49 protein-coding genes, 8 tRNA genes and 3 pseudogenes (1 of these 60 only partly in view) are annotated in these 54,951 nt (G+C 71.1%); 30 read left to right on the top strand and 30 right to left on the bottom strand.

What is annotated here, in order from left to right; genetic code table 11:
* Positions 1–124 carry the beginning of a DUF5994 family protein gene (locus MRBLMG1_RS22495; RefSeq protein WP_367825892.1) on the bottom strand. The gene continues 431 nt to the left of window position 1, outside the view, so the window shows 124 of its 555 coding nt (coding positions 1–124); it begins with the start codon at positions 122–124; the stop codon falls past the left edge of the window.
* 282 nt (positions 125–406) lie between these two features.
* Here MRBLMG1_RS22495 and MRBLMG1_RS22490 point away from each other — a divergent pair, with 282 nt between their 5' ends.
* The 3 genes and pseudogenes from MRBLMG1_RS22490 to MRBLMG1_RS22480 all read left to right on the top strand — a co-directional run bounded on the left by MRBLMG1_RS22490 (position 407) and on the right by MRBLMG1_RS22480 (position 1,456).
* Positions 407–901, top strand: coding sequence for a DUF5994 family protein (locus tag MRBLMG1_RS22490; RefSeq protein ID WP_367825891.1), 495 nt, complete (start codon positions 407–409; stop codon positions 899–901).
* A pseudogene (locus tag MRBLMG1_RS22485) lies at positions 898–1,255 on the top strand (PRC-barrel domain-containing protein). The gene MRBLMG1_RS22490 and the pseudogene MRBLMG1_RS22485 overlap by 4 nt, the downstream one beginning before the upstream one ends.
* 30 nt (positions 1,256–1,285) lie before the next feature.
* Positions 1,286–1,456, top strand: coding sequence for a hypothetical protein (locus MRBLMG1_RS22480; RefSeq protein WP_367825890.1), 171 nt, complete (start codon positions 1,286–1,288; stop codon positions 1,454–1,456).
* Between the two features lie 141 nt (positions 1,457–1,597).
* Here the strand turns inward: MRBLMG1_RS22480 and MRBLMG1_RS22475 are convergent.
* Together MRBLMG1_RS22475 and MRBLMG1_RS22470 are read right to left on the bottom strand one after the other, a co-directional pair.
* Positions 1,598–1,831 (bottom strand): annotated as a pseudogene (locus MRBLMG1_RS22475) (serine hydrolase); the annotation flags it as partial.
* Between the two features lie 11 nt (positions 1,832–1,842).
* Positions 1,843–2,274 (bottom strand): hypothetical protein, encoded by a 432-nt coding sequence (locus MRBLMG1_RS22470; RefSeq protein WP_367825889.1) that lies wholly within the window; start codon positions 2,272–2,274, stop codon positions 1,843–1,845.
* 52 nt (positions 2,275–2,326) lie between these two features.
* Here MRBLMG1_RS22470 and MRBLMG1_RS22465 point away from each other — a divergent pair, with 52 nt between their 5' ends.
* The 11 genes from MRBLMG1_RS22465 to MRBLMG1_RS22415 all read left to right on the top strand — a co-directional run bounded on the left by MRBLMG1_RS22465 (position 2,327) and on the right by MRBLMG1_RS22415 (position 10,772).
* Positions 2,327–2,818, top strand: a complete 492-nt coding sequence (locus MRBLMG1_RS22465; protein WP_367825888.1) for a hypothetical protein — start codon at positions 2,327–2,329, stop codon at positions 2,816–2,818.
* A 41-nt stretch (positions 2,819–2,859) separates the two neighbouring features.
* Positions 2,860–3,522 carry an HAD family hydrolase gene (locus MRBLMG1_RS22460; protein ID WP_367825887.1) on the top strand — a complete coding sequence of 221 codons (663 nt, stop codon included), beginning with the start codon at positions 2,860–2,862 and terminating at the stop codon, positions 3,520–3,522.
* Between the two features lie 89 nt (positions 3,523–3,611).
* Positions 3,612–4,814, top strand: a complete 1,203-nt coding sequence (locus MRBLMG1_RS22455) for a helix-turn-helix domain-containing protein (RefSeq protein ID WP_367825886.1) — start codon at positions 3,612–3,614, stop codon at positions 4,812–4,814.
* A 194-nt stretch (positions 4,815–5,008) separates the two neighbouring features.
* On the top strand, positions 5,009–5,455 hold the full coding sequence (locus MRBLMG1_RS22450) for a hypothetical protein (protein ID WP_367825885.1): 447 nt from the start codon (positions 5,009–5,011) through the stop codon (positions 5,453–5,455).
* Positions 5,452–5,646 carry a hypothetical protein gene (locus MRBLMG1_RS22445; protein WP_367825884.1) on the top strand — a complete coding sequence of 65 codons (195 nt, stop codon included), beginning with the start codon at positions 5,452–5,454 and terminating at the stop codon, positions 5,644–5,646. The genes MRBLMG1_RS22450 and MRBLMG1_RS22445 overlap by 4 nt, the downstream gene beginning before the upstream one ends.
* 81 nt (positions 5,647–5,727) lie before the next feature.
* On the top strand, positions 5,728–6,615 hold the full coding sequence (locus MRBLMG1_RS22440) for a glycosyltransferase family 8 protein (protein WP_367825883.1): 888 nt from the start codon (positions 5,728–5,730) through the stop codon (positions 6,613–6,615).
* On the top strand, positions 6,612–7,499 hold the full coding sequence (locus MRBLMG1_RS22435) for an aminoglycoside phosphotransferase family protein (RefSeq protein ID WP_367825882.1): 888 nt from the start codon (positions 6,612–6,614) through the stop codon (positions 7,497–7,499). Before MRBLMG1_RS22440 ends, MRBLMG1_RS22435 begins: the two co-directional genes overlap by 4 nt.
* Positions 7,496–8,227 (top strand): glycosyltransferase, encoded by a 732-nt coding sequence (locus MRBLMG1_RS22430; protein ID WP_367825881.1) that lies wholly within the window; start codon positions 7,496–7,498, stop codon positions 8,225–8,227. The genes MRBLMG1_RS22435 and MRBLMG1_RS22430 overlap by 4 nt, the downstream gene beginning before the upstream one ends.
* Positions 8,224–9,126 (top strand): PIG-L deacetylase family protein, encoded by a 903-nt coding sequence (locus tag MRBLMG1_RS22425; protein ID WP_367825880.1) that lies wholly within the window; start codon positions 8,224–8,226, stop codon positions 9,124–9,126. Before MRBLMG1_RS22430 ends, MRBLMG1_RS22425 begins: the two co-directional genes overlap by 4 nt.
* Positions 9,120–9,734, top strand: a complete 615-nt coding sequence (locus MRBLMG1_RS22420) for a hypothetical protein (RefSeq protein WP_367825879.1) — start codon at positions 9,120–9,122, stop codon at positions 9,732–9,734. The genes MRBLMG1_RS22425 and MRBLMG1_RS22420 overlap by 7 nt, the downstream gene beginning before the upstream one ends.
* A gap of 6 nt (positions 9,735–9,740) precedes the next feature.
* Complete coding sequence (locus MRBLMG1_RS22415) at positions 9,741–10,772, top strand: glycosyltransferase (RefSeq protein WP_367825878.1); 1,032 nt, start codon at positions 9,741–9,743, stop codon at positions 10,770–10,772.
* Here MRBLMG1_RS22415 and MRBLMG1_RS22410 read toward each other — a convergent pair.
* Positions 10,769–11,800, bottom strand: a complete 1,032-nt coding sequence (locus MRBLMG1_RS22410; RefSeq protein ID WP_367825918.1) for a phosphotransferase — start codon at positions 11,798–11,800, stop codon at positions 10,769–10,771. The two genes, MRBLMG1_RS22415 and MRBLMG1_RS22410, sit on opposite strands and share 4 nt — an antisense overlap.
* A 159-nt stretch (positions 11,801–11,959) precedes the next feature.
* On the opposite strand from MRBLMG1_RS22410, the gene MRBLMG1_RS22405 reads away from it, so the two are divergent.
* Positions 11,960–12,199, top strand: coding sequence for a hypothetical protein (locus tag MRBLMG1_RS22405; RefSeq protein ID WP_367825877.1), 240 nt, complete (start codon positions 11,960–11,962; stop codon positions 12,197–12,199).
* Positions 12,200–12,331: 132 nt separating this feature from the next.
* Here MRBLMG1_RS22405 and MRBLMG1_RS22400 read toward each other — a convergent pair whose 3' ends face one another.
* The 5 genes from MRBLMG1_RS22400 to MRBLMG1_RS22380 form a co-directional block, all read right to left on the bottom strand.
* Positions 12,332–13,999: a relaxase/mobilization nuclease domain-containing protein gene (locus MRBLMG1_RS22400; RefSeq protein WP_367825876.1), complete on the bottom strand. Its 1,668-nt coding sequence runs from the start codon at positions 13,997–13,999 to the stop codon at positions 12,332–12,334.
* Positions 14,000–14,446 carry a plasmid mobilization relaxosome protein MobC gene (gene mobC / locus MRBLMG1_RS22395; protein WP_367825875.1) on the bottom strand — a complete coding sequence of 149 codons (447 nt, stop codon included), beginning with the start codon at positions 14,444–14,446 and terminating at the stop codon, positions 14,000–14,002. It abuts the gene before it with no gap.
* Between the two features lie 272 nt (positions 14,447–14,718).
* Positions 14,719–15,528: a DUF2637 domain-containing protein gene (locus MRBLMG1_RS22390; protein ID WP_414721627.1), complete on the bottom strand. Its 810-nt coding sequence runs from the start codon at positions 15,526–15,528 to the stop codon at positions 14,719–14,721.
* A gap of 251 nt (positions 15,529–15,779) precedes the next feature.
* Positions 15,780–17,078, bottom strand: a complete 1,299-nt coding sequence (locus MRBLMG1_RS22385; protein WP_414721626.1) for a DUF3631 domain-containing protein — start codon at positions 17,076–17,078, stop codon at positions 15,780–15,782.
* A 231-nt stretch (positions 17,079–17,309) separates the two neighbouring features.
* Positions 17,310–17,504 (bottom strand): hypothetical protein, encoded by a 195-nt coding sequence (locus tag MRBLMG1_RS22380; protein WP_367825916.1) that lies wholly within the window; start codon positions 17,502–17,504, stop codon positions 17,310–17,312.
* 145 nt (positions 17,505–17,649) lie between these two features.
* Here MRBLMG1_RS22380 and MRBLMG1_RS22375 point away from each other — a divergent pair, with 145 nt between their 5' ends.
* From MRBLMG1_RS22375 to MRBLMG1_RS22365, 3 genes are all read left to right on the top strand, one after another.
* Entirely contained in the window at positions 17,650–18,309 is a 660-nt protein-coding gene (locus tag MRBLMG1_RS22375) for a helix-turn-helix domain-containing protein (protein ID WP_367825873.1), read from the top strand.
* Positions 18,306–19,829 (top strand): site-specific integrase, encoded by a 1,524-nt coding sequence (locus tag MRBLMG1_RS22370; protein WP_367825872.1) that lies wholly within the window; start codon positions 18,306–18,308, stop codon positions 19,827–19,829. Before MRBLMG1_RS22375 ends, MRBLMG1_RS22370 begins: the two co-directional genes overlap by 4 nt.
* A gap of 297 nt (positions 19,830–20,126) precedes the next feature.
* Complete coding sequence (locus tag MRBLMG1_RS22365; RefSeq protein ID WP_367825871.1) at positions 20,127–20,429, top strand: hypothetical protein; 303 nt, start codon at positions 20,127–20,129, stop codon at positions 20,427–20,429.
* 148 nt (positions 20,430–20,577) lie between these two features.
* Here MRBLMG1_RS22365 and MRBLMG1_RS22360 read toward each other — a convergent pair.
* The 5 genes from MRBLMG1_RS22360 to MRBLMG1_RS22340 all read right to left on the bottom strand — a co-directional run bounded on the left by MRBLMG1_RS22360 (position 20,578) and on the right by MRBLMG1_RS22340 (position 27,772).
* Positions 20,578–20,650 (bottom strand) — tRNA-Lys (locus MRBLMG1_RS22360).
* A 163-nt stretch (positions 20,651–20,813) separates the two neighbouring features.
* Positions 20,814–23,918: an FG-GAP-like repeat-containing protein gene (locus tag MRBLMG1_RS22355; RefSeq protein ID WP_367825870.1), complete on the bottom strand. Its 3,105-nt coding sequence runs from the start codon at positions 23,916–23,918 to the stop codon at positions 20,814–20,816.
* A gap of 194 nt (positions 23,919–24,112) precedes the next feature.
* Positions 24,113–26,461, bottom strand: a complete 2,349-nt coding sequence (locus MRBLMG1_RS22350) for a DEAD/DEAH box helicase (RefSeq protein WP_367825869.1) — start codon at positions 26,459–26,461, stop codon at positions 24,113–24,115.
* Positions 26,462–26,659: 198 nt separating this feature from the next.
* Complete coding sequence (locus MRBLMG1_RS22345) at positions 26,660–27,322, bottom strand: hypothetical protein (protein ID WP_367825868.1); 663 nt, start codon at positions 27,320–27,322, stop codon at positions 26,660–26,662.
* 99 nt (positions 27,323–27,421) lie between these two features.
* A complete protein-coding gene (locus MRBLMG1_RS22340) occupies positions 27,422–27,772 on the bottom strand; it encodes a metallopeptidase family protein (protein ID WP_033208941.1) in 351 nt (116 codons plus the stop codon).
* Between the two features lie 104 nt (positions 27,773–27,876).
* On the opposite strand from MRBLMG1_RS22340, the gene MRBLMG1_RS22335 reads away from it, so the two are divergent.
* From MRBLMG1_RS22335 to MRBLMG1_RS22325, 3 genes are all read left to right on the top strand, one after another.
* Positions 27,877–27,949: transfer RNA gene (locus MRBLMG1_RS22335), tRNA-Glu, on the top strand.
* A gap of 39 nt (positions 27,950–27,988) precedes the next feature.
* A tRNA-Asp gene (locus tag MRBLMG1_RS22330) sits at positions 27,989–28,062 on the top strand.
* A gap of 22 nt (positions 28,063–28,084) precedes the next feature.
* Positions 28,085–28,158: transfer RNA gene (locus MRBLMG1_RS22325), tRNA-Phe, on the top strand.
* A gap of 173 nt (positions 28,159–28,331) precedes the next feature.
* On the opposite strand, the gene MRBLMG1_RS22320 is transcribed toward MRBLMG1_RS22325, so the two are convergent.
* The gene (locus MRBLMG1_RS22320) at positions 28,332–29,174 is read right to left on the bottom strand and encodes a cytochrome c biogenesis CcdA family protein (RefSeq protein ID WP_367825867.1); all 843 of its coding nucleotides are present in this window, start codon (positions 29,172–29,174) and stop codon (positions 28,332–28,334) included.
* Complete coding sequence (locus MRBLMG1_RS22315) at positions 29,171–29,929, bottom strand: DsbA family protein (RefSeq protein WP_367825866.1); 759 nt, start codon at positions 29,927–29,929, stop codon at positions 29,171–29,173. The genes MRBLMG1_RS22320 and MRBLMG1_RS22315 overlap by 4 nt, the downstream gene beginning before the upstream one ends.
* Before the next feature lie 76 nt (positions 29,930–30,005).
* On the opposite strand from MRBLMG1_RS22315, the gene hrpA reads away from it, so the two are divergent.
* A complete protein-coding gene (hrpA, locus tag MRBLMG1_RS22310; RefSeq protein WP_367825865.1) occupies positions 30,006–33,983 on the top strand; it encodes an ATP-dependent RNA helicase HrpA in 3,978 nt (1,325 codons plus the stop codon).
* Positions 33,984–34,091: 108 nt separating this feature from the next.
* Positions 34,092–34,165, top strand: a tRNA-Asp gene (locus tag MRBLMG1_RS22305).
* A gap of 625 nt (positions 34,166–34,790) precedes the next feature.
* On the opposite strand, the gene bldC is transcribed toward MRBLMG1_RS22305, so the two are convergent.
* A complete protein-coding gene (gene bldC, locus MRBLMG1_RS22300; RefSeq protein ID WP_003949541.1) occupies positions 34,791–34,997 on the bottom strand; it encodes a developmental transcriptional regulator BldC in 207 nt (68 codons plus the stop codon).
* Positions 34,998–35,578: 581 nt separating this feature from the next.
* Positions 35,579–36,448, bottom strand: coding sequence for a hypothetical protein (locus tag MRBLMG1_RS22295; protein WP_367825864.1), 870 nt, complete (start codon positions 36,446–36,448; stop codon positions 35,579–35,581).
* A 155-nt stretch (positions 36,449–36,603) separates the two neighbouring features.
* Here MRBLMG1_RS22295 and MRBLMG1_RS22290 point away from each other — a divergent pair, with 155 nt between their 5' ends.
* Together MRBLMG1_RS22290 and MRBLMG1_RS22285 are read left to right on the top strand one after the other, a co-directional pair.
* Entirely contained in the window at positions 36,604–37,695 is a 1,092-nt protein-coding gene (locus MRBLMG1_RS22290) for a Leu/Phe/Val dehydrogenase (RefSeq protein ID WP_367825863.1), read from the top strand.
* 302 nt (positions 37,696–37,997) lie between these two features.
* On the top strand, positions 37,998–38,252 hold the full coding sequence (locus MRBLMG1_RS22285) for a DUF3073 domain-containing protein (RefSeq protein WP_019887615.1): 255 nt from the start codon (positions 37,998–38,000) through the stop codon (positions 38,250–38,252).
* A gap of 140 nt (positions 38,253–38,392) precedes the next feature.
* On the opposite strand, the gene purM is transcribed toward MRBLMG1_RS22285, so the two are convergent.
* From purM to MRBLMG1_RS22265, 4 genes are all read right to left on the bottom strand, one after another.
* Positions 38,393–39,460, bottom strand: coding sequence for a phosphoribosylformylglycinamidine cyclo-ligase (gene purM / locus MRBLMG1_RS22280; RefSeq protein ID WP_367825862.1), 1,068 nt, complete (start codon positions 39,458–39,460; stop codon positions 38,393–38,395).
* Between the two features lie 41 nt (positions 39,461–39,501).
* A complete protein-coding gene (purF, locus tag MRBLMG1_RS22275; RefSeq protein WP_367825861.1) occupies positions 39,502–41,028 on the bottom strand; it encodes an amidophosphoribosyltransferase in 1,527 nt (508 codons plus the stop codon).
* A gap of 216 nt (positions 41,029–41,244) precedes the next feature.
* Complete coding sequence (locus tag MRBLMG1_RS22270; RefSeq protein WP_367825860.1) at positions 41,245–42,057, bottom strand: META domain-containing protein; 813 nt, start codon at positions 42,055–42,057, stop codon at positions 41,245–41,247.
* A 48-nt stretch (positions 42,058–42,105) separates the two neighbouring features.
* Positions 42,106–42,894: a maleylpyruvate isomerase family mycothiol-dependent enzyme gene (locus MRBLMG1_RS22265; protein ID WP_367825859.1), complete on the bottom strand. Its 789-nt coding sequence runs from the start codon at positions 42,892–42,894 to the stop codon at positions 42,106–42,108.
* Between the two features lie 68 nt (positions 42,895–42,962).
* Between MRBLMG1_RS22265 and MRBLMG1_RS22260 the strand changes: the two genes are divergently transcribed.
* On the top strand, positions 42,963–43,373 hold the full coding sequence (locus tag MRBLMG1_RS22260; RefSeq protein ID WP_367825858.1) for a nuclear transport factor 2 family protein: 411 nt from the start codon (positions 42,963–42,965) through the stop codon (positions 43,371–43,373).
* A gap of 54 nt (positions 43,374–43,427) precedes the next feature.
* On the opposite strand, the gene purL is transcribed toward MRBLMG1_RS22260, so the two are convergent.
* The 3 genes from purL to purS are packed head-to-tail and all read right to left on the bottom strand — an operon-like array spanning position 43,428 to position 46,623.
* On the bottom strand, positions 43,428–45,701 hold the full coding sequence (gene purL, locus MRBLMG1_RS22255) for a phosphoribosylformylglycinamidine synthase subunit PurL (RefSeq protein WP_367825857.1): 2,274 nt from the start codon (positions 45,699–45,701) through the stop codon (positions 43,428–43,430).
* Positions 45,701–46,381 (bottom strand): phosphoribosylformylglycinamidine synthase subunit PurQ, encoded by a 681-nt coding sequence (gene purQ / locus MRBLMG1_RS22250; RefSeq protein ID WP_367825856.1) that lies wholly within the window; start codon positions 46,379–46,381, stop codon positions 45,701–45,703. Before purQ ends, purL begins: the two co-directional genes overlap by 1 nt.
* A complete protein-coding gene (purS, locus tag MRBLMG1_RS22245; RefSeq protein WP_030221400.1) occupies positions 46,378–46,623 on the bottom strand; it encodes a phosphoribosylformylglycinamidine synthase subunit PurS in 246 nt (81 codons plus the stop codon). Before purS ends, purQ begins: the two co-directional genes overlap by 4 nt.
* Before the next feature lie 365 nt (positions 46,624–46,988).
* On the opposite strand from purS, the gene MRBLMG1_RS22240 reads away from it, so the two are divergent.
* The 4 genes from MRBLMG1_RS22240 (at position 46,989) to MRBLMG1_RS22225 (ending at position 47,969) form a co-directional block, all read left to right on the top strand.
* A complete protein-coding gene (locus MRBLMG1_RS22240) occupies positions 46,989–47,330 on the top strand; it encodes a histone-like nucleoid-structuring protein Lsr2 (RefSeq protein ID WP_367825855.1) in 342 nt (113 codons plus the stop codon).
* 202 nt (positions 47,331–47,532) lie between these two features.
* Positions 47,533–47,604, top strand: a tRNA-Gly gene (locus tag MRBLMG1_RS22235).
* An 80-nt stretch (positions 47,605–47,684) separates the two neighbouring features.
* A tRNA-Gly gene (locus tag MRBLMG1_RS22230) sits at positions 47,685–47,757 on the top strand.
* A 136-nt stretch (positions 47,758–47,893) separates the two neighbouring features.
* A tRNA-Gly gene (locus MRBLMG1_RS22225) sits at positions 47,894–47,969 on the top strand.
* A 44-nt stretch (positions 47,970–48,013) separates the two neighbouring features.
* Here MRBLMG1_RS22225 and MRBLMG1_RS22220 read toward each other — a convergent pair.
* The 5 genes and pseudogenes from MRBLMG1_RS22220 to MRBLMG1_RS22200 form a co-directional block, all read right to left on the bottom strand.
* Positions 48,014–48,922, bottom strand: coding sequence for a phosphoribosylaminoimidazolesuccinocarboxamide synthase (locus MRBLMG1_RS22220; protein ID WP_367825854.1), 909 nt, complete (start codon positions 48,920–48,922; stop codon positions 48,014–48,016).
* A gap of 88 nt (positions 48,923–49,010) precedes the next feature.
* Positions 49,011–50,471: a N,N-dimethylformamidase beta subunit family domain-containing protein gene (locus MRBLMG1_RS22215; RefSeq protein WP_367825853.1), complete on the bottom strand. Its 1,461-nt coding sequence runs from the start codon at positions 50,469–50,471 to the stop codon at positions 49,011–49,013.
* Positions 50,472–50,665: 194 nt separating this feature from the next.
* Positions 50,666–52,660, bottom strand: coding sequence for a hypothetical protein (locus MRBLMG1_RS22210; RefSeq protein WP_367825852.1), 1,995 nt, complete (start codon positions 52,658–52,660; stop codon positions 50,666–50,668).
* A 268-nt stretch (positions 52,661–52,928) separates the two neighbouring features.
* Entirely contained in the window at positions 52,929–54,179 is a 1,251-nt protein-coding gene (purD, locus tag MRBLMG1_RS22205; protein ID WP_367825851.1) for a phosphoribosylamine--glycine ligase, read from the bottom strand.
* A 61-nt stretch (positions 54,180–54,240) separates the two neighbouring features.
* Positions 54,241–54,951, bottom strand: a pseudogene (locus MRBLMG1_RS22200) (DNA polymerase III subunit gamma and tau); the annotation flags it as partial.

Below are 54,951 nucleotides of genomic sequence, written 5' to 3'. Positions count from 1 at the left end.
ACGGAAGCTCGGCGGTGAGGTCACGCGAACGAGGCCACCAGGCACCGTCCAAGAGGCCGGCGAGGGTGGTCTTCGGCGTCAGCGACAGGCGCGCCGAAAGCAGGGGTGCCAGGGAGGTGGTCATGATCGCGGACCCGTCTCCGGGCCGTCCTGCAGGGCGGCCCAGTGTCTTGATCGCCGGAAACGACGTCCGCGTGGGAGCGGGTGCTCGACTTACTCCCGGTACCTTCAGCGTACTCCGCGCTGTGCTCGGACGAGTGGGTTCTGACCAGGCGATTTCCGACCGGGAATAGTGCCCGTCCCATGCTCGCGGGCGTGACCACAGGCCCGCGGAGTACCGTGAGACCACGGCGGTATCTCGCCGGCCATGAGGTGTCGGCGGCCCCGCGCAGCTAGGCGGACCATCATGGCCCAATCCGACAGCCCCTCTCCTCCGAAGCTCCTTCCGGACGAGATCCACCGAGCGGTGAAGCCCGGCACGGCCCTGCTCCGGCTACGGACGACGCACTCCCGCGAAGGCGTTCTCGACGGCGCGTGGTGGCCCCGTTCCCGGGACGTCGCGACCGAGCTGCCCGCCCTGATCCAGGCGGTCACCGCGCACCTGGGCCCCGTCACGCGGGTCGGCCTGGACACGGACGCCTGGGAGAAGGTCCCGACCCGTTTGGTCGTCGACGACCGGGTCGTGCGCCTCGACTCCTTTCCCGTCGGTGACGGCACCGTCCTCATCACCCGTGGCGACAACGACCACTTCGCCCTGATGGTGGTCCCGCCGCACGCCACGGAGGATGCGGCCCGCGCGGCGATGGCCCGTGCGATCGCCGCAGATAACGTCACCCAGGCCGCCGAAATCCTTCTCGCCACGCTCCCCGAACGGGGGACCGATCGCAAGGAGTCGGCATGATCCAGATGGCGGACATCCGTGAGTGGCGAACACGCGACGTCGTGGACACGCGGGGCCACAGGATCGGAGATCTGGAGGCGATCTACGTCGACACCAGTACCGATCAGCCGTTCATGGCCACGGTCCGGGTCGGCCTGCCCACCCGCCACCGTCTGGTGTTCGTCCCCCCTGGACGGTGCGACGGCGGGGCCGGGCTATGTGAAGGTCGCCCATGACAAGGCTCTGGTGAAGCGGTGCCCTTCGATCGGCACCGACGACGTACTTCCCGCCGAGGACGAGGAAGCGGTCTTCCGGCACTACGACCTCCCCTACGAGCCCGGAGCGAACGGTGAACGGCAGCTGGCCCGCCGCTGAGCCCCCCGACCGACCGAGGAGGTGGCCCTCGTGTCGCTCTTCCTCGCCCTGATCATCGTGGCGATCGTGCTGGGCATCATCGGCGCCGTCGCCGACGGACTGCTCTTCCTTCTGTTCATCGGCATCGTGCTGCTCGTTGCAGACCTCATCTACATCGCCATGCGCATGCGCCGCTCCGCCCATCGCCGCCCGGTCCGGTGACCCCGACGCACCGGGCGGACGGGCCTGACCTGCGACGAAGCCGCAGGTCGCTGACCTGGGGCTGAAGCACCCTCGAGCCGCCTTGGCGACGCCCTGAAGCCCATGACACCGGCGGTTCCGCCCCTGGGCCGTACGGCACGGTCAGGCGAATGCCTCCTGGCGGAAGGCGTTGCGGACGTCCGTCAGTGGTTGGCGGCCGCGGGTGCAGTAGAGCTTGTTGGTGAGTAGCACCGCCCCTCGGTCCTGGGTGGGGGAAATCCACATGCCGGTGCCGGTGAAGCCGTAGTGGACCCAGCTGTCCTGTTCATCGGTGGTGCCGGGGGCCAGGTGCCAGAACAGGCCGCGTTCGGGGTGGAGGCCGCCGGTCTGCACGGTTTACCAGCGATCTACCGGTCCATCATGAATACGACCGCAGCCAGGACAGCACCTCCGAGGGTCACTGCGCACAGTCGCAGCTTCCACGTGACGGGGTGGGTTACCACCCTCTGCGCCACGGCCCAATGCCGGTACAGCAAGTAACCCGCTACGTCGAGGAGGACAGCAGCCCCGCCCGCCAGCCAGATACACAGCACGAGGGCATGACCGAGATCCGCGAACCGTGAGAAGAACTCCTCGCTGAGAACTGTCTGAGTCCACCGTGCCACCGCTGGGCAGAACGCCCAAGCGGCCATGATCGCCGCCCAAGCCTGTGAGGTTATCGACGGCCCAGGGGGCATCAGAACAGAGGTGCCACCGAGCACGTTCTGCGTCCCGCCGATCACGGTGGGCCCGACGAAGACGTTGTGGTGAACCTCCGAAGGGTCAGAGTCCTGGCTCATGGTCCACCGCTTACATGTTGACGATCTGGGTGCCGCCCAACTGGGTCGGTCCATGGAACTGATTGCCGTGGATGTTCATTCCGATGTGTGGCTGCGCAACTCCCAAAGCGTCTCGCAGCTGCCGGAGAAGGTGCTCGTCGGATGCCGCGATTCGCCGGACCTGCTCGTTCACGGCGTGACGCAGTGCCGCCGTGCCCACCTCGCGAAGACCATCAAGGTCTTCGATCCGCACACCCTCATTGCTTCGCGAACGGCTCAAGATCGCGCTCAGTCGCGGACGAGCAGATGTATAGGCATCAGTGACGAGCAGCGCGGTAAGTGCCGTAGCGACGCTCTCAGCCAAGAAGCCAATATCCGACACGCATCCCCCTACCTCTTTGTGCATGTCCAGACTACGGAGAGCGACGCGCGTTGTCAGGAAGACCGCCTAAGTGCCGCTTCGTTCCGCCTACCCGTGGACGACAACGTGCGCTTGCTCCCTGAGAGCTGCGGGCAGCCCGTGCCAGCGGCGGGCTCCGCGCTCAGCCGCACCGCCGCGCGGTAGCGTCACCCAGGAGACCAACCGCGGAAGGGGGCAAACGCCGGATGTCGCACAACACGGTCACTGCCGACGGGCACGAACAGCGTGGCCTGATCCTCGACTTCGCCGGGGTGCTCACGGCCAGCCCGATCGATGTGCACCGCGCCTGGTGCGTGTCCGAGGGGCTGGCTCCGGGTGCGTGGCGCAGCACGCTCAACCATCACCCCGAGGGGCGGCGTCTGTACGCGGCTCTGGAGATCGGTGAGATCGGGCAGGCCGAGTGGAACGAGGGCACGGCGGCCCTGCTGGGTGCGCATGTGGATCCGGTGAACCTGATGGGGCGGGCCTGGGCCGGGGTGCCGGCGGCGCGCCGGATGGTCGGGCTCGCGCGGGCGGCGCGTGACGCTGGTCATCGGCTCGCGTTGCTGTCCAACAGCTTCGGGCTCGACCCGTTCAACCCGTACGAACACGTCGGCATCTGGGACCTGTTCGACGTGCACGTCGTCTCCGAGCTCGTCGGTATGGCCAAGCCCGATCCGGCGATCTACGAACTCGCCCTGGACCGGATCGGGTTGCCTGCCGAGCAGTGCGTCTTCGTCGACGATCACGCGGTGAACCTTCCGCCGGCCGCCGATCTGGGCATCGCCACCATCCACGTCACGGACGAGGACGCGGCCGTGGCCGAGCTGGAGGCCCTTCTTGGCGTGACAGCGGTACTCGCCGGCTGAGGCCAACTGCAGTCTGCGCAAAGGGCGTCGACGCTGCCCTTCCTGCCAGTACTGTCCGTGTGGGGCCCATCATGCGGAGGTTCTGGATCATGCAGTGGTCGGAGTACACCACCTCTGAGCGCCTGAAGGCGCTGCGCGGCGGCATGACGCAGGAGCAGCTGGCGGAGGCGTCCGGCGTGTCCGTCGGCGTGGTCCGCAAGCTCGAACGCGGCGGGACGGCGTCCCTTCCGTCCCTGCTGTCGATCGCCGACGCGCTCGGTACGGACATCGCCGTGCTCTTAGGTCAGCAGGCGCCCCGCCGGTCCATGGACCGTGACGAGCGGGCCGCGCTGCGCATGGTCTCCGCAGCCACCCACGACGCGGCCATCGGCATCCCCGCCGAGGTCGAGCCGGGCACCGTCGAGGAGCTGCGGGCCGTCGTCCGTCGGGCCGATGCTGCCTACTGGGGCGGCAGGTACACCGAGCTCGGCACCCTCCTGGGACAGCTCCTCCCCGAGGCGCGGGCCAGGTTCGACGCGGCCGGCACCGACGAGCGCGAGGCTGCGGCCGGCGCCCTGATCGACACCTTCCAGACGGCGGGCATGGCCGCCAACGTGCTCGGTTCCCGCGATCTCGCGTACGCGGCACTGACGTACGGCCGCCAGATCGCCGTCCAGTGCGGTGACGTTCTCCGTGACGCGCATCTCGCCGCCACGACCGCGTGGGTCAATCTCCGGGACGGCCGTACGAAGCAGGGGTTCCTCCTCGCCGCAGCCCAGGCGGACCGGATCGAGCCCAAGATGAGCGAGCACTACCCGGACCGCCTCAGCGTGTACGGGCAGCTCGTCACGAACGCCGCCGTCGCCGCGTCCCGGGGCGGAGCGAATGCCGACAGCGCTCGCGAATACCTCTCCCAGGCTCATGCCGTCGCCGCCCGCATAGGGGACGAGCACGCCCGCGGTTCCCACGCGCAGCCGTACGGGCCGATGTACGCCGCAACGCAGGCCATGAGCATCGCCGTGGCTCTCGGGGACACCGCCGGGGCGCTACGGCTCATGGACACCGTCCGCCTGGACGAGACGGTACCCCTGGCCACCCGCGCCCGCTACGGCCTCGACGTCGCCCTCACCCAGGTCGAATGCCGCCGCTGGGACGCTGCCGCCGATACCCTCCAGGCCGTCTGCACGATGGCTCCCGGGTGGGTGCGCCACCAGATGCTCCCCGGGGTCATCATCAGCCGGCTCGCGGGCGTGTCCGTCACCCGGCTGCGAGGGCTCGCCGACTCCGCAGGCGTTCCCCTCGGAGTGCGCTGACCGGGCACCAGCACTGCAACGACCCGTAGCAGCCCCAGGGGCGCCATCAGGCCGACTGCTACGGGTCGTTGCACACCGCCGAGGGCCTTCTCTCCCACTGCCACGCAACGTGGCACGGAGAGCGGTGGCGGACCGCCGTCGGCGTCATGGGCCGTGCCTGGGCTCGTGCCCGGCGGCGCAGCAGCCTTGGGGGCATGCCGATCAACCCGCCCGGCGGCCTCGGGCACGTGCCCGTCGCCGTCTACGCCTGCGCCACCACTCCCGCCGTCATCCGCGAGGGCGAGGAGCACGGTCGCTACTACGCCGACGCCCGGCACTGGGACGTCGCCGGAGCCTGGTTCGACTTCGACCCCGCCCTGCCGCTCGCGGAGCGCCCTGGCTGGCAGGCCGTCCTGTCCGCCCTCTCGGCCGGAATGATCCGGGGCGTCGTCGTCTGCGCCCTCGCGCACGTCGCCTCCGACGCGGGCCAGTTCGCCGGCCTCGGTGTCCGCATCCGCGAGCAGGGCGGCTTCCTCGTGGATGCCGCGAGTGCCGCCCCGATCCGCCGTACGCCGGGTCAGCGCCGGCGGCGCCGTGACATCGCCGACGCGGCCTCCGGCTGGGACCCGCAGAGCGAGACACGTGAGGCGGACACCCTGTGACCGCGGAACGGGCGTGGGTCGGCGATCTCGTCAGGGACGCGAGAGGACGGCGGGCGATCGTCACCGATGTCCGCGCCGGCGGCACCGTCTGGGTGCTGCGCCCGCCCACCGGCGGCGGTCCCTGCTGGGAGACCGCCGACCCCGACACCCTCGAAATCCTCGACCGCCGCAGCTTCGGGCCCGGTCGGTGAGCCCTCGTGCGCCCGTCGTCCCCCAGCAGCGGTAGACCCGCCCATCACGCCCATGCGCCACGACCGGAAGGCGAAGCGCTCATGTACGCGTTCGGCCTATGCATCGACCAGCAGTACCTCGTCCCCGGCCTCGCTGCCCTCAGCGGCCTGGCCGACGGCCTCGCCCCGGCCACCCGCCGCAACGCCGCCGTCCGGGTGCTCACCCTCGACCTCACCCCGGGGCAGGCCCTGCTCCTCTCCGACTTCGCCAAGCGGGTCGGCTTCGGCTCGTTCGACCTACGCCACAGCTCTCCACTGCGGACCTCCCGCATGGCTGACGCGTCGTACATCACCGTCACCACCTACCTGCGCTTCGAGTTCACGCCGGAGTTCGTCCGCAGGCCGTACCTGATCTACGTGGACGCCGACGTCCTCGTACGGGGAGACCTCACCGACCCGTTGGGCTCCCTCGGGCCGTACGAGACCGGCGCCGTACGCGACGAGTTCAACCCGGCCGTCGGCGAGTGCCCGGCGCTGCCCGGAGCCGCCGAACGCTGGCCTCATCTGCGCGGACGTCCCTATTTCAACGCGGGTGTGCTCTGGGCCCACACCGCCCACATGCCCCGCATCCGCCGAGGCGTCGAGCAGGCCCTGATCCACGCCCGGCGGCACATCCTGCACAACGACCAGGACGCCCTGAACCTGTGGCTCCTGCGATCCGGCCACGTGCGACCGGTGGCCGCCGGCCTCAACCGATTCGAGGTCGGTCGCTTCCTGGAACGCGGGAACTGGGTCCGTCGGGTCGTCACCCGGCCGCCGAAGTCCGACCCATCAGCCGCTCTCGTGCACTTCGTGGGCCCCAAGAAGCCGTGGCAGGCCGACTGCCCCGTCACGGAGGACGTCGTCGAGTACCGCCAACACCTGGCGCGGACGCTGCGGCACGTTCGCCGCCTGGGCGCCGTCGGGGCCGAACCGGTGGGTGCGCGGTGACGGCGCGCGTCCCCGCCGTCGTCGTACGTGCGGCCATCGCCTTGGCCGGAGCACCGGCGCACACCACGCAGCGTCTGTCCTCCCGCTCGCGTACGGCCGTGTACCGGGCGAGTCTGGCCGACGGACGCAACGTCGTGATCAAGCTGTACACGGCCACCGCCCGCCGCAACGCGATCACCGAGAGCGCGGCCATCCGTGCCGTGGCCGACCACGTCGCCGTCCCGACCGTGATCGGCTACGGCCACGTCCCCGGCCACGAGGCGACCGCCCTCGTCACCGCCGACCTAGGCACGCTCACCCTCGGCGGCGCCATGCGCTCCGGCCGAATCTCCGACGAGCGAGCCCTGCGGGACCTGGCAGGTCTGCTCGGCCGCCTGCACCGCGCGCCCGTCCAGTCGTGGGCGCCACGGAGGCCCTTCTTCGAACAGGTCACGTCACTCGGACGTCGCTGTCCGCCCAGCGTGCTGGACCTCATCCCGCCGGCCCTCGCGGCCATCACCGACGCCGTCGACACGACGACGCCCGTGTGGTGCCACGGCGACCTGCACGGCGACAACGTCGTGCTCGCCGGCCACCGAGCCGTCCGCCACCTCGTCGACTTCACCGACGCCACCGCAGGACCCCGCGAGTCCGACGTCGCCCAGACCCTGGTCATGACCGACGCGGTCCGGTCGCCCCTCCGCGCCCGCACGGTCACCGACGCCTACCCCCTCGCGCTCGACCAGCACCTGCTCGCCGCCTGGACGGTCTTCCACACCACCCGCTGCTGGGCGCACTCCAGCCCGGGCGACGACCGCGCCCTGTGGGCCGGTCGCCTGGACGAGCTCAGCCGACGGACCCCGCACCTCTTCCGTACCCGCCGCCCGGAAAGGACGCACCGATGACCACCCCTGCCCTCTCGGTGGTGATCCCGGCCTTCAACGAGGCCGCCTACCTGCCCCGCTACCTGCCCTCCGTCCTCGCCTCCCTCGCCCGCTGGGAAGAGGTCACCGGCCACACCGGGGAGGTGATCGTCGTCGACAACGCCAGCACCGACGCCACCGCCGACATGGCCTCCTCCTTCGGCGTCCGCGTCGTCACCGAGTCCGTCCGCAACATCGGGCGGGTACGGAACACCGGAGCGAGCGCAGCCCGCAGCGGACGCCTCTTCTTCACCGACGCGGACGTGGCCCTGCCCCTGGAGGCGGTCACCGCCGCCGCTGCCGCCATGGACGCGGGGGCCATCGGCGGCGCCATCCCGCCGCTCTACACCCCGGAACGCCTCGGCGCCCGTCTCCTGTGCGCGTACTGGGACCACTACCGCACCCGGCGCGGCGGAGCCCAGGGCGTCAACCAGTTCTGCACCGCCGACGCCTTCCACCACGTCGGCGGCTACCGGGACGACCTGTTCATGAGCGAGGACGTCGAGTTCTTCGCCCGCCTCACCGCCCACGGGCAGGCCACCGGCCGCCCGGTCACGATCCTCGACGAGCTGCGCGTACGCCCCTCCACCCGCCGCTACGACCAGTGGTCGAGCCTCCGGATGCTCTGGTGGCAGAACCCCGTGACCGCCCGCCTCCGCCTCCAGTCGCCCCGCAAATGGCGCCACTGGTACGACACCACCGTGCGATGACGAAGGAGCCACCTGTGCACGCGTTCCTGCCCGTGCCGGACGGACACGGCATCTACACCTTCCCCGATGATCTCCACCGCGCCCACCAGGCGCACAACGAGCGGCTCGCCATCCGCTACCAGGCCCACGACCACCAGGTCCTGGAGGTGCCGGCACCCCACACCCGTACCCCGTACTACATCGAGGCCCGCACGCCCGTCGGTCGTCCGGTCCTCGTGATCGAACCCCACCACGACGACTTCGTCCTCTCCGCCTCCGGCACCTTCCTCGCCCACCCCCGCCCGCTTTCCGTGGTCACCGTCTTCACCCGCTCCCGAAGCGTTCACCCCGCCCTGGAGCCCACCTACACCGACGTCGGCACCGTGTCCGAGCTACGCGACCGCGAGGGCGCCGCCGCGCTCGCGCCGTTCGCCGCCCGCCGGCATCTCCTCGGTCACAAGGACGCGGAGATGCCATATCGCCCGTACGGCCCCGAGCGGCTCGACCGAATCACCGAGGAACTGGGTCGGATCGTCGCGGCCCACCCCGACGCCGAACTCCTCGCGCCCGCCGCCGTCACCCGCCACCCCGACCACCTCCTCGTCCACCAGGCCGCCGTCCGCCTCGGCTGCACCTGGTTCTGGGAGGACCTCGCGTTCTGGTCCACGTACGCGCTCGCCGGCTGTGACCAGCACCTCTTCCGTACGCGCACGGGGGCGACGATGCGGCCCGAGCTGGTCGACATCACCGACGCCGTCCTGGACAAGGTCACCGTCCTGCGGATGCACGGCTCGCAGATGCACCCGGCCCGGAAGATGTACCGCCCGATCCGGCACGCCTTCACCACCGCGGCCGACCTGGTCGACGGGGCTGGTCTCTACGCCGAGCGCTTCTACCGGACGGAGGCGCCGACATGCTGATCATCGCTCTGGAGGGGCCCTCCTACGCGGGCAAGTCGACGGCGATACGCCACCTCCGCCACACCGCCCTCGGCACGCGCGCGTTCGTCTCCGACTGCTACGTGAAGCACATCGCCCACCGCGACGACATCCCTCCGGCCCGCACCGACTCGGCAGCCGCCCAGCTCGCGGCCTTCGAGAGGTTCATGGCGATCGAGGCCGCCCGGGTCGCCGAAGCCGCCGCGAGTGGCAGGCAGCTCGTCATCCTCGACCGCTCCGTGGACACCCTCCTCGCCCACGCGTACGCCCTGGACGCCCTCTTCGACTACGGCGTCCACCACCGTCTCCGCGAACGGCTCGCGGCCCTCCCGCACCTGCGCCCCGACCACACCCTCTACCTCGACGTACCGGCAGATGCGCTCCACCTCCGCCGGAAGACCGCCGGCCACACCGCCGCCGAGTCCGAGTACTTCCTCCACGAGCCCGGCTTCCTCCACCACGCCCGCGACTACTTCGTCCACGCGCCCCGCAGACCCGTGACGCGAGAACTCGCCGTGCTGGCCGCCGACGCTGGCCCCGACGACGTCGCCAAGGCTGTGGAAGCCCTCGTCACCTACTGGGCCAGGTGACCGCCGATGCCCACCGCGCTCTTCGCCTGGCGCCGCACCCCGCCTCCGTTCCTCATCGGCGGCGCCGAGGTCACCCAGCAGCTACTCGCCGAAGAACTCGCCGCCGCAGGCTGGCAGGTCACCTACCTCGGCTCACACGAGGCTCCCTGGGACGGAACCACCCAACTCCCCGAGATGCGCGCCCACCTCGCCAAGCACCACGTGCCCTACGACGAGGCGGACGGCACCCTGCGCTACCGGTGGAACGGGGTCGCGTGCTCGGCGTTGTCGCAGAACAACGTGGAGCACGTGTTCGGCGGCCTTCTGCGAAGCCTCCGTCCCGACGTCGTGTTCACCTCGCAGGAGGGCTCGGCGGAGCTTGCCGCGCAGGCACGGCCGGCCTCGCTCGTTGCCGGCCTCCTGCACTCCGTCTCCGCCACCGGCCTGGGCGTCCTCGCGGGCCGCCCCCACCACGCCCTGGCGGTGTCGGAATTCGTCCGGGCGCGCGCACCCCACACGCCCGGAACCCGGCTCACCGTGATGTACCCGCCGTTCGCGCCGCCCCGGGAGAGCGCGAGCCCGGCCCGTACCGAGTCCGTCCTCATGATCAACCCCATCCCCGCCAAGGGATCCGAGCTGCTGCACGACCTCGTCCGGCACATGCCGGAACAGCACTTCACCCTGGTCGAGGGGTGGTGGGACACCGCAGCCGATTTCGCCGCCTACCCGAACGTGACGTACGTGCCCCGCGTGTACGACATGGAGCCGCTGTACCGCAGCCACCACCTCCTGCTGGTCCCGTCTACCGTGGAAGACGCCTTCCCGCGCGTGATCATCGAGGCCGCGCTCCACGGCGCTCCGACCGTCGGCACCGACCGGGGCGGCATCCCCGAAGCCGTCGGCGACGCAGGAATCATCCTGCCCAGCGCCGCCGGCCCCGAGGCGTGGGCACGAGCGATACGGGACGCCGACCACAGGTCCTTGGGGGCGAGGGCCCAACACCGGGCCCTCCAGTACACGCGGCCGTGCCTCCCCGAACTCCGGGCACTGGGGATCTAGGCAGCCCCGGCGAACGCTCGCTCCACCACGTCGAGCCGCTCCGTCCACCAGTGGAGGAGCGCCTCGTCGGCGAGGAACAGGTCGTCGCAGGAGTGATCGCCCCGGTCGTAGTGGAACTCCAACTGCCAGAAGTCCGTCATGCGCTTCCACCACAGGCGGCGCGCGGCGTCGAGAAGGGCGTCCGGCTCCAAGGGCACCACCGCCCGGTAGCCGCTGACGAAGGCGGACACCCGCTCCAGGTCGAAGACTCCCTCCACACCGAACTGCACCTGCGCCGTACGGACGACCTCCTCCGCGTACGGGCGGACGCCCAGCCGGTCCCAGTCCAGGATGGCGGTCAGCTCGCCGTCGGCCCAAAGGAGGTTCCGGTACTGGAAGTCGCCGTGCGTCCAGCCGTGCGGACCCGCGGGGAGGTCGCCCTCGGGGCGCAGGTGGGCGTGCTTGTCCAGCAGGACCTTCCGCTGTTCGAGGGCAAGGCCGGCGGCCACGTCGAAGCTGTCGCCCGCACGCCGCGCCGTCACCGCTTCGGCGAGCCGGTCCGCCTTGTGGACAGCTCGGCCGGCGTCGGTCACTTCTGCGGTGACTGACGCCGGCACGGCAGGCAGTCCCTCGTTGGTGACCACGCGGCCGAGCGCCGCGTGGAGCCCCGCAAGATGAGCGCCGAGTTCGGACACCTGCGCCAGGGAGAGGTCGGTTCCGCGGATGTGCTCGCCGGGCGTCCACGGGAACAGGCAGTAGGCGCTGCCGCCGATCTGGGCGATCACGTCACCCTGGGTGGTGGCGAGCGGCGCGGGAGCAGGGACGCCGTACGAAGCCAGTAGGGGAAGAGCTGCGAGGTTACGGCGCAGTCGTTCGAGCGGCACGTCCGTGACCCGCTTGAGGGCGAATCGCCCCACCCGGGTGTCCAGCCGCCAGTTCACGTTCATGAGGCCCTCGGCCAGGTGGTGTCGATCTACCACTTCTCCCAGGTCGAACGCCCTGATCAGCTCGGCAAGATCATCGGCGGGGATGCGCGTCCTGTCCGCCATGCTCGCGTCGGTCACGCAGGCGACGATACGGGAGCTGGACGCCCAGGCGCAGAAGGATCACTGGGCTGCCTCCCCAGACGAACGCGGAGCGTGAGGGCCTTGTGGAGGATTCCCGCCGTGGCCCGATAACCAGGCTCTACCCCGGTCGTTTGCCGGGTCATGAAGAAGACCATCGCTACCGCTGCCCTGGCCCTGACGAGCCTCGCGCTCGCGACTCCGGCTCACGCCGACAACGACAGCAACTTCGGACCGGGCATCAACGCCGCCAACAACTGGAACTTCAGTGCCGCCGCCGTCTGCTTCCAGGAGCTCGCGGTCGTGCCCGTCGGCGGGGCCTGGACGGGCGACACCGTCAACCACTGTGTCAACGGCAACGTCATCGACCCGAGCAACGGCTGATCTCACAGCGTGTCCCGTTGCTGTTCCGCGCCGGAACAGGACTGCTGTTCCGGCGCGGAACCCCTCCCTGGGGAGGGCTTCCTCCCGGTTCACCGAGTGAACATGCCGAGGCGGCCCGGTGCAGGCTCCGCGTCACCGGCTCCTTGGCCGGGAGGTGGTCGGCGGGGCGGGCGGTGTCGTGGCGGCGCCGGGCTGGATCGGCGCTGCTGCCTTGTGAGGTGAGGACTTCCCCGCCTCTGGGGCTCGCAGGCGGTTCAGACGCCAGGTGAGGACTTCACTGAGGTTGGTGGCGGTGTCGAGCTCGCGGTGGCGGGCCGCTTCAGCGAGGAGCCGTGCTGCGGAGCGGCCGGGCTTCGCGGCGTCGTTGAGGGTGGCGGCCAGGGCGGGCCAGCCGGGTTCGGTGAGGATCTGTTCGGCCAGGTCGGGCAGCGTGCGGCGTACCAATGCGGCCTGCTGGTGCAGCTGCCACGGGGGAAGGGTCTTGCCCTGGTGCTGGAGCGCGGTCAAGGGATCAGTGGCTGCGGTCTGGTAGGCCGCGCGGAGGTGTACGGCGGCCTGCTGTGCGGCCTCGGCCTGTTGGTGGTGGGCGCGGGTGCGGTGCCAGTGCTGGCCGGCGATGACCGCGAGCAGCAGGGCGTCGAGGGTGATGGCGAGGAGCGCGCCATCCTTGGGGGCGGGTTCGCGCAGGATCGCCTTCACTGCCCGGCGGGTGGCCTGGGCCTGCTGGTGGTCGGCGCGGATACGGGAGCGGCTGGCTCGTTCGTACGCGGCTGCCGCCTGCCCGAGCTGGGGGCGGATACCTGTCGGCGCGACCATCGGCAGGGCGTCTAGCGCTTCTGCAAGGACCGTGATGTGGGCCTGTCCTTCTTCGTCCCTGCCGCTGGCGAGGTGGTCGGGCATCCTGTCGACCGCCTGCGCGAGGCGGCCCCAGGCAGTGGTCTCGGGCGGGAGCGCGAAGCTGACGGCGGCTGGTGCCAGGCGTTCGGCGATCTTGGGGTAGGAGAGGTCGGGGGCGAGGGTGGAGCCGGAGAACCACACCGGTTCGCCCTGGGCGTTGGTGTCGCCGGCGAGGGCGACCCTGTAGCCGCGCACGTCGCCGGACGGGAAGTACTGGACGTCGACGTGGGCGCCGGCCCCCTCGACGATCAGGAAGAACTCCTGGGTGGTCGTGGCCGCCGAGACTGCGGTGCGAACGATGGTGCGCAGGTGCTCACGGGAGGTCCGGACGTTCCCCGTACGGCGTGCCTTCTCCTGTTCGGCGCGGGTGGGGTGCTTGGCGGCGGTGCGGTCGCCGCGCGGGACCTGGCGGAGCCTGTACTCCTTTTCGATGGCGACGAGTTCCTTGTCGGCGCGCAGGAAGTCGTTCCAGTTGCGGGGCGGGCGGAGGTCGCCTCGGACCTTGGTGGCGACGATGTGGATGTGGTCGTCGGCGTGGCGGACGGCGACCCAGCGGCAGGCGTCGGGGTCGCCGGCCGGCGCGATGCCGGTGGCGTTCAGGACGCGGCGGGCGATGGCGGCCCACGCGTCGTCGGTCAGGTGGCGGTCTTCGGGGGCGGCGCGGATCGAGCAGTGCCAGACGTGGCCCTTCGGCGCCTTGTGGCCGGCCTGTTTGACCCGTAGGTCGAGGGCGGTGGCGAGCTGGGCGAGTGTGGCGTCGGGGTCTCGGCCGGGGTCGGGTGCGAAGCCGTCCCAGGAGGCGACGAGGTGGGGGTCGGTGTGCTCGTTGGCCCGGCCGGGGCCGAACAGGTAGTTCAGGACGCCCCTGGTCTTGTGTCCGGGCTTGCCGATCTTCGCGATCAATTAGGCCGCCCGCTGCTTCGTGGCCGCCACGTCGGCTGCGGTGTCGACGGCCTTGACCGTCTGCTGGACCAGGGCCACGAGCCGTCCGGCCTCGGCGAGGACGGCGGCGTCCACAGGGTGTGCGTCGCCGCCGGAGTTGAGGCGGTGGGCGATCTGGTTCGCGTTCGTGCCGATCCGGGCGACCTGCTCGCGCAGGGCCGCGTACTCGTCGATCAGGTCGTCGGCAGCGGTGCGCTGGTCGGCCAGGGCGAGGTCGCCGTTCAGGTGGGCCATGACGATGGCGCCGACGAGGTGCGCGCCAGCCAGACCGAGGCGACGGGCTTCGTCGAGAATCGCCTGCTTTTCGGCGACGCTGTAACGGACATCGACACGCTCCTTGCGCTGCACGTCCTGGCGGGCACGACGGCGAGCGACACGGTGCAGCGCGGCCTCGTCCGCCGCACGCACACCTCCTGCCCCCGGTGCGCCCTCGCGCCGGGGACCCGCCGCCTCCGCCACCCCTGGGGCGGAGGCGTCCGCGTTGGACCGGCCGCTGGACGGTCCAACGCCATACCTTGCTCCGCCCGGGGCTGCGTGGGTGGCCGGCTGCTGGGTGGTGTGCGGGGAGTCGGGGATGGTCTGTGCGTGCATGGGCTGGCTCTCTGATCCGGCGGGGAGGTTGGAAGCAGCACTCGCCCCGGGAGGGTTCCGAGGCGAGTGGCCTGTGGTCGGGGTCGCGGCTACGCGGCGGTCTTGGTGAGCTGCTGGTCAAGCTCGGTCTGGAGCTCGCCCTTGGCCTTTTCGAGGCGTTCGCGTCGGCCGGGCCTGAGGCCCTCGGCGCGGATGGCCTTCTCCATGTGGCGGCGGGAGACGCGGCCGTCGCGCCCCAGAGGAGCGGTGCGTCCGATGGCGATCACCTGTTCGTAGGTGGCGAGCGGGCGCTGGCCGCCCTCAGCGGCGGGCGACAGATCAGGATCAGCCACTTGCTCGTCGGCGCCCTCGGCCACGTCATCGGCGGGGACCGGGTCTTTTGTGGCTGCCGGTGTGCCGGACTCCGGAGGCGTGGCCGCCGGAACGTGGCGGCCCTCTACGTGAGGCTCTGCGTCAGCGGGGGCGGGGCGTCGCTGGACGAGGAGGTAGAGGTGGACGGCGCCGGCGAGGGCGAGCGGGGCGATGGCGGAGATGACGCCGACGGTGATGTCATCCAGCACGAGCCCGCCTCGGTGGGTCTGCTGGTTGAGGCGGACGGCGTGCAGGACGTTGGCCCAGATGCTGGTGGCGGTGGCGATGCTGACCAGGCCCCAGACGTATGCCCGGGACCCCCAGTGCGCGGTACGCACGATGAGGAGGGCTCCGATGCCGATGGCGATGAAGCCGTCGATCACCAGGGGGAAGGCGTAGGTGAGGCCCGGGTGGATGTGGCTGGCGGCGGCCATCTGGCGCAGGGCGTCGTACGAGAGCGCGAAGGCGGCCACGGCAAGGAGGGCGACGCCAGTGGGGATCAGGACGGGGAGGGCGACGACCCGGCGGATCAGGCCAGGGAGGGATATGGGAGGGGCGGAAGGCGGTGCAGTGGTGCTGGGAGAGGTCAAGGGAGGGTGCTCCGGAAGCTCGGGGAGGGGGGTTGGCCGCACAGCCGGTGGCGTGTGGCGGGTGACGGGTGGGAACCGTCCCGACTCGTCGCATGCCTGGTCAGCGCAGGTACGGGTCGGGGTGGCGATGTCGGGTCGACTCGTTGCGTGCCGGTGACCCGTCCCTGCCCTGACCTGCGAGGCGACGGGTGGGGACGGGTCGTGCCGGGTCAGGCGTCGGGTGCCGGTTCCGGCAGGAGCAGCGACTCGGCGACCAGTGAGGCAGCCGGTGCGGGCTCGGGGCAGTAGCGGGCCCAGGCGTCGGTGAACTGCAGGCGGGTGAAGCCCTTGGCCTGGCAGCCGTCGGGGAAGCGGCGGTTGGCCGAGCCGATGCCGTAGTCCTTCAGCAGGAGCTGCAGGCCGCGCGGGGTGAGGCCCTTGTCGGTGTAGTCAGGCCACGGGGACTCCGCGTCCTCGTTCAGGATCCCGAGCAGACGGCTGGTGCGGATGACCGGCGGGTTGCCCTCGGCGGCGAAGGCGCGGCGGATGTCGGCGAGGAGCCGGAGGTTCAGGGCGCTGTTGTCCTGGTCCTGCTCGGCCTCGTGCTTCGTCATCGCCAGACACGCGGTACGGGCGGCCTCGGGCCAGGCACCGCCGGCGAGGTCGGCGATGGCGACCAGCGGCTCCCAGGTGTCGGCGGCGCGGTCCTCGACCGGCATCGTCGGAGTGAGGTCCGTCGCGGTGGCATGCAACGGTGCCAGCCACTCCACGAGCCGGTCTCGTACGGCGTGCAGGGTGGTGGTGTCCCGTACGGTCCGGAACTCGGCGACGCTCTCACCTGGCCTGCGCCGTCGCATCCGGATCACAACCGAACGGTCCATGATCGTGTCGGGCAGGTCCCCGATCCCGGCGAGGGCGGCCATCGCGAAGGTCGGGAACTTCGACACCTCGTGGTTCGGGCCTGAGACCCGCAAGGTCGGGCGGTTCCGCTGGTGGCCGGCGTTGAGCAGGCCGCGCATCTCCTCGTTCTTCTCCGCGACCTTGGCCGACCCGAAGAGGGTGTCGGCCTCGTCGACCAGCAGGGTCGGCGGGTTCTCGGTGATCGACCGGAAGACCGCGGCGGCGGAGGCGTTGACCGTGATCAGCGGGTCGTGGACGGTCTCGGTGACCACGTCCAGGAGCCGCGACTTCCCGCACCGCTTCGCAGGGGCGACGACCGCGAGGCGCGGGGCATGCTGCCACGCCGTCTGCAGGTGCGTGGCCGCCACCCACAGCGTGACGGCGTCCAGCGCCTCCGGCGAGGGGAGGATCACGAACTTCTTTATCTGCCGACGCAGTTCGTCCAGGAGGGCCGATCCGACGGTCGGCTCGGGGGCCTCCTCCACTGCGGGCTCGTCTACCGGAGCGTCCTCGATGCCGTCGGCCACAGAGGGCCGGCCGGTGTACTCGCCGGGCTTTCCCGGCACGGCAGTCGGTGGCCATTCGGGCTCGCCGGAGGCGGAATAGGGCTGGGTTTCGGGATGTTGCACGGGGCAGCTCCTCGTCTGGCGGTGGCGGGCTCGCACGCCCGTGCCGCCGGGTTGGTTCTTCCAGGGCCGTTCGGGGTTGCTCGGGCCTCCGGCGTCGCACCGCCGGGGGCCCTTCTCCTTCTCGGGCAGCAGGCCGCCGCGAGGGACCACGAACCGTACGTCCACCCCTGGCGCCAGTCCAGCGATTCTGTGTCAGCTCAGCGCAGAACCGTCTGGTACCTTCTTCCGCCCTCAAGCGGCCAACCCCAACAGGTCGAGCAGGTCGGCCGTCACCACGCGGTACGCGTTTCCCAGCCGCAGGACCCTGCACGGGTACTCGCCCCGCTTCGCCAGCTCGTACCCCTTGCTCCGTCCGAGACCCAGCGCACGGTTACCCGTGTCCAGGTCAACGGCCACCGGCAGGGCCAACAGCTCCTCCCGACTCATGCCCTTCGGACCGGTTTCCACGATGTCGTCGCACACTCGGCGCCCCTCTCGTCACAGCCCTCGGCGAACACGGCTCTCGCGTCCGGCTCCAGGCCAGCAAGAACCATGATGGGGAAGTTAATGTGTCTGCATGACACAACGCGGTGTGGACGATGAATCGGACGACTTCCCCGAGTGGGTGGACCGGGTGAAGGCCAACGTGGCCGGAGAGGTCCGGCGGAGAAGGAAGGAGATGGGGTGGAGCGCACAGGACCTGGCGGACCGCTGCGAGGAGCTGGGGCACCCCATCCCGCGGAACGTGATCGCCAACATGGAGTCCGGCCGCCGCACCGTCCTCCCGCTCGTGGACGTCATCGTCCTGGCCGCCGCCCTGGAGACGTACCCGGCCCACCTGTTCTTCCCCGTCGGCTACGTCGAGGAGACCCAGGAACTCCCCTTCCAGAGGCTCGTGCCCACCTGGGACGCCCTCCGTCGCTTCACCGGCGAGACGGAAATCCCGGGACACGACGCCGGCCTCGTCCCTGACTTCGAACTCCACGCCAGCCTCGTCCGCACCGCACTCGCAGCCCTCGAAGAGGAGGAGAACGCCCGCTTCGCGGCCAAGCAGGCCACCAGCCGCGCCCAGCGGGAGGAGGCCGAACGCAAGCAGACCGCCTACGCCGACCAGGCCATCTCGGCCAAGTACAGGCTCCGCCACCTTCGCCGCGAGCTCCGCGAAGAGGGCGCCGTCCCACCCGACCTGCCCCACGCACTGAGTGACGTCGACCCGCCAGAAGAGAACCCCGTCCAGGAGGACCGCCTTTGAAGGGCTCCACCCACCGCCGCTGTTACTGCCGCGACCCCCACACCGGGAAGCCGCTCGGCAAAAACTGCCCCAAGCTCGCTGGCCGGAAGCACGGCTCGTACTCCATCCGTCAGGAGCTCCCGCCCCGCGAGGACGGCACCCGCCGCTCCTTCAGCCGCGCCGGCTACGAGACCCTCAAGGAAGCCCAGGCCGACCTCGACCACGTCCGCTCACTCCTCGCGCTGGCCGACGCGGACGACCCCGACAGCCTCCAGCGGCTGGTCGCACTCCTGGAGGAGATCGCTGCCGACAAGGCCCCACTACCCGAGATCGAGGAGACCCGACGCCGCCTGCGCGCCGGACTCGGGCTGCGGGGCAGCCTCACCGTCGGCGAGTGGCTGGACTCGTGGTTCGCCTCGAAGAAGCGCCGCAAGACCACCCTCAACGGCTACGCCTCGCACATCCGGGTCCACCTGAAGCCCCGCATCGGGCACATACGCCTGGCCCGGCTCAACGTCGGTCACCTGGTGGAGATGTTCGACGGTATAGCCGACGACAACGAGGTGATCGCCGCCGAGAACCAGGCCCGCCGCGAGCAGGTCGCCCGCTGCAAGCCGAGCAAGCCCGGTCGTCCCGTCGCCGCCGAACGGGCGCGGATCGCCGCCGAGCGGGCGAAGCTCGCGGAGATGAAGCCGTTCCGGAAGATCACCGGCCCGGCGACCCGGCAGGCCGTACGCCGCACCCTCCGCGCGGCCCTGAACTCCGCCATCGCCCAGCAGCTCATCACCTTCAACCCGGCCGCCCACGTCGAGTTGGAGTCCGGCAAGCGCCCCAAGCCCCTGCTCTGGACCGACGAACGCGTCCGCCGCTGGCGGGAGACGGGCGAGATCCCCGGTCCCGTCATGGTGTGGACCCCGCAGCAGTTCGGCGCCTTCCTCGACGCCGCCGAAGAGGACCGGCTCTACGCCGTCTTCCACCTCATGGGCACCCGCGGCCTCCGGCGCGGCGAGGCCGTCGGCCAGGACTGGCACGAGACCGACCTCGACGCCGGCCTCATCACCCCGGCCAAGGAGATCGTCGTCGACGGCTGGGACCCGTACGAGTCCGAACCGAAGACCGACGGCAGCGCGGGCACGATCGCGCTCGACAGCGTGAACATCGAGGTCCTGCGTGCCCAGAAGGCCCGTCAGGCGAAGGAACGGAAGAAGGCCGGCGCCGCCTGGCAGGACACGGGCAAGGTCTTCACCAAGGAGGACGGCTCCTGGCTCCACCCGGAGACGGTCTCGGAGACCTTCCGCCGCATCCTCGCCACCACCGACCTCCCGCCCATCACCCTGCGGGACCTCCGCCACGTCTCGGCCACGCTCACCCACGGCGCCGGCGGCGACATCCACACGATCAAGGAGACCCTCCGCCACTCCACGATCACGTTGACCTCAGACACGTACACGAGCCTCCTCCCGGAGGTCGACCGCGCGGTGGCCGAGGCGGCGGCAGCCCTCATTCCCCGACGGCGCCAAGAGCCGCCCGTGGCAGGGTGAAGTCGGACTTCTGCGGCGCCCCGTCACCTCACCACCAAGAACGGTAGGGTGATTGGCTGTTTCGCCTCCCCCCTGACGGTCCCGAGCGGCATGCTCAGGGCCATGGGAAGAAACAGCCAGCGCCGCCGGAGCGCACGCACCGCTCGGGCAGCGCACAACTTAAGGCCCGACCTCTCCGAGATCTCCCGGGCCCGGACCCAGAAGCGCCTGCGAGCGGACATCGCCACCTGGATGGAGAACCCCTCGAAGGGACCCGGAGGGTCCTTCCTCGAAGGTGAACATCCCTCTGACCCCACCATGGTCTGGGCGATCCTCATGGCCTGGCTCGTGGGAGCACGGGAACAGATCACCGAGGACCAGGCCCGGGACACCGTCCAGTGGGTGTCAGACAGCCTGGGAATCCGGCATGACGACCTGCTCCAGGTCGCAGGGCTCATCGGTCACCCGGACGGATCCGACCTGACCCTGAGCCAGGCGGTGGAGCACTACGGAGGCCCGATGCCCTTCGTCCTCTCCATGGTGCTGCTCTCCGGCGGTCTGGTCGCCACGGTCGGAGACGGGGACCCGAACTGGCTCAAGCAGTTCGACCTGACGTCCTGAACACATCCGGCCTCTTCCTCGGAGCACCGGCCCGTCCGCTCACGCACCGCTCACGCAAGCACCCCCGAACGACAGAGTGCCCCGACCAGTCGAAACCGGTCGGGGCGCTCCGCAGCAGGTCAGAGGGCTACCCCTCCCCCGCTCTCGGTAGGCCGTGTGGGACTCGAACCCACAACCAATGGATTAAAAGTCCACTGCTCTGCCAATTGAGCTAACGGCCCGTGGACAAGCACACCCGTGCAGCATAGCCCGAGAGATCCCCGGAACCGATCGGGTATCCGACACGGGCCGTGCCGTGCGTGGCGCGGGGGGCGTGGGGCGGGTCCCCGGCGGTGGGGGCCGGGGACTCGGGGGTGGGCGGGGACGGGTCGGGGTGGGTGGGGATCAGAAGAGGGACTTGTAGGTGTTCCAGCCGCCGGTGCCGATGAGGAGGCGGGGGCCGTAGGCGCCGGTGCAGGTGCCGTCGTAGGAGTAGAGGCGGCCCGAGGAGTCGCGGGCGGTGAGGTCGGCGCAGCCGTCGCCGGAGAGGTCGCCCGCGCCGACCACGGAGGTGTAGACACCCCAGCCGGTACCGGCCTTGACGCGGGGGCTGTAGCCGCCGGTTGCGGTGGCGTAGTAGCGCCAGAGCACACCGGAGGCGTCGATGCCGAGCAGGTCGCCGCGGCCGTCGCGGTTGAGGTCGCCGGCGCCGACGACCTTCTTGTACAGCTTCCAGTTGGTGCCGAACCGGACCCGGGGCTTCATCCGGTGGTCGGCCGTGCCGGCGTACAGGTACATGTCGCCGGTGGAGGCCTGGCGGGCGATCAGATCGGTGAAGCCGTCGCCGTTCACGTCACCCGGGGACGTCAGGATGTCGTACTGGCCCCAGCCGGAGCCGAGCAGCGTGTACGGGGACGAGGCCGCGACGACCTTCCCGCAGCCCGGCCGGTAGGCGCGCAGCTGGTCGCCGACGCGGGCGAGGACGTCCGCGCAGCCGTCGGCGTTCACGTCGCCGAACGGCACGAGGACGGAGGTGGTGGGGAACTTCGTGCCCGTGCCCGTCATCCGGGCGGACAGGCCGCCGTACCCGTCGCCGCGGTACATGGACACCAGGCCCGCCGTGTCCATCGCGAGCAGGTCGCCCTGGCCGTCGTTCCCGGCCATGTCACGCCAGGCCGGTTGCCCGCCGGAGACCGTGACCGTGCCGTTCAGGGACAGGTCGGCGCCCTGCCCGTCCGCCGTGTTCGCCTGCAGGTGCCAGGTGTACCGGCCGTTCGTGACGGGCTTCCCCGCCGCCGTCCTGCCGTCCCACGAGACGTCGACACGGCTCGGGGTCTCGCCGCCGCCGTAGGCGCGGACGGGGTTCCCGGACAGGTCACGCAGCGTCAGCTGCCAGTACGACGAGGGCTTGGACAGCGCCCAGGACGCCTTCCAGCCGTCCTGCGACCGCATGGTCGTCGGCGCCTTCGCCGAGGCGGCGGTGAGGTCGGAGGTGGGGACACCGGGCCAGACGACGTGGACGAGGTTCTCGGCGTCCTTGTACGCGACGGCGCCGCCGAAGCGGTCCACGGTCCAGAACTCGCGGCGGGCGCCGCGCACGGGAGTCGCGTCGACGAGCCTGCGCACCGCGGGCTTGCCGCTGGTGACCTTGGTCAGGTCGGTGAGCCGGAGGTACGCGTCGGCGTCCCGGTCGACGACGTAGCCGTCGCCCAGGAGGGCGTTGCCGGCCGCTCCCGTGGACAGCTGGAGCTTCGTGTTCGTCTTGAGGTCGACCACACCCTGCTGGGCCGACCCGCAACCCCAGTACAGCCAGCGGCCCGCGGACGCCTGGAGCTCCGTCGGGACGCACGCCGCGCCGGTCGTGACCTTGCCGAGGTCCTTGCCGGTGGCCAGGTCGGTGCGCGTCACCTCACCCGCCGCGGTCGAACCCGCGTACAGGGTGTCGCCCCAGAGGACCGCCGGCGCGGACGGCGTCTCGCGGACGACGCTCTGCGCGTCGAGGTCCACGACGAGCGTCCGGCTGCCGCCCTGGAAGACCGCGCGCCGGCCGAAGACGTCGGTGATCCGGCCGTTCGCCTCGCCGGTGTACACCCGGCTCACCTGACCGGCGGAGGTACGGGCGGTGACCTCCAGCGGCCGGGAGGCGTCACGGGCCAGATAGACCGTACGGCCGTCCCCGCTGTCGAACAGCGGCGTGCCGCTCTCCAGTTGCTTCGTCTCCGCGCCCGCCCACACCGGCTGCGGGTGACCGGTGTGCACCGGTCCGACCGGCAGCGACGTCCGCCCGTAGAAGCCGCTGCCCTGAGCGGTGCCCGTCTCCAGGGTGGAGAGCCGGCCCGCGCCGAGGGCGAGCGAACGCACCTCGGCCGGCAGCGGCTCCAGACGGCGCAGCTTCTCCAGGACCGGTGCGCCGCCGTCCTTCACCGGGACGGCCTTGAACAGGGCCCAGTCGGAGGACGACGTACCGCCGACGACGGCCACGCCCCCGCCCGCGATCTGGGTGAGCTCGGCCTCGGCCTTCTCCAGAAGGGTCTGGCTCCGCCCGTCGGGGTGCAGCGCCACGAGCCGCCGCTTCAGGGACGCGTCGGTGCCGGAGGCCTCGCCGAGGGCGAGGACCCAGTCGCCGACGAGGCCGATCCGGGCGGTGCTCAGGCCTTCGGGCAGGACGACCGTCTGCTCGGCGCCGGTCAGCGCCGCGCGCTGCCGCACGTGGACGGTGCGGTTCTTGTCGATCCAGGCGATCCGGTCGGCGCTCACCGCCACCGGCGCGACGAGCACGCTCCCTTCCGGGGTGGGGGCCGGGATCGCGGTCATCTGCCCGGTGCGCAGGTCGACGACGCCGAGGTCGGAGAAGTCGTAGGAGTACGGGTCGGTGGACCGGCCGAAGCGGATCACGGCCACGGTGTCGTCGCCGGCCGCGAGCCGCGCGTGGTGCAGTCCGGCGCCCTCGGGCCAGCCGGTGACGGGCGTGCGGGCCCCGTCCGGGGCGGCGGCGCTCACCAGGTAGTAGCCGACGGTCGTGGAGGAGTCCTCGGCGGAGGCGTACTGCTGGAAGAGCAGCGTGTCGCCGAGCAGCCCCCGGTAGCTCGCGTCGCGCGGCACGGCGAACGACCGCTCGGTGCCGTCCGTCAGGTCACGGAGGTAGTGGGTGCCGGGGCCGTGCTGGACGTAGGCCCAGCGGCCGCCGGTGCCGGACTCGGCGAACGGCAGGAACCCCTTGTCGTACCCCAGCGGAACGCTCTTCGCGGGGTCGGTGAAGTCCGTCCACTCCAGCTGTCCGCCGGCGGCCTCCGTCTCGTGCGCGTACCCCGTGGGGCCGACCGCGGTGACGGTCTCCTGCCGGGGAACGGCACGCCAGTTCGGCGCGACGTCGAGCTGGTCGATGCCCACGATCGGTGACGCCTGCGCCGCCCCGACGGGCGGCAGCACGGCGGCGCCCGACGCGAGCAGCGCGGTGGCGAGGACGGCGAGACGCGCGCGGGAGTGCCGCGCGCGTGCGAAACGAGACAAAGAGAGGTCCCTCCCCAGGGCAACCTGATGTGCGGACATCGGGGGGAGAAGCCTTCGCCGGGCCCCCTGGCCGGCACTTCCCACCCACGTCGACCGGCTGAGCGTATCCCGTCGCACGCGGGTACGACTCAGGGCCCGCCCCGGCACCGAAGTGCGGGGCGGGCCCTGAGGTTCGTTCAGCGGTTCACGGCAGGTCAGCCGTTGCGCTTCCAGCGGGGCTTGTCGTCGCGGCGGCCGAAGGAGCCGCCGGCCGGGCCGGTGCCACGGTGGTCGTCACGGCGGCCGAAGGGACGGTCGCCGCCACCGGCGCGGAAGCCGCCGGCGGGACGGTCGTCGCGACGGTCGCGGTTGAACGGACGGTCGCTGCCGCGGTGGCCGCCGGTCGGACGGTCGTTGTCACGGCGCTCGAAGGGGCGGCCGCCGCGGTCGTCGCGGTTGAAGCCACCAGAGGGACGGTCGTCGCGACGGAAGCCGCCACGGTCGCCGCCGGACGGACGGTCGTCGCGGTTGAAGCCACCGGACGGACGGTCGTCACGGCGGAAGCCGCCGGACGGACGGTCGTTGTCGCGGCGGAAGCCGCCACGGTCGCCACCGCGGTCGTCACGGTTGAAGCCACCGGACGGACGGTCGTCACGGCGGAAGCCGCCGGACGGACGGTCGTTGTCGCGGCGGAAGCCGCCACGGTCGCCACCGCGGTCGTCACGGTTGAAGCCGCCCGACGGACGGTCGTCGCGACGGAAGCCGCCGGACGGACGGTCGTTGTCCCGACGGAAACCACCGGAGGGACGGTCGTCGCGGCGGAAGCCGCCACGGTCGCCACCGCGGTCGTCACGGTTGAAGCCACCGGACGGACGGTCGTCGCGACGGAAGCCGCCACGGTCGCCACCACGGTCACGGCGCTCGTAGTTGCCCCGCTCGTCGCGGGCCGGGCGCTCCTCGCGGCGCTGCTCCTCGACGCGCGCGGCACGCTCGGCCTCGACGGCCGCGGCGGCGACCTCGGCCTCGGCGGCCTCGGTCACCTCGGCCACGGCGGCCTCGGGGTCCTCGCCGCGCTCACGGGCGGCGCGGGCCACCAGGCGGTCGGCCTCCTCGCGGAGCTCGACGGCACGGCGCTGGAGGCGCTCCAGCTGCTTGGTCAGGTCGACGACCTCGCGCTCGGCCTGCTTGGCCGAGTTGTTCGCGGAGTCGGCCTGGACCTCGGTCAGCGAACGGGCGCCGGTGATCTCGGCGACCTCCGGGTCGAACGCGCCGGCGCCGCCGACGAGGTGGCGCGTGGCGTCGACGCCCGCGTCCTCCATCAGGCGGAAGATCTGGCGGCGCTGGTGCGGCAGGGCCAGGGAGACCACGACGCCGGAGCGGCCGGCACGGGCGGTACGGCCCGAGCGGTGCAGGTAGTCCTTGTGGTCGCCGGCCGGGTCCACGTTCAGGACCAGGTCGATGCCGTCGACGTGGATGCCTCGGGCGGCGACGTCGGTCGCGACGAGCGCGTTGACGTAGCCCTTCTTGAAGTCCTCGAGGACGCGGGTACGGGCGCCCTGCGTCATGCCGCCGTGCAGCGCGTCGGCCTTCACACCGGCGTCGCACAGCTGCTCGGCGATGCGGTCGGCGCCCAGCTGGGTGCGGACGAAGATGATCGTGCGGCCCTTGCGGGCGGCGATCGCGGCGGTGACCGGGGCCTTGTCCTTCGGCTTCACGACGAGGACGTGGTGGGTCATGGTCGTGACGTTGCCCTGCGCGCTGTCGACCTCGTGCGTGACGGGGTCGGTCAGGTAGCGCTTGACCAGGGTGCCGATCTCGTTCTCCATGGTGGCGGAGAAGAGCATGCGCTGGCCGCCGCCGGGAATCTGGTCGAGCAGCTCGGTGACCTCGGGCAGGAAGCCCAGGTCGGCCATCTGGTCGGCCTCGTCGAGGACGGCGATCTTGACGTTCTCGAGCGAGCAGGCGCCGCGGTTGATGATGTCGCGCAGACGGCCCGGGGTGGCGACGAGGACGTCGACGCCGCGCTCCAGGGCGTAGATCTGGTTGCTCATGGAGGTACCGCCGCAGACGACCTTCATCTTGAGGCCGAGCACGTCGCCGTACGGCTGGAGGGCGTCCGCGACCTGCATCGCGAGCTCACGGGTCGGGGTGAGGATGATGCCGCGCGGCTTCTTCTTGTCGGTGTGACCACCGGCGAGGCCGGCGAGCAGCGGCAGACCGAAGGAGAGGGTCTTGCCGGAGCCGGTGCGGCCGCGGCCGAGGATGTCCTTGCCGGCCAGGGCGTCCGGGATGGTCGCGGCCTGGATCGGGAAGGGGGTGGTGACGCCGTTCTGGGCGAGCTTGCGCACGACGCCCTCGGGCAGACCGAGGTCGCCGAAGGTGATGGTGGGCTCGTCGGACTCCGCGGACTCCTCGGACTCCTCGTCGAAGGAGTCGGCGTCGGCGTCGATGACCTCGTCGACGGTGATGTCGGTGTCGAGCTCGGCGATCTCGGTGGCCTCTACGGCCTCGACGATCTCGTCGTTCTCGGGCATGACGGCGTGGTCAGAACTGAAAATGGACATGCGAAATGCGAAACCTTCCGGAGTCTCGGCACGCGCCCGTCAACTCCGTGAATTCGCAAATCGACCGCCTCAATGCGGTCAGCCACGGCTAGGGAGAGTACGCGCCACACGGCGCTCTTCTGTGTCGGCGCCGGGCAATGGGATCAAACGATCTACCACCATACGCACCCTCCCCCACCTATGGCAAATCGGACCGCGTCACACCGGTCCGACCTGCGGTGACGCCGCCGGTTCCGAGGGCGCCCCCGGCCCGTCCGCCGCCCGCATCGCGCCCAGCTGGGTGTCGGCTCCCGAGGAGGGCGGATCGGTGGGGTTGGAGGTCGGTTCCGGGGTCGGCTCGGGCGTCGGGACCGTCGGCTCGGGCGTGGGCTCCGGGCTCGGCGCGGTCGGTTCCGGCGTCGGAGTGGCCCCGCCGCCGCCCGGACCGCCGCTCCCGTTGCCCGTGCCGTTGCCGTTGTCCCCGTCCCCGCCGCCGTTCACCCCGCCCGGACCCTGGTGGCCGCCCGTCGGCTGCGGCTTCGGCGAGCCGTCGGGGCCGCCCGGGCCCTCGACCGGCAGTACCGCGCCCGCGGAGGGCTTCGCCGTGCCCGAGGGCGAGCCGCTCGGCACCGGGGACTCCTTACCCGCTCCGGCCGGCTCGGGGCCGCCCTTGCCCGGCCGGCCGTTCCAGGAGCCGCCGCCCCCGCCCGAGCCGTCGGCGCCGCCGCCGGACTCGGATGCCCCGCCCTGCTTCCCCCCGGACGCGCCGGGCGTCGGCTTCGCCCCCTCGTCACTGACACTCATACAGCCGCTCAGACCGGCGCAGGCCGCGACGGCCAGCGCGGTGGCGACCCATCTCACCGGGGTGGGCAAATGGCGCACGAGGGCACCTCCAGGACACAACAGGCAGGAACGGAACGGGTCACCCTGCCCAACTCCCTTTGCGTCGCAAGGGACACGCCTGGATGCCGCCCGGACGGCTCAGCCGTAGCCCAGCGCGTGCAACCGCTCGTCGTCGATGCCGAAGTGGTGGGCGATCTCGTGCACCACGGTGATCTCGGTCTCGGCGACCACGTCCTCGCGGGACTCGCACATCCGCAGCGTCGGCCCCCGGTAGATCGTGATCCGGTCCGGCAGCACGCCGGCGTACCACTCGCCCCGCTCGGTCAGCGGCGTCCCCTCGTAGAGCCCGAGCAGCTCCGGATCGTCCGGGGCGGGCTCGTCCTCCACGAACACGGCGACGTTGTCCATCAGCCGCGTCAGCTCCGGCGGGATCCGGTCCAGGGCCTCGGCGACAAGCTCCTCGAACTCCTCGCGCGTCATCTCCAGCACGGGCCCATTCTCCCCCGGGGGGAAACCGTTTTGGCGATAGCGGCCGGCATCCCATATGCTTCAGACGTCCCCGACGCGCTGAGAAGCGCGCAGGTGGGCCCTTAGCCCTCATCGTCTAGTGGCCCAGGACGCCGCCCTTTCAAGGCGGTAGCACGGGTTCGAATCCCGTTGGGGGTACGCATTACCGTGTGCGAGACTAGTGCTCGCACATAGCCAGGACCTGTGGAGCAGTTGGTTAGCTCGCCACCCTGTCAAGGTGGAGGTCGCGGGTTCAAGTCCCGTCAGGTTCGCTGAGGCTGGAAACAGTCTCGTGGCTGGGTAGCTCAGTTGGTACGAGCGATCGCCTGAAAAGCGATAGGTCGCCGGTTCGACCCCGGCCCCAGCCACAAGGAGAAGGCCCCGTTCGAAAGAACGGGGCCTTCTGCGTTTCCCGAAAACGGACAGCGGCCGTACGGGGAAGAGGCATCCGGGAAAGCGGCCCCTCCCGGGCCTACGGGGAAGCCGCCCGCGCCCCTCCCGGCCGTACGGGGAGGAGGCCCGCGCCCCTCCCCCGTGACCGTCACGCCTCCTCGTGCTCCGGTGTCCGGCCCGCGCGGCGGCCCCGCACCGCGAAGACGAGCGCCACGACGGCCGGCACCGCGACGAGCAGCGCCCAGTCCGGCACCGCGCGGCCGAGGGAGGCGACGCGCTCCTCCACCGCGAACGACTGGTCGACCGACAGCGGGCCCGGCAGCGCGGTCGTCCCGTCGAAGACCAGGAAGAGCGTGCCGAGGGCGATGAAGAACAGGCCCGAGAGCAGCGAGGTGGAGTGGACCTCCAGGCGGCCGAGCCGGATCGGGCGGCCGCGCAGCCAGCGCCGCCGGCCCAGGTCGTAGCGCTCCCAGAGCAGCGCGAGGACGAACAGCGGGACCGCCATGCCCAGGGCGTACACGGCGAGGAGCAGTCCGCCGTACGCCGGGCTGCCGCTCAGCGCGGCCACCGTCAGGACGCTGCCGAGGATCGGGCCCGCGCAGAAGCCCGCGAGGCCGTAGACCAGGCCGAGGGCGTAGACGGAGAGCGCCGACGTGGGGCGGATCCGGCCGCTCGCCTCGGAGACCCGGCGGGAGGCGAAGCCGAGGCCGAGGAGCTGGAGGACGCCCAGCCCGATGATCAGCCGGCCTCCGGCGGTGACGAGGAGGTCCCGGTGGCCGTAGAAGAACCGGCCCGCGAGGGAGCCGGCCGCGCCGAGCGGGACGAGGGTGGTGGCCAGGCCGGCGTAGAGGATGCCGGTCCTGGCCACCAGCTTCGCGCGCGTGTCGATCGAGTACGCGAAGAAGGCGGGCAGGAGCAGGGCGCTGCACGGGCTGAGGAGGGCGAGCAGGCCGCCGAGGAACGCGGCGAAGTACCCGATGCCGGAGGTCACCGTCCGGCCTTCGCCGTCTTCGCCGCCGCCTCGATGGCCTCTGTGAAGGCCTCCAGGGGCTGGGCGCCGGCGATCGGCCGGCCGTTGACCAGGAAGGACGGGGTGGAGGTGGCGCCGAGCGCGTACCCCTGCTTCTGGTCCTCCAGGACGGCCCTGCGGGCCGCCTCCCCCTCGCTGTCCTTCGCGAACCGGGCCGCGTCGGGGACGCCCGCCTCCTCGGCCAGGGCGGCGAGCCGCTCCTTGCCGAAGCCCTTCTCCTTGGCGCCCTCGGCGTAGGCGGCCTTGTGGAACTCCCAGAACCTGCCCTGCTGCCCGGCCGCCCAGGAGGCGCGGGCGACGGCCGACGACTCCTCGCCGAAGATCGGGAAGTTCCGCCACTCGATGCGCAGGGTGCCGTTCGCGACGTACTTCCGCACCAGGACGGGCTCGGTGTCCCGGGCGAACTTGCCGCAGTAGCCGCACTGGAAGTCGGCGTACTCGATGAGCACGACCGGCGCGTCGGCCCGGCCCAGGGCGAGCTTGTCGGAGGCGTCCCGGCGGGCGTACGCCTCCAGGTCGGGGTAGACGCCGGCGGACGGGTCGGCGGAGACCTCCGCGACGGACGAGGAGCCGGCCGCGCCGGGCGACGCCGGGCGGGTCGCGGTGTACGAGACGACGCCGAGGAGCACGGCGGCGGCCGCCACCCCGGACACGATCAGGACCTGCCGGGGCTTGGACGTGGGCTTTGACGTGGGCTTGGACGTGGGGTTGGACATGCGAGAACGATAGATACGGACCCGCTCGGAAATCGGTTCGCCGCTTCTCGGCCACAGGTGCGATCCTGGATCCCGTATGTCTACTTCCTTCGCCGCCCTCCAGTCCGTCCTGGCCGAGGTCTCGCTGCGGGACTCCCACCGGCTCGGCCGCCGTCTCGAAGGCGCCCGCCGCATCCGCAAGCCCGAGGCCCGCGCGGCCGTCCTGGACGAGATCGCCGCCGAGGCGGCCAAGGCCAAGGAGCGCGTCGACGGGCGCGCCTCCCGCGTGCCCGCGGTCACGTACCCCGAGCAGCTGCCCGTCTCGCAGAAGAGGGACGAGATCCTGGAGGCGATCCGCGACCACCAGGTCGTGATCGTCGCCGGTGAGACGGGTTCCGGAAAGACCACCCAGATCCCGAAGATCTGCCTGGAGCTCGGCCGGGGCGTCCGGGGCATGATCGGCCACACCCAGCCCCGCCGGATCGCGGCCCGCACGGTCGCCGAGCGCGTGGCCGAGGAGCTGCGGACCCCGCTCGGCGAGGCCGTCGGCTGGAAGGTCCGCTTCACCGACCAGGTGAACCCCGACGCGACCTTCGTGAAGCTGATGACGGACGGCATCCTGCTCGCCGAGATCCAGACGGACCGCGAGCTGCGCGCGTACGACACGATCATCATCGACGAGGCCCACGAGCGGTCCCTCAACATCGACTTCCTGCTCGGCTATCTGGCCCAGCTGCTCCCGAAGCGCCCCGACCTCAAGGTCGTGATCACCTCGGCGACGATCGACCCGGAGCGGTTCTCCCGCCACTTCGGCGACGCCCCGATCGTCGAGGTCAGCGGCCGTACGTACCCGGTCGAGGTCCGCTACCGCCCCCTCCTCGAAGAGGACTCCGAGGAGTCGGACCGCGACCAGATCACCGCGATCTGCGACGCCGTCGACGAGCTCCAGGCCGAGGGCCCGGGCGACGTCCTGGTCTTCCTCTCCGGCGAGCGCGAGATCCGCGACACCGCCGACGCGCTCCTCAAACGGCAGCTGCGGAACACCGAGGTCCTCCCGCTCTACGCCCGCCTGTCGCACGCCGAGCAGCACCGCGTCTTCCAGGCCCACTCCGGCCGCCGGATCGTCCTCGCGACGAACGTCGCCGAGACCTCCCTGACCGTCCCCGGCATCAAGTACGTGATCGATCCGGGCACCGCCCGCATCTCCCGCTACTCGCACCGCACCAAGGTCCAACGCCTCCCGATCGAGCCGGTCAGCCAGGCCAGCGCCAACCAGCGCAAGGGCCGCTGCGGCCGTACGTCGGACGGCATCTGCATCCGGCTGTACTCCGAGGACGACTTCCTGACCCGTCCGGAGTTCACCGACGCGGAGATCCTCCGGACGAACCTCGCCTCCGTCATCCTCCAGATGACCGCGGCCGGCCTCGGCGAGATCGAGAAGTTCCCCTTCATCGACCCGCCGGACCACCGCAACATCCGGGACGGCGTGCAGCTCCTCCAGGAGCTGGGCGCGATCGACCCGGACGAGAAGGACCCGAAGAAGCGGCTCACCCAGCAGGGCCGGAAGCTCTCCCAGCTGCCCGTGGACCCCCGGCTCGCCCGGATGGTCCTGGAGGCGGACAAGAACGGCTGCGTCCGCGAGGTCATGGTGATCGCGGCGGCGCTGTCCATCCAGGACCCGCGCGAGCGGCCGTCCGAGAAGCAGGCGCAGGCGGACCAGCAGCACGCCCGCTTCAAGGACGAGACGAGCGACTTCCTCGCCTTCCTCAACCTGTGGCGGTACGTGCGCGAGCAGCAGAAGGAGCGCGGATCCAGCTCCTTCCGCCGGATGTGCAAGCAGGAGTACCTGAACTTCCTGCGCATCCGGGAGTGGCAGGACATCTACGCCCAGCTGCGGACGGTCGCGAAGCAGATGGGCATCCACGTGAACGAGGAGGACGCGCCGGAGCAGTCCGTGCACGTCTCCCTGCTGTCCGGCCTCCTCTCGCACGTCGGCCTGAAGGACGTGAAGGAGTCCAAGGACGGGGCGAAGGACGGCTCCCGCCGCGAGGGCGGCCGGGGCGGCGAGTACCTGGGCGCCCGCAACGCCAAGTTCGCGATCTTCCCCGGCTCCGCGCTCTTCAAGAAGCCCCCGCGCTTCGTCATGTCCGCCGAGCTGGTGGAGACCTCGCGCCTGTGGGCCCGGGTCAACGCCCGGATCGAGCCCGAGTGGATCGAGCCGCTCGCGCAGCACCTGGTGAGGAAGACGTACAGCGAGCCGCACTGGGAGAAGGACCAGGCGGCCGTCATGGCCTTCGAGAAGGTGACGCTGTACGGCGTCCCGATCGTCGCCGACCGCAAGGTGAACTACGGCCGGATCGACCCCGAGGTCTCCCGGGACCTGTTCATCAGGAACGCGCTGGTCGAGGGCGACTGGCGCACCCACCACAAGTTCTTCGCGGACAACCGGAAGCTGCTCACCGAGGTCGAGGAGCTGGAACACCGGGCCCGGCGAAGGGACATCCTCGTCGACGACGAGACGCTCTTCGACTTCTACGACAAGCGCGTCCCCGAACACGTCGTGTCCGGCGCCCACTTCGACTCCTGGTGGAAGCACAAGCGCCACGACGAGCCGGAGTTCCTCGACTTCGAGCGCGAGATGCTCATCAACGAGAAGGCGGGGGCGGTCACCAAGGACGACTACCCGGACTCGTGGCGGCAGGGCGCGCTGAAGTTCCGGGTGACGTACCAGTTCGAGCCCGGCGCGGACGCGGACGGCGTCACCGTCCACGTGCCGCTCCAGGTGCTCAACCAGGTGACGGACGACGGCTTCGAGTGGCAGATCCCGGGCCTGCGCGCGGAGGTCGTCACGGAGCTGATCCGCTCCCTGCCGAAGCCGATCCGCCGCCACTACGTGCCCGCGCCGAACTTCGCCGGCCGCTTCCTGGACGCGGTCGTCCCCGTCCAGGAGCCGCTGACGGGCGCGCTCGCCCGCGAGCTCCAGCGGATGGTCGGCGTCCCGGTCACGGCCGAGGACTTCGACTGGGCGAAGGTCCCCGAGCACCTCAAGGTCACCTTCCGGATCGTCGACGAGCGGCGCCGCAAGCTCGCCGAGGACAAGGACCTGGAGACCCTGCGGCTGCAGCTGCGCCCGAAGGCCCGCAAGGCCCTCTCCCAGGCCGCCGCGGCGGTCACGGGCGGCCCTGACGGCTCCGGGCCCTCCCTGGAGCGCACGGGGCTCACGGACTGGACGATCGGCACCCTCACGAAGGTCTTCGAGGCCCGCCGGGCCGGCCAGCCCGTCAAGGCGTACCCGGCGCTCGTGGACGAGGGCGCGACCGTCGCCGTCCGGCTCTTCGACACGGAGGCCGAGCAGGCCCAGGCGATGTGGCGGGGCACCCGGAAGCTGATCATGCTGAACATTCCGGTGAACCCGGCGAAGTTCGCCTCGGACAAGCTCACCAACCAGCAGAAGCTGGCCCTGTCCGCGAACCCGCACGGCTCGATCCAGGCCCTCTTCGACGACTGCGCCACCGCCGCCGCCGACCGGCTGATAGCGGACCACGGCGGCCCGGCCTGGGACGAGGAGTCCTTCCGGAAGCTGTACGACAAGGTCCGCGCGGACCTCGTGGACACGACGGTGCGGACGGTGGGCCAGGTCCAGCAGATCCTGGCGGCCTGGCAGGCGTGCGAGCGCCGGCTGAAGTCCACGAACAGCCTGGCCCTGATCGACAACCTGACCGACGTACGGGCGCAGCTGGCCTGGCTGATGCCGGCCGGCTTCGTCACCCGTACGGGGCTCAAGCGGCTGCCCGACCTGATGCGCTACCTGGTGGCGGTGGACCGGCGGCTCCAGCAGATGCCGACCGGGGTCCAGCGGGACACCACCCGGATGGAGAAGGTCCGGGAGATGCAGGACGAGTACGCCTGGCTGCTCGAACAGCTCCCGAAGGGCCGTCCGGTGCCGACCGAGGTCACGGACATCCGCTGGATGATCGAGGAGCTGCGGGTGAGCTACTTCGCGCACGCGCTGGGCACGGCGTACCCGATCTCGGACAAGCGGATCGTGAAGGCGATCGACGCGGCGGCGCCCTGACCGACACTCCTGGGGCCCGGCCGACGCCGCCTTCGGCGCCGAGTTCGACCAGACCGCTGACCTGCTGTACAGTCTTCCTCGCAGCCACTTCACAGCGGTTGCGAACGAGGTCCTGTGGAGCAGTTGGTTAGCTCGCCACCCTGTCAAGGTGGAGGTCGCGGGTTCAAGTCCCGTCAGGATCGCTTTCACGAAGGCCCGCATCGCACGATGCGGGCCTTCGTCGTGTTCCCGGGCTCCCGGGCCCGACCTCCCGGGCCTCCCCCGCCTCCTGCGCCGTCCGTGTCAGCCGCGTCGGCCGTGCCGCTCGTGCCGGGTGCCGGCTCCGGAGGGGGCGGGCCTGTGCGCCCGTCTGACGGCCTCGTCCCGCCCGCACGCCCTTCCGGACCACCGGCCTCTTCCCGAGGCCGTCACGAGGCCCTGCGGGCGCGCGGTCGGGGGAGGTCGGCGACGCGGGACGAAAGTCCCACCAACCCATGACCAACGGCGGGTTGGGGGCGATCCCCGGGGGTGGCAGGCTGTTCCTTGGCAAGACTTCACCAGTGTGACGGGTGTCACTGAGGGAGTTTCAGAAACCCCTTCACTTACACCTCTCCTACACCGGCCCGATTTAATATGTGCAATTGCACCACCGGCCGAGGAGTGGCGCCGGACACAAAAAAGATCGCGCCAGACCCGGCGGAGTCCAGCGCGATCGTTGACGGAGGCCTGTTGGGGCAGGAGCCGTCGGCAGTACTAGGGGTGGGCGACCGGATTGGGGGACCCGGACGTGCCCGGTGTTACGGGGTGTTGCAGGGTGCTGAGCGAGCCTCAGGCTTCGCTGCGCTGCTGCGGAATGCCCGCGAGCAGTGCGCGAACCTCGGCCTCGCGGTAACGGCGGTGCCCACCCAGGGTGCGGATGGACGTGAGCTTGCCCGCCTTCGCCCAACGGGTCACCGTCTTCGGGTCGACACGGAACATCGTGGCAACCTCGGCAGGGGTCAGCAGCGGCTCGGCATCAGGGGTGCGAGCGGTCATGAGCGGCCTCCTCGGGAGAACCGAACCATCTCGGTTCTTTCCTCTAAATTCTGCACCTTGACCCGCGTTGCCCGAAATGGCAGAAGCGGGCCGAGTCGGTTATAGGACGAACGGCTTGTCCTCGGCACTACAACTACACCATCCGTCCAGCCACGTCGGCCAAACCGATGGAATTGCCCTCGCAGGTGTTCATCAGCGGCGGAAGTCGATGGACCATGCCATAACGGACAGTCACGCCACTGTGACGATCAGTCACAGGGCGATCAGGAGTCCTCAGACCCCCCATAGAGTGCAATGCTGAGCGTTCCGCCCAAACTTGGGCGGAAGGAACCCTCCCCGGACTCCTTGTCCTATTTTGGCACGAGGGTGGGTGATGGGCGCAAGGGTGCGGTAAGTGCTGTCCGTCACGCTTGAGCCAAAGGCCCGGATCGGGACCAACGTCCCCACCCCATGAGTGCCGAAGGGCCCGGAGCCCCGAACGAAAAGACACCGGAGCCCCGGAATCCGGAAGTGTTGAAGATCATTTACACCGGCCGGACATGTCTTGTCGATACCGACCTGACGAAGATGCCCGACTGATGTCAATTCGCGAAACGCAGGTCCCTGACCGCACGCCACCGCTCCGCGAGCCGCCCGTACGCCTCGCTGGCCGCCTCACCGTCCCCGGCCCGCAGCGCGGCCAGCCCCTCCGCGAGCTGCGCCGCCGACCGGTCCTCCGCCAGCCACTCCGGCGTGACCACGTGCACCAGGCCGCCGAAGTCCAGCTCCACCAGCGCCCGCGGATGGAACTCCTCCAGCCAGCGGCCCACGTCGATCAGACCCTCCGTCATGGGACCGTCGTCGGCGGAGTCCCGCAGGACCCGCAGCGCCCGCGCCAGCCGCCGGCGCGCCTGCGCCATCGTCGTCCGGTAGCGCAGCACCGGAGCCCGGCCCTCCGCCGTGCTTCCCGGCTCCCCCGGCTCCCCCGGCTCGTACGACCGGTCCTCGTCCCCGAAGAGCGCGAACCAGCGCAGCGGCACGTGCCAGACGCCCGTACGGATCCACGGCCGCGCGTCCGGGTTCCGGACCAGCCACCGCTCGAAGTCGCCGGCCACCTGCCCCCGCACCACCGGCGGCAGCATCGCGTCGAGCACCGCCGCCGGATACCCCTCCGCCACCAGCTCCCGGATCGCCAGCCATCCCCGCAGCCGGGTCCGCCACGGGCAGATCACCACCACCCCGTCCAGGTGCGCGACGAAGGCCTCGCCGCTCTCGTGGACCGGCACCGGGACCGGCGGCGTCGGCAGCAGGTCGGCGAGCGACCGCCGCAGCTCCTCCTGCGCCCCCGGGGTCCGCGGCCGGCGGGCGTACCGCGCCCAGTGGCTCCGCTCCGGCTCGGGAAACGCGGCCAGCGGCTCGTACACCCGCAGGTAGGACGCGTAGGGAACGGGGACCGAGGAGGCGACCGACATGTCGCGAATCCTTCCACGGAGGTACTCCGGGAGGGGGTGATCCTGAGCACTGCGGCCGATCTACGCCCAGGTAGGACTTACTCTCTTGCCGAACTGGTCCTCCCCCACCCGCAGGGAGGGCCGCAACCGCCGCTTCGTACTTGGGAGTCACCACCGTGACCGATGTGACCGGCGTTCCTGTCGACGTACTGAACACTCTGTTCCACTCGGAGCAGGGTGGCCACGAGCAAGTCGTCCTCTGCCAGGACCGCGCATCCGGCCTCAAGGCCGTCATCGCCCTCCACTCCACCGCCCTGGGCCCCGCCCTCGGTGGCACCCGCTTCTACCCGTACGCCTCCGAGGCCGAGGCGATCGCCGACGCGCTCAACCTCTCCCGGGGCATGTCGTACAAGAACGCCATGGCCGGTCTCGACCACGGCGGCGGCAAGGCCGTCATCATCGGCGACCCGGAGAAGATCAAGACCGAGGAGCTGCTGCTCGCCTACGGGCGCATGGTGGCCTCCCTCGCCGGCCGTTACGTCACGGCCTGCGACGTCGGCACCTACGTCGCCGACATGGACGTCGTCGCCCGCGAGAACCAGTGGACCACCGGCCGCTCCCCCGAGAACGGCGGCGCCGGCGACTCCTCCGTCCTCACCGCCTTCGGCGTCTTCCAGGGCATGCGCGCCTCCGCGCAGACCCTGTGGGGCGACCCGACGCTGCGCGGCCGCAAGGTCGGCGTCGCCGGCGTCGGCAAGGTCGGCCACTACCTCGTCGAGCACCTCCTCCAGGACGGTGCCGAGGTCGTCATCACCGACGTCCGCGAGGAGTCGGTGCGCCGGATCACCGACAAGCACCCGCAGGTCGCCGTGGTCGCCGACACCGACGAGCTGATCCGCGTCGAGGGCCTCGACATCTACGCGCCCTGCGCGCTGGGCGGCGCCCTGAACGGCGACACCGTGCCGTTCCTCACCGCGAGCATCGTCTGCGGCGCGGCCAACAACCAGCTCGCCCACCCCGGCATCGAGAAGGACCTCGTGGAGCGCGGGATCCTCTACGCGCCCGACTACGTGGTCAACGCCGGCGGCGTGATCCAGGTGGCCGACGAGCTGCACGGCTTCGACTTCGACCGCTGCAAGGCGAAGGCGACCAAGATCTTCGACACCACCCTGGAGATCTTCGCACGTGCGAAGGCGGACGGCATTCCGCCGGCCGCGGCGGCCGACCGGATCGCCGAGCAGCGCATGGCGGAGGCCCGGCGCGGCTGAGCCGTGACCGTGCCGCGCGCCGCGCCGCACCCGGGGCCGGCCCGTCGCCGGGGAGACATCACTCACTCCCTTCGGCGGGTCGGCCCTCCAGAAGAGGTTAAAATCGCGATTGACCAGCGAGGAGAGGGCGCCTCGAAGGTTCTGTACCGGGGTATGTGATGCGCGCGGCGTACCGTAGACCCGCGGAAACAGGTACCGTTGAAGCCCTACGGACCGGTCTCTCTTTCGAGAGTCCGTTCCGAATCATGAACGCGTGTCAAGACTCTGGGGCCATCGAGCCCCGTCACCGAGGGGGTCGAGCCATGGGGCGCGGCCGGGCAAAGGCCAAGCAGACCAAGGTCGCCCGCCAGCTGAAGTACAGCAGCGGCGGGACAGACCTGACGCGTCTGGCCAATGAGCTGGGCGCATCGACTTCGAGCCAGCCGCCGAATGGCGAGCCGTTCGAGGACGACGACGAGGAAGACGACCCGTACGCCCAGTACGCGGATCTCTACAACACGGACGACGAGGACGAGGACGACGAGTCCGGTCCTGCTGCGTCGCCGCGTCGCGCTTGACCTTCTGAATCACCGAAACCCGGTCCGGGGAGCACCCCGGCCGGGTTTCCGTGCTGTCCGCGTCAGGCACGCGGCGAAGCCCAGGGGACACGAACGGGGCGCCCCGCCAGGAGCGCCCCGTCACGTACTGCCCAGCGGTCCTACTTCGCGTAGTCCCCGACCAGCTCGGCGCCCGTGGTGTGCGCCCCGCGCTCGGTGATCTCGCCGGCGACCCAGGACTCGACCCCGCGGTCCGCGAGCGTGGTCAGCGCCGCGTCCACCGACTCGGCCGGCACGACGGCCATCATGCCGACGCCCATGTTCAGGGTCTTCTCCAGCTCCAGGCGCTCCACCTGACCTGCCTTGCCGACCAGGTCGAAGATCGCGCCCGGCGTCCAGGTCGAACGGTCCACCGTGGCGTGCAGGCCGTCCGGGATCACCCGGGCCAGGTTGGCGGCCAGGCCGCCGCCCGTGATGTGGCTGTACGCGTGGACGTCCGTGGTCCGGGTGAGGGCCAGGCAGTCCAGCGAGTAGATCTTCGTGGGCTCCAGGAGCTCCTCGCCGAGCGTCCGGCCGAGCTCCTCGACCTGCTGGTCGAGGGTCATGCCCGCGCGGTCGAAGACCACGTGCCGGACGAGCGAGTACCCGTTGGAGTGAAGACCCGACGACGCCATGGCGATGACCGCGTCACCCGAACGGATCCGGTCCGCGCCGAGCAGCCGGTCGTACTCCACGACACCCGTGCCGGCGCCGGCCACGTCGAAGTCGTCCGGGCCGAGGAGGCCCGGGTGCTCCGCCGTCTCGCCGCCGACCAGGGCGCAGCCCGCCAGGACGCAGCCCTCGGCGATGCCCTTGACGATGGCGGCGACCCGCTCCGGGTGGACCTTGCCCACGCAGATGTAGTCGGTCATGAAGAGCGGCTCGGCGCCGCAGACGACGATGTCGTCCATGACCATCGCGACCAGGTCGTGGCCGATCGTGTCGTACACGCCCATCTGGCGGGCGATGTCGACCTTCGTGCCGACGCCGTCGGTCGCCGAGGCGAGCAGCGGACGCTCGTAGCGCTTGAGGGCGGAGGCGTCGAAGAGGCCGGCGAAACCGCCGAGGCCCCCGAGGACCTCGGGGCGCTGCGTCTTCTTCACCCACTCCTTCATGAGCTCGACGGCGCGGTCACCCGCTTCGATGTCGACGCCCGCGGACGCGTAGGAGGCACCAGTGGTCTGAGGCATTTCAGAGCTTTCGTGTCGTTTACTGCGTTACTGCGGGGGTCTTACGGGCGACGGAGCGCGTCGGAGGCCGCGGTGGCGGCCGGGCCGGCGGCCAGCTCGGTCTCCAGCAGCTGCTTGCCGAGCAGCTCGGGGTCCGGAAGCTCCATCGGGTACTCGCCGTCGAAGCAGGCACGGCAGAGGTTGGGCTTCTGGATGGTGGTCGCCTCGATCATCCCGTCGATGGAGATGTACGAGAGCGAGTCCGCGCCCAGCGACTTGCCGATCTCCTCGATCGACATGCCGTTGGCGATCAGCTCCGCGCGGGTCGCGAAGTCGATGCCGAAGAAGCAGGGCCACTTCACCGGCGGCGAGGAGATCCGGATGTGGATCTCGGCCGCGCCGGCCTCGCGGAGCATCTTGACGAGGGCGCGCTGGGTGTTGCCGCGGACGATCGAGTCGTCGACGACCACCAGGCGCTTGCCCTTGATGACGTCCTTGAGGGGGTTCAGCTTCAGCCGGATGCCGAGCTGCCGGATGGTCTGCGAGGGCTGGATGAAGGTGCGCCCGACGTAGGCGTTCTTCACCAGGCCGGCACCGAAGGGGATGCCCGAGGCCTCGGCGTAGCCGATCGCGGCCGGGGTACCGGACTCCGGAGTCGCTATCACCAGGTCGGCCTCGACCGGCGCCTCCTTGGCGAGGCGGCGGCCCATCTCCACGCGGGAGAGGTAGACGTTCCGGCCGGCGATGTCCGTGTCCGGGCGGGCCAGGTACACGTACTCGAAGACACAGCCCTTGGGCTTCGCTTCCGCGAATCGCGAGGTGCGGATGCCGTTCTCGTCGATCGCGATCATCTCGCCCGGCTCGACCTCGCGGACGTAGCTGGCGCCGCAGATGTCGAGGGCGGCCGATTCGGACGCGACCACCCAGCCGCGCTCCAGGCGACCGAGGACCAGCGGGCGGATGCCCTGCGGGTCACGGGCGGCGTAGAGCGTGTGCTCGTCCATGAAGACGAGGGAGAAGGCACCCCGGACGTCGGGGAGGATCTTCGCGGCGGCCTGCTCGATGGTGAGCGGCGTGCCGTCCTCGTCGACCTGCGCGGCGAGGAGCGCCGTGAGGAGGTCGGTGTCGTTGGTGGCCGCCACACGAGTGGAGCGGCCTTCCTTCTTGGGCAGGTCGGCGACCATTTCGGCGAGCTGCGCCGTGTTCACCAGGTTGCCGTTGTGGCCGAGCGCGATCGAGCCGTGGGCGGTTGCCCTGAACGTCGGCTGCGCGTTCTCCCACACGGACGCCCCGGTGGTCGAGTAGCGGGCGTGACCGACCGCGATATGACCTTGGAGGGAACCGAGAGAGGTCTCGTCGAAGACCTGGGACACGAGGCCCATGTCCTTGAAGACGAGGATCTGGGAGCCGTTGCTGACCGCGATACCCGCGGATTCCTGGCCCCGATGCTGGAGGGCGTAGAGCCCGAAGTACGTGAGCTTTGCGACCTCTTCACCCGGAGCCCAGACACCGAAGACGCCACAAGCGTCCTGGGGGCCTTTCTCTCCGGGGAGCAGGTCGTGATTGAGTCGACCGTCACCACGTGGCACGTTTCCGAGTGTAGACGGGCTCGACCACTGGTCCGAATTGAGGAAAACGGGGCACCCCTCCACTCGTGCGATCACACGAAATGATCGTTTCGGACGTGGAGGGGCCTACGAGTCAGGCGCGCGAAGGGATTCCGGCCCGGGGGCGCCGGAGAGCGGACGCTCGTACCAGGCCCGCAGCCCCCTCGCGATGTGACGGAGTTCGCAGTCGGCGCCCGCTCAGGAGGCACTCGCCGTCGCCGTGAGGCCCTCTCCCGACGCGTCCGTGAGGGTCAGCGTTCGGTGGTTCAGCCGATACGTGAGCGGGCCGTCGAGGAGCTCGTACAGCTTCGTCTCCAGCGCCATCTGCGGGCTCGTGCACATCATCCGGGTGGTCGCCGCCGGGCCCTCGACCGTGAGCGTCCGGCCCTGCTCGTCGACGCGGGCCTTCGCCGAGAAGCCGTTGCAGCCGAGGTTGCCGGTGGCCCGCCCGTCCGCGCCGAGGACGATCCGCGCCTTGTCCTCGCTCCCCGCCGGCAGCGAGGACACGGTGTCCCCGGAGACCAGCCCGTCGACCTTCCAGGTGGTGCCGCGCAGCGGGACGGCCCGCTCGGCCGTCAGCTCCAGACCGTTCCGGCCGTCCGCCGACTCCAGCCGCAGGGCGTCGCCCTTCATCGTCCCCTTGAGCGAGCCGGAGAAGGCCTTCAGCAACTCCGCCTCGAAGCGCCGGGCGTCGGCCGGACAGCCGATCTCGGTCACCTCGCCCGGGGCGACGGTCAGCGTGTCGCCCTTCACCGTGACGGCGGCGCCGAACGTGTTGCAGCCGCTGTTCCCCCGGGCCCGGCCCTCCTCGAAGTCGACGCGCGCGCCGTCGGGAGCGGCCGACCTGCGCCCGTCGACCGTCACGGCCTCCACCGACCACTGCGTCCCCACCACCGGCAGGTCCGGCTGCACCGCGCCCGCACCCGAGCCGGCGCCCCCACCCCCCTCCGTACCGCACGCGGTGAGCAGCAGGAGCGGGACCAGGACGGCGAGTACGCGGGTCTTCGGCATGCAGGTGGGACGGAACCGCCCGCCGTACGGTTCCGGTACCCGGCGCTTCTAGCCCATGAGGGGCAGCAGATCCTTCAGGTCGGCCCGTTCGCCGCTCGCGCTGACGTGCGCCTCGTCCAGCTCCACCGCCCACTGCGTCCGGCCGGTCGCGAGCCTGATCCACGTCAGCGGATCCGTCTCCACCACGTTCGGCGGGGTGCCCCGGGTGTGCCGGGGGCCCTCCACGCACTGCACCACCGCGTACGGCGGGACGCGGACCTCCACCGCCCCGCCCGGGGCCCGCACGGCGAGCGTGTCGGCGAGCAGCCGGGTACTGGCGGCCAGCGCCTGGCGGTCGTACGGGACGGCGGCGCCGGTCGCCGCGTTCAGGTCGTCGGTGTGGACGACCAGCTCGACCGTCCGGGTCACCAGGAAGTCCCCGAGGGTCATCGCACCGAAGCTCAGCGGCAGCAGCCGCTCGTCCCCCGCCCCGGCGACCGCCTCCTCGTACTCCTCCGCCACGCGCGCGTACAGCCCCACCGGGTCCGCCGCGTCGATCCCCCGGGTGTGCTCGTCGATCCGCTCCGCCGCCGTCGCCGTCATCGACGGCCAGTCGAGCAGGGCCAGCTCCCTCGCCGCCGGGGCGGGCGCGGCGAGCAGCCGCGGGACGGAGTCCACCATCCACGCCAGGTGCGCCACCAGGTCCCGTACCGTCCACGCCCCCAGCCGGGTCGGCCCGTCGAGCTGCTCCGGGGTGAGCGCCGCCACCGCCTCCCGCACGTTCCCGAACTGGGCGCTCACGGCGGCCCGGATCTTGGCGGAGTCGTAACTGCGGGTGCGCTTCTTGGCGGGTGGCATGCGCAGAGGCTAGCCCCGAGACTGAAGAAGAGGGGGGCAGGCCCTTCGCGAAAGGCAGTGACGGGACCATGACCTATCACGAGCACCCCGACGCCGCCCTGGTACGCCGGGGCTACGACGCGTTCGAAAAGGGTGACATGAGTGCGCTGGGTGACCTTCTGACCGGCGACTGCACCCACCACTCGCCCGGCAGTACCCGGTTCGGCGGGCACTTCAAGGGCCGGGACAACGTCCTCGCGCACTACGGGGACATCTTCGAGTACACCGGCCGCACCATGCGCATCGAGCTCGAAGGCGTCTTCGTCGACGGGCGGGGTCACGTGCTCACGACCCACAGGTGGCACGCCGACCACGGCGACCGGGGGCTCTCGATGAGAGGCGGCCTCTTCTTCACCCTGATCGGGGGGAAGGCCTCCGACATCGACGAGTGCGTGGAGGACATCGAGGAAGTGGACGCGTTCCTCTCCATGGACGACTGACGGCACGGAGCCCCCGCCCATCCCGGGCGGGGGCTCCGTTCCGTACGGGACCGATCAGGCCAGCAGGCCCGGGATCGTCGCCTCGTGCGCCTCGCGCAGCTCCGCGAGGGAGAGCGCGAACTCGCCCTGCACGTCCACCGCGTCGCCGTCGACGACACCGATGCGGGTCGCCGGAAGACCCCGCGCACCGCACATGTCGGTGAAGCGGAGCTCCTCGCTGCGCGGGACGGCGACGACCGCACGGCCCGCCGACTCGCTGAAGAGGAACGTGAATGCGTCCAGGCCCTCCGGGACGACCAGGCGCGCGCCGTTCCCACCGCGCAGGCAGGACTCGACGACCGCCTGGACCAGACCGCCGTCGGACAGGTCGTGCGCCGCGTCGATCATGCCGTCGCGGGACGCCGAGATCAGGATCTCGCCGAGCAGCTTCTCCCGGTCGAGGTCCACGGCCGGCGGCATACCGCCGAGGTGCTGGTGGATCACCTCGGACCAGGCCGAGCCGCCGAACTCCTCGCGCGTGTCGCCGAGCAGGTAGAGGAGCTGGCCCTCTTCCGCGAAGGCGATCGGCGTACGGCGGTTCACGTCGTCGATCACACCGAGCACGGCCACGACCGGCGTCGGGTGGATCGCGGTCTCGCCCGTCTGGTTGTAGAGCGAGACGTTGCCGCCGGTGACCGGGGTGCCCAGCTGCAGGCAGCCGTCCGCGAGACCACGGGTGGCCTCCGCGAACTGCCACATCACGGCCGGGTCCTCGGGCGAACCGAAGTTCAGGCAGTCCGAGATGGCCAGCGGCTTCGCACCGGACGCGGCGACGTTGCGGTACGCCTCCGCCAGCGCGAGCTGCGCACCCGTGTACGGGTCGAGCTTCGCGTACCGGCCGTTGCCGTCGGTCGCCATGGCCACGCCGAGGTTGGTCTCCTCGTCGATGCGGACCATGCCCGCGTCCTCGGGCTGCGCCAGGACCGTGTTGCCCTGCACGAACCGGTCGTACTGGTCCGTGATCCAGGACTTCGAGGCCTGGTTCGGCGAGGAGACGAGCTTCAGGACCTGGTCCTTCAGCTCGGCGCCGTCCTGCGGCCGGGGCAGCTTGCCGGCGTCGTCGGCCTGGAGCGCGTCCTGCCAGTCCGGGCGCGCGAACGGCCGGTGGTAGGTCGGGCCCTCGTGGGCGACGGAACGCGGCGGCACGTCGACGATCTGCTCGCCGTGCCAGAAGATCTCCAGCCGTTCGCCGTCCGTCACCTCACCGATGACGACCGCGATGACGTCCCACTTCTCGCAGATCTCCAGGAAGCGGTCGACGTGCTGCGGCTCGACGATCGCGCACATGCGCTCCTGCGACTCGCTCATGAGGATTTCCTCGGGCGAGAGCGTGGCGTCGCGCAGGTGGACCTTCTCGAGGTCGACGTGCATGCCGCCGGAGCCCGCGGAGGCCAGCTCGGACGTGGCGCAGGAGAGCCCGGCGCCGCCGAGGTCCTGGATGCCCGCGACGAGCTTCTCCTTGAAGATCTCCAGGGTGCACTCGATGAGGAGCTTCTCCTGGAACGGGTCGCCGACCTGGACGGCGGGGCGCTTGGTCGGCTTGCCCGTGCCATCGGCACTATCGGGTGCAGCGTCGAAGGTCTCGGACGCGAGGACCGAGACGCCGCCGATGCCGTCGCCACCCGTGCGGGCGCCGTACAGGATGACCTTGTTGCCGGGGCCGGAGGCCTTGGCGAGGTGGATGTCCTCGTGCTTCATCACGCCGATGCAGCCGGCGTTGACGAGCGGGTTGCCCTGGTAGCAGGAGTCGAAGACGACCTCGCCACCGATGTTGGGCAGGCCGAGGCAGTTGCCGTAGCCGCCGATGCCGGCGACGACACCGGGCAGCACGCGCTTGGTGTCGGGGTGGTCGGCCGCGCCGAAGCGCAGCGGGTCGACGACCGCGACCGGACGGGCACCCATGGCGAGGATGTCGCGGACGATGCCGCCCACGCCGGTGGCCGCGCCCTGGTAGGGCTCGATGTACGAGGGGTGGTTGTGCGACTCGACCTTGAAGGTGACCGCGTACCCCTGGCCGACGTCGACGACGCCGGCGTTCTCGCCGATGCCGACGAGCATGGCGTCGTTCTCGGGGACCTTCTCGCCGAACTGCTTCAGGTGGACCTTGCTGCTCTTGTAGGAGCAGTGCTCGGACCACATGACGGAGTACATGGCGAGCTCGGCGCCGGTGGGACGGCGGCCGAGGATCTCGCGGATGCGCGCGTACTCGTCCTCCTTGAGGCCGAGCTCCTTCCAGGGCTGCTCGCTGTCCGGCGTCTCGCTCGCGTGCTTGACGGTGTCGAGGCTCATCAGGCGTTGACCAGCTTCTTGAGGATCGAGGTGAAGAAACCGAGGCCGTCCGTCTTGCCGGTGCCGACCAGCGGCTCGACGGCGTGCTCGGGGTGCGGCATGAGGCCGACCACGTTGCCCGCGGCGTTGGTGATGCCCGCGATGTCGCGCAGCGAGCCGTTGGGGTTGACGTCCAGGTAGCGGAAGGCGACCCGCCCCTCGGCCTCCAGCTCGTCGAGCGTGCGCTCGTCGGCGACGTACCGGCCGTCCATGTTCTTGAGCGGGACCTCGATCTCCTGGCCCTGGACGTAGTCCGAGGTCCAGGCGGTCTCCGCGTTCTCCACCCGCAGCTTCTGGTCGCGGCAGATGAAGTGGAGGTGGTTGTTGCGGAGCATGGCGCCCGGCAGCAGGTGGGCCTCGGTGAGGATCTGGAAGCCGTTGCAGATGCCGAGGACGGGCATGCCCGCCTTCGCCTGCTCGATGATCGTCTCCATCACCGGCGAGAAGCGGGAGATGGCTCCGGCCCGCAGATAGTCGCCGTAGGAGAAGCCACCGGCCAGGACCACGGCGTCGACCTGCTTGAGGTCCTTGTCGCGGTGCCACAGCGAGACGGGCTCGGCGCCCGCGAGGCGGGCGGCACGCAGCGCGTCCTGGTCGTCGAGCGTTCCGGGGAACGTGACGACGCCGATGCGTGCGGTCACGACTCCACCTTCACGATGAAGTCTTCGATCACGGTGTTGGCAAGGAAGGTTTCGGCCATCTCGTGGATGCGGGCGAGGGCGGCTTCATCGACCGGCCCCTCCACCTCCAGCTCGAAGCGCTTCCCCTGACGGACGTCGGCGATTCCGGCGAATCCCAGGCGGGGCAGTGCACGCTGCACCGCCTGCCCCTGAGGGTCGAGGATCTCCGGCTTGAGCATGACGTCGACTACGACGCGTGCCACTGGCACTCCCGGTGGTGTGTTGCGTGGGCGGTTCCCTCAGCGTACCTGCCTCCAAATTCTACGCGGGTAGAGATCTGAAGGATCCTACAAAAGCCCGGTTCGGTGCGGCGTGGGTCACACGAACACGCGGCACGCGCTGGCCGGACACTCCCCCGCAAAATTCGAGTGAAATATTGCGGACCGCAATGTGCCGGGACACGCTGAAACAATTGGCAGGGCTTCACAATGCGACACCTGCCGCTGTACAAAGGAATCCAGAAGAAAGCAGCATTGTCCCGGCACAGCCGTATGGTCGGCATCGCAGCACGTCAGAGGCGCCACAAGCGCCCTCTCGACCTCGGCGGCCGCAGGAAAGGACAGAATCCGTGGCTCAGCGTGTGGTGGTCACTCTCTCCGACGACATCGACGGCGGAGAAGCGGCTGAAACGGTCGCGTTCGGCCTCGACGGGAAGATGTACGAGATCGACCTGAATGCTGCCAATGCAAAGAAACTCCGCAAGGCCCTCGCGCCCTACCTCGCCGCGGGCCGCAAGCTGCCCGCCCGGGTGGCCGCCGGCCGGAGTCCCGCGGTCGAGTCGTACACCCACACCGCCCTCGCCCCCGCCCCGGCGGCGGTCCGCGCCTGGGCCCAGTCCAACAAGATGGACGTCCCCGCCCGCGGCCGGATCCCCAAGCGCGTCTACGAGGCCTTCCGCGCCGCGAGCTGAACCGGGAGCGGACGGCGACCGCGGGCCGGGAGCGGACCGCGTCCGCGGACCAGGAACGAGAGTCGGCCAGCGGCGGGAGCGAGAGCCGGCCACCGGCGGGAGCGGGAGGCGGGGGAGCCGATTTGCATGGCACCCCCGATGATCCGGTAGAGTCTGGATCACGCCGAGGGGCGAGGCCGCAAAGCCAAGTCCCCAGCAGCGTGCGGGTGTAGTTCAGTAGTAGAACATCCCCCTTCCAGGGGGAAGGCGCAGTGTGCAATTCCTGTCACCCGCTCTGCATCGCTTGACCGACCACGGTTGTGGATCAGGTAGAGTGGTGCTCGCACCGCCCGGTGAAAGCCGAGCGGCAGCAATGCGGACGTGGCTCAGTTGGTAGAGCATCACCTTGCCAAGGTGAGGGTCGCGAGTTCGAATCTCGTCGTCCGCTCAGGAAGTACGAAGGCCCCGGTTCTCAGGAACCGGGGCCTTCGTCGTACCCCGGAGCATGTGAAAGGGCCCACACGAAAACGTGTCACGAGCACCCCGAACGTTGGGTATATAGTTAGCAGCGCGCTACGGCGCATGCGGACGTGGCTCAGTTGGTAGAGCATCACCTTGCCAAGGTGAGGGTCGCGAGTTCGAATCTCGTCGTCCGCTCCATGAAGAAGCCCCCGGTCGAATCGACCGGGGGCTTTCTCGTTGTCCTACCAGGCGGTCCCGGTCAGCAGCTCGTACGCCTCGATGTACTTGGCGCGGGTCGCGTCCACGATCTCCTGCGGGAGCGGCGGCGGCGGCTGCTCGCTCTTGCGGTCCCAGCCCGAGGCCGGCGAGGTCAGCCAGTTCCGCACGAACTGCTTGTCGTACGAAGGCTGGGCGCGGCCCGGCTGCCACTGGGCGGCCGGCCAGAAGCGGGACGAGTCCGGAGTGAGGACCTCGTCGGCGAGGACGAGCCGGTCGCCGTCCGGGGTGCTCTCGAAGCCGAACTCGAACTTCGTGTCGGCGAGGATGATGCCCCGCTCGCGGGCGATGTCACGGGCCCGCGAGTACACCGCGAGGGTCTGCTGGCGCAGCAGCGCGGCGGTCTCCGCGCCGACCTCACGGGCGACCTCCTCGTACGACACGTTCTCGTCGTGGTCGCCGACCGCGGCCTTCGTCGCCGGGGTGAAGATCGGGGCGGGCAGCTCGGAGCCGTCGCTCAGGCCCTCGGGGAGCGTGATGCCGCACACCGTGCGGGACTCGTCGTACTCGACCAGGCCGGAGCCGGTCAGGTAGCCGCGGGCGACGCACTCGACCGGGACCATGTTCAGCGACTTGCAGACGAGGGTGCGGCCCTCCCAGTCGGCGGGGGCGCCGGCCGGCAGCTGGGTGGAGATGACGTGGTTGGGGACCAGGTCGGTGAGCTTGTCGAACCACCACAGCGAGAGCCGGGTGAGCACCCGGCCCTTGTCGGGGATCTCGGTGGGAAGGACCCAGTCGTACGCCGACATGCGGTCGCTCGCCACCATCACGAGGTCACCGGCCTCGTTCCGGTACAGGTCGCGGACCTTGCCCGTGTGGAGATGGGTGAGGCCCGGGACCTGGACGGGCTCGGGCTTTTCTACGAATCCGGACACGGTTCCTCCGCGTAGGTTGATCCAGGAGCGGGTCCGATTCTCTCGCACACGCGGACGGAGGCGACCGTCGGGCCCTGCGACCCCCTGCTCAGTCCCTCTTACAGATCCGGTCCAGGAGGTTGGCGGTGGCGCGCTGGACCCGGGCGTCGACATGGCCCGGCCGGTCCAGTGCCGGCGACCAGGCGAACGTGCCGGACGCGAACACCCAGGCGCCGGACGGGGCCCGGTAGAGACTCGTCTCCTGGTGGCGGAGCGCCCCCTCGCCGTCCCGGTAGGGCGAGTGGGCGAGCAGGATGCGGCCCTGGTGCTCGGGGAGCGCGGTGCGCGGGAAGTAGCGGTCGGCCTCGCCCGCCACCAAGCCGGGCAGCTCGTCGCCGTCGCCGGCGCCGGTGGCGTCCCAGAGCCAGTGGTCGGAGTTCCGTACGACCAGCGGCCGCGGTTCGGGCACCCGGCCCGCGTACTGGATGCCGAGGAGCTGCTGCTCGGGCCGGTCGACCTCGCGCCAGAGCGCCGGCTTGCCGGGGCCGCGCCGCTTCCGGCAGGTCAGGAGGCGGTCCGGCACCCCCGACGGCGAAGGGCCCAACTCCACTTGCCAGTACATGGTGTTGGCGGAGAGGAAGACCAGCGACGTGCCCTGGTCGCGGGCGAGTTCGGCGGTCCTGCGCATCGGGGCCGACCAGTACTCGTCATGGCCGGGGAAGACCAGGCCCCGGTAGCGGCTCGGATCGACCCGGCCGGCGTGCAGGTCGCGGGTCTCGGCGTACGCGAGGTCGTAGCCGTACCGCTCGGCCCAGCGGATGAAGTCGTACGCGTGCCCCACGTGCAGCGGCAGACCCGCGCCCGCGTACGGGCGGTCGAAGGAGACCGTGACGGCCGCCTCCTCCTCGCCGAGCAGCCGGCCTTCCTCGTCCCAGGCGTGATAGAGGCTGGCGCCCGTGTGACCGTCCTCCGGATAGAGGTTGTACGCCTGCCACGTCACGTCCGGGAGGACGAGGAGCAGATCGGCCGGGTGGTTGTCGCGGACCGTGAAGGGGATGTGCGACCGGTAGCCGTCGGCGGTGGTGAGGACGGCCACGTACGCGCCGATCGTCCAGTACGAGGGAATCTGCAACCGCCAGGACTGCCACCAGTGGTGGCAGGAGACCGTGCGGTCGGCGGTGAGCGGGGCCGGCTGGACGATCCCGGACAGGCGGGGGCTGGTGGTGATCTTCGCGGCGCCGTCGCCGCCGTAGTGCCCGATTCGGTAGACGTCGACCGAGAACTGCTGCGGCGGGTCCACCGTGACGTGGAAGTCGATCGACTCCCCCGGCGCCACGGCCCCGTCCGACGCGAAGCCCTTGATCTGGCGGCGGACGTCGTCGGCCGTGCGGGGGCCGCCGCTGCCGCCCCGGGCCAGGATCTCGTCCGCGTACCAGGGGACCATCTGACCGGTGTCGTCGAAGTAGTTGTCCGAGCCGCGCAGCCAGGGCAGCGGACCCTGGCCGAAGGGATCGCTCACGGCGTGCGCGAGCGCGCCCGACTCCCACCGTCTGATCTGCTCCGCCCCCATGGTCCGCCCCTCCCTCGACTCCCCCGGTCGGCTGGCCTGCTCGTCGGCTTGTCGGCTGGTCGGTGCCGCTGGTCCTTGCCTCTGTCAGTGACGGTCTCCAGCACATCACATAACGCACGCACTCCGTCACCGTTCGTCGTGAATTGGCTAGAGTGGAAGCCAGGCCTCCAGGAAGGAGGCCTGCCAGGGCGGGCTCAGACCAGCCGTACGGGCTTCTCCGGACGCACCCCGGTCCGGGCCAGCCAGAGGCTCAGCGGCTCCGGATCGCCGTCCTCGACCAGGGCCAGGACACGGGGCCCCAGATCCGCCGCCCGCTCCCCGCCGACGAGCAGGGCGGGTCCGTCCAGCCAGTCGAGGCCGGGCGCGGCCTCCGCCGTGTCCACCGCCGCACAGCAGACCATCGCGATGACGTGGTCGGCCAGCAGGTCACGTCCCGTACGGGGCGGCTGGAGCGGGAACAGCGGCAAGGGCCCGTCGGGGCCGCTCACCGCCACGGACGCGGGGGCGGGGGCGGCCTTCCGGCCCTTCTCCGCGGCGCGGGCGCTCTCGGCCGCCGCGGCGACCCGCGCCTCCCGCGCGGCCTCCTCCCGCACGAGCAGCGTGCTGAGCGCCGCGGCGAGGGCCTCGGCGGCGGGGTTCACGGGCTCGTCGTCGTCGAGCTGGTGCGGGTCCGTGGGCTCGTCGGCGTCGAGCTCGTGCGTGTTCGGGGGCTGGTCGCCATCGAGCTCGTGCGCGTTCGGGGGCTGGTCGCCATCGAGCTCGTGCGCGTTCGGGGGCTCGGGGGCGTCGAGCTGGAGCGCGTTCGCGAGCTCGTCGTCGGCGAGTGGGGTCGGCTTCGCGGGCTCGGTGTCGGGCGGAAGGTCCGTCGCGTCGGCTTCCGGCGTCGTGGGCGCGGGCTGCGGGGACGCGGCGCCGGGGAGCCGTTCCGTCGTCAGATGGGCGATCACGCGGGTCAGGGTCGGACCGGCGGAGTCGGGGGCGGAGCCGGCCGCCGAGTCGGGGACGCCGAGACCGTCGAGGACCTGGTGCAGGCGGGCGGCGTCGGTGCGCCACTTCCGGTCGACGACCTCCTCCGGGTACTGGCTCCACTCGACCGGGGACCAGTCGGGGCCGGCCTCGGCCGGGCCGCCGTGGAAGAGTCGGGCGGCGAGCAGCGAGGTCGCCTCGTCGACGGCGCCCGGCTCCTCCAGGAGGTCACAGGCCGGTCGCTCACCGAGCCGGGAGGAGAAGCCCTCCGCGAGCCGGTCACGACGGGAGAGCTCGGTCAGGGCGGAGACCACGCCCGCGTCGAGCTTGGCGGGCCAGCGGCCCATGCGCCAGGCGGGCAGCGCGACCCGGGTCAGGAGGCGGTCCCAGCCCGCGTACGCCAGGCCGACCTGCTCCTGGGCGACGATCCGTACGCCGTAGTCGACGGCCTGGGCGCGCTCCGAACCGGCCGCGGCGACCCCGCGCTCCATCTCGGCCGCGTGCCCCCGGCAGGCGCGCAGCAGGACGCGGGCGACGCTCCCGACGCCCCGCGCGCCGAGCCTGCGCAGCGGGTCGAGGCCGGGTTCCCCCGGTACCGCGACGGCGGCGTCCAGGCCCCGGACGAAGCGGCGGGCCGCGGCTATGTCGGGGTGCGCGGCCGGTCCCGTACCGGCCACGACGGGGGCGAGGACGGCGCGCAGCTCGGCGACGCGCATCCACCACAGGAACGGCGAACCTATGACGAGGACGGGGGCGCCGTCGCCGCCGGGCGCCGTCCGCAGCGCTCGGTGGGCCCGGTGCGTGCGGTCCTCCAGCCAGCTGTCGCAGTCCGGCGTCAGGGCTATCCCGGCCGGCGCGGGAACGTCGAGCCGGTCGGCCAGGTCCCGGACGAGCCGGAAGAGATCGGGGGCGGCGGTCTCGGCGAGCTCCACCGTCGGCGTCGCGGCCGGACGGGCCCGGGCGACGACGAGGGCGACGGCCGTGGCGGCGAGGAGGACGACCACCGCGAGGACGGTCACGACCCAGCGGGCCGTGTCCCAGGCCGCGCCGGTGAAGTGGCCGGTGACCCCGCCCGCGTACAGCACGACGGCCACCGCGGCGGGAAGCACCGCGAGGCCCAGTGCCCTGCCTCGGACACGGAGGACGGCGAGGGCCCGGGAGTGCGCGGCGCGCGCACCCCACTCCTCGCCGACAACGGAACCGGTACCGGACACGCCGGACATCACCCCCTCCTGCCCTCGTCGGGACTGCCTGTGGCGGTGTTGCTCACTCCCCCACTGTGGCACCCGCCACCGACATCGCAATGCCGGTGGGCCAAGTGCCGGAACGCCTTCGCCGCACCCTAGTTGGGGCGTTGGCGGGAGTCATCCGTATGGCCGAGCCGTCACTCGATGGAATGGCTTTGGGTAAAGGTGATGGCGTTCAAGTGGCCGTGTGGTTCACAGGTTCCGCACCACACGGCCACAAGAAATCGGACGAGGTCCGCCGGAATCAGGCCTCGGCGGCCTTCCGCGCGATGTCCGTGCGGTGCTGCGAACCGTCAAGGCGGATACGGCCGACCGCCGCGTACGCCCGCTCGCGGGCCTGCGCCAGGTCCGTGCCGGTCGCGGTGACCGAGAGGACACGGCCGCCCGCGCTGACGACCTTGGCGCCGTCCAGCTTCGTCCCGGCGTGCAGCACGTACGCGTGCGGGGCGTCCTGCTCCGCGATCTCGGCGAGGCCCTCGATCGGGTCGCCGGTGCGCGGGGTGTCCGGGTAGTTGTGGGAGGCGACGACCACGGTGACGGCGGCGTCGTCGGCCCAGTTCAGCGGGGCCTGGTCGGCCAGCGTGCCGTTGGCCGAGTTCAGCAGGACACCGGCCAGCGGGGTCTTCAGACGGGCCAGGACCACCTGGGTCTCGGGGTCGCCGAAGCGCGCGTTGAACTCGATGACCCGCACACCGCGGCTGGTGATCGCCAGACCCGCGTACAGCAGACCGGAGAACGGCGTGCCGCGCCGGCGCAGCTCGTCGACCGTCGGCTGGAGGACGGTCGCGAGGACCTCCTCGACCAGCTTCGGGTCGGCCCAGGGCAGCGGCGAGTAGGCGCCCATGCCGCCGGTGTTCGGGCCCTCGTCGCCGTCGAGCGCGCGCTTGAAGTCCTGCGCGGGCTGGAGCGGGAGGACCGTGGTGCCGTCGGTGATCGCGAAGAGGGAGACCTCGGGGCCGTCGAGGAACTCCTCGATGACGACCCGGTCGCAGGCGAGCGCGTGCGCCCTGGCCTGCGCGACGTCCTCCGTGACGACGACGCCCTTGCCGGCGGCGAGACCGTCGTCCTTGACCACGTACGGAGCGCCGAAGGCGTCGAGCGCCTCGTCGATCTCCTCGGGGGTCGTGCAGACGTAGCTGCGGGCGGTGGGCACGCCCGCGCCGGCCATGACGTCCTTCGCGAAGGCCTTGGAGCCTTCGAGGAGCGCCGCCTCCTTCGAGGGGCCGAAGACGGGGATGCCGGCCGCGCGGACGGCGTCGGCGACACCCGCGACGAGCGGGGCCTCCGGGCCGACCACGACCAGTTCGGCGCCGAGCTCGGTGGCGAGGCGCGCGACGGCATCGCCGTCCAGTTGGTCGACGGGGTGCAGCTCGGCGACCTCCGCGATTCCGGCGTTGCCGGGCGCGCAGTGCAGAGCGGTGACGTCGGGATCGAGGGAGAGAGAGCGGCACAGGGCGTGTTCGCGGGCGCCGCCGCCGATGACGAGGACCTTCACGCCAGCCAGGGTAGCCCGCTGGCCGGGATGCCCCTTGTGCGGGCCACCGAGCGAGACGCCCCTACTCGTTCGTGTATTCCTCCACAACGGTGGCTCCGAGCTCGCGCACGATCAGGTCGTGCCCCGACAGCGCGGAGTCCACGAGGTCGGGGTCGTCCTCCTCCGGCACGTCGTCCTCGGGCGCCACCGGCTGCGGCGCCGGCGGGCTGTACGCGGGGGCCGGCGCCGGCGCGGCCGCCTGCGGGAACGCCGCGGACGGGGCCGCCGGCGCGGGCGGAGGCGGCGCCTGCTGGAAAGCCGGGGCAGGCGCGGCGGGCCTGCCGCCCCCGAACCCTCCGGTCCCGCCGGAACCCCCGAAGCCCGTCGCGGCGGGCGGCGGCGAGGCCCCGCCCGAGGGGTCGATGATCGCCTCGACCTTCCAGTTCACGTGGAACTGCTCGGCGAGGGCCTGCTTCAGGACCTCCTCGCTGCCGCTGCTCGCGAAGTTGTCGCGCGCCCCGGCGTTCAGGAAGCCGAGCTGCAGCGTCGTCCCGTCGAAACCCGCCACCTGCGCGTTCTGGCTGAGCAGGATCCACGTGAAACGACGCCGGTTCTTCACCGCGTCCAGGATCTGCGGCCACAGGTTCCGCACCTGCGCCGTGTCCCCGCCCCCTCCACCGGACACCGGGGCCGGCTGCGCCTGCACGGGCGCGGCCGGAGCCGGTGCCTGCGCCGCCGGCGCGGCCTGACCGGACGCACCGGGCCACGCACCGGGCGCGCCGCTGCCGGGCGC

Source organism: Streptomyces sp. LMG1-1-1.1 (assembly GCF_040815545.1).
Classification (GTDB): domain Bacteria; phylum Actinomycetota; class Actinomycetes; order Streptomycetales; family Streptomycetaceae; genus Streptomyces.
Note: the sequence above shows the minus strand (reverse complement) of the source record. Positions and strands in the feature narration are given on the sequence as shown.

What these genes read in the sequence shown, in the direction of transcription:
- MRBLMG1_RS22490 (WP_367825891.1), top strand. Translation starts at nt 407, where the DNA reads ATGGCCCAATCCGACAGCCCCTCTCCTCCGAAGCTCCTTCCGGACGAG.
- MRBLMG1_RS22470 (WP_367825889.1), bottom strand. Translation starts at nt 2,274, where the DNA reads ATGAGCCAGGACTCTGACCCTTCGGAGGTTCACCACAACGTCTTCGTC.
- MRBLMG1_RS22465 (WP_367825888.1), top strand. Translation starts at nt 2,327, where the DNA reads ATGGAACTGATTGCCGTGGATGTTCATTCCGATGTGTGGCTGCGCAAC.
- MRBLMG1_RS22460 (WP_367825887.1), top strand. Translation starts at nt 2,860, where the DNA reads ATGTCGCACAACACGGTCACTGCCGACGGGCACGAACAGCGTGGCCTG.
- MRBLMG1_RS22455 (WP_367825886.1), top strand. Translation starts at nt 3,612, where the DNA reads ATGCAGTGGTCGGAGTACACCACCTCTGAGCGCCTGAAGGCGCTGCGC.
- MRBLMG1_RS22450 (WP_367825885.1), top strand. Translation starts at nt 5,009, where the DNA reads ATGCCGATCAACCCGCCCGGCGGCCTCGGGCACGTGCCCGTCGCCGTC.
- MRBLMG1_RS22440 (WP_367825883.1), top strand. Translation starts at nt 5,728, where the DNA reads ATGTACGCGTTCGGCCTATGCATCGACCAGCAGTACCTCGTCCCCGGC.
- MRBLMG1_RS22430 (WP_367825881.1), top strand. Translation starts at nt 7,496, where the DNA reads ATGACCACCCCTGCCCTCTCGGTGGTGATCCCGGCCTTCAACGAGGCC.
- MRBLMG1_RS22425 (WP_367825880.1), top strand. Translation starts at nt 8,224, where the DNA reads ATGACGAAGGAGCCACCTGTGCACGCGTTCCTGCCCGTGCCGGACGGA.
- MRBLMG1_RS22420 (WP_367825879.1), top strand. Translation starts at nt 9,120, where the DNA reads ATGCTGATCATCGCTCTGGAGGGGCCCTCCTACGCGGGCAAGTCGACG.
- MRBLMG1_RS22415 (WP_367825878.1), top strand. Translation starts at nt 9,741, where the DNA reads ATGCCCACCGCGCTCTTCGCCTGGCGCCGCACCCCGCCTCCGTTCCTC.
- MRBLMG1_RS22410 (WP_367825918.1), bottom strand. Translation starts at nt 11,800, where the DNA reads ATGGCGGACAGGACGCGCATCCCCGCCGATGATCTTGCCGAGCTGATC.
- MRBLMG1_RS22405 (WP_367825877.1), top strand. Translation starts at nt 11,960, where the DNA reads ATGAAGAAGACCATCGCTACCGCTGCCCTGGCCCTGACGAGCCTCGCG.
- MRBLMG1_RS22380 (WP_367825916.1), bottom strand. Translation starts at nt 17,504, where the DNA reads ATGAGTCGGGAGGAGCTGTTGGCCCTGCCGGTGGCCGTTGACCTGGAC.
- MRBLMG1_RS22365 (WP_367825871.1), top strand. Translation starts at nt 20,127, where the DNA reads ATGGTCTGGGCGATCCTCATGGCCTGGCTCGTGGGAGCACGGGAACAG.
- MRBLMG1_RS22350 (WP_367825869.1), bottom strand. Translation starts at nt 26,461, where the DNA reads ATGTCCATTTTCAGTTCTGACCACGCCGTCATGCCCGAGAACGACGAG.
- MRBLMG1_RS22315 (WP_367825866.1), bottom strand. Translation starts at nt 29,929, where the DNA reads ATGTCCAACCCCACGTCCAAGCCCACGTCAAAGCCCACGTCCAAGCCC.
- hrpA (WP_367825865.1), top strand. Translation starts at nt 30,006, where the DNA reads ATGTCTACTTCCTTCGCCGCCCTCCAGTCCGTCCTGGCCGAGGTCTCG.
- bldC (WP_003949541.1), bottom strand. Translation starts at nt 34,997, where the DNA reads ATGACCGCTCGCACCCCTGATGCCGAGCCGCTGCTGACCCCTGCCGAG.
- MRBLMG1_RS22295 (WP_367825864.1), bottom strand. Translation starts at nt 36,448, where the DNA reads ATGTCGGTCGCCTCCTCGGTCCCCGTTCCCTACGCGTCCTACCTGCGG.
- MRBLMG1_RS22285 (WP_019887615.1), top strand. Translation starts at nt 37,998, where the DNA reads ATGGGGCGCGGCCGGGCAAAGGCCAAGCAGACCAAGGTCGCCCGCCAG.
- purM (WP_367825862.1), bottom strand. Translation starts at nt 39,460, where the DNA reads ATGCCTCAGACCACTGGTGCCTCCTACGCGTCCGCGGGCGTCGACATC.
- MRBLMG1_RS22270 (WP_367825860.1), bottom strand. Translation starts at nt 42,057, where the DNA reads ATGCCGAAGACCCGCGTACTCGCCGTCCTGGTCCCGCTCCTGCTGCTC.
- MRBLMG1_RS22265 (WP_367825859.1), bottom strand. Translation starts at nt 42,894, where the DNA reads ATGCCACCCGCCAAGAAGCGCACCCGCAGTTACGACTCCGCCAAGATC.
- MRBLMG1_RS22260 (WP_367825858.1), top strand. Translation starts at nt 42,963, where the DNA reads ATGACCTATCACGAGCACCCCGACGCCGCCCTGGTACGCCGGGGCTAC.
- purL (WP_367825857.1), bottom strand. Translation starts at nt 45,701, where the DNA reads ATGAGCCTCGACACCGTCAAGCACGCGAGCGAGACGCCGGACAGCGAG.
- MRBLMG1_RS22215 (WP_367825853.1), bottom strand. Translation starts at nt 50,471, where the DNA reads ATGGGGGCGGAGCAGATCAGACGGTGGGAGTCGGGCGCGCTCGCGCAC.
- MRBLMG1_RS22210 (WP_367825852.1), bottom strand. Translation starts at nt 52,660, where the DNA reads ATGTCCGGCGTGTCCGGTACCGGTTCCGTTGTCGGCGAGGAGTGGGGT.